Origin of the sequence: Lysinibacillus sp. NPDC056220 (assembly GCF_049315265.1) — a bacterium.
GTDB classification, from domain to species: domain Bacteria; phylum Bacillota; class Bacilli; order Bacillales_A; family Planococcaceae; genus Lysinibacillus; species Lysinibacillus pinottii.
In genome coordinates, this window is sequence record NZ_JBMOXD010000008.1 from 1 (window position 1) to 57,671 (window position 57,671).

Annotated in this window: 49 protein-coding genes, 1 rRNA gene and 2 riboswitches (1 of these 52 running past the window's edge); of the genes, 46 read left to right on the top strand and 4 right to left on the bottom strand. The window is 38.6% G+C overall.

Annotated elements, in window-relative coordinates; all coding sequences use genetic code 11:
- The 14 genes from rrf to purD all read left to right on the top strand — a co-directional run.
- Nucleotides 1–94: ribosomal RNA gene (rrf, locus tag ACOZBY_RS18820) — 5S ribosomal RNA — on the top strand; the annotation flags it as partial.
- A 576-nt stretch (nucleotides 95–670) separates the two neighbouring features.
- The gene (locus ACOZBY_RS18825; protein ID WP_012292006.1) at nucleotides 671–865 is read left to right on the top strand and encodes an NETI motif-containing protein; all 195 of its coding nucleotides are present in this window, start codon (nucleotides 671–673) and stop codon (nucleotides 863–865) included.
- A 93-nt stretch (nucleotides 866–958) separates the two neighbouring features.
- A riboswitch (purine riboswitch) is annotated at nucleotides 959–1,057 on the top strand.
- Between the two features lie 207 nt (nucleotides 1,058–1,264).
- A complete protein-coding gene (gene purE, locus ACOZBY_RS18830; protein ID WP_012292008.1) occupies nucleotides 1,265–1,753 on the top strand; it encodes a 5-(carboxyamino)imidazole ribonucleotide mutase in 489 nt (162 codons plus the stop codon).
- The gene (gene purK / locus ACOZBY_RS18835; RefSeq protein ID WP_012292009.1) at nucleotides 1,750–2,874 is read left to right on the top strand and encodes a 5-(carboxyamino)imidazole ribonucleotide synthase; all 1,125 of its coding nucleotides are present in this window, start codon (nucleotides 1,750–1,752) and stop codon (nucleotides 2,872–2,874) included. The genes purE and purK overlap by 4 nt, the downstream gene beginning before the upstream one ends.
- A gap of 13 nt (nucleotides 2,875–2,887) precedes the next feature.
- A complete protein-coding gene (gene purB / locus ACOZBY_RS18840) occupies nucleotides 2,888–4,183 on the top strand; it encodes an adenylosuccinate lyase (protein WP_012292010.1) in 1,296 nt (431 codons plus the stop codon).
- 129 nt (nucleotides 4,184–4,312) lie between these two features.
- Complete coding sequence (purC, locus tag ACOZBY_RS18845) at nucleotides 4,313–5,023, top strand: phosphoribosylaminoimidazolesuccinocarboxamide synthase (RefSeq protein WP_012292011.1); 711 nt, start codon at nucleotides 4,313–4,315, stop codon at nucleotides 5,021–5,023.
- A gap of 2 nt (nucleotides 5,024–5,025) precedes the next feature.
- Entirely contained in the window at nucleotides 5,026–5,274 is a 249-nt protein-coding gene (purS, locus tag ACOZBY_RS18850) for a phosphoribosylformylglycinamidine synthase subunit PurS (RefSeq protein WP_012292012.1), read from the top strand.
- Between the two features lie 2 nt (nucleotides 5,275–5,276).
- Entirely contained in the window at nucleotides 5,277–5,960 is a 684-nt protein-coding gene (gene purQ, locus ACOZBY_RS18855) for a phosphoribosylformylglycinamidine synthase subunit PurQ (protein ID WP_012292013.1), read from the top strand.
- A complete protein-coding gene (gene purL / locus ACOZBY_RS18860) occupies nucleotides 5,947–8,181 on the top strand; it encodes a phosphoribosylformylglycinamidine synthase subunit PurL (RefSeq protein WP_289449800.1) in 2,235 nt (744 codons plus the stop codon). Before purQ ends, purL begins: the two co-directional genes overlap by 14 nt.
- Nucleotides 8,157–9,581 carry an amidophosphoribosyltransferase gene (gene purF, locus ACOZBY_RS18865; RefSeq protein WP_031416793.1) on the top strand — a complete coding sequence of 475 codons (1,425 nt, stop codon included), beginning with the start codon at nucleotides 8,157–8,159 and terminating at the stop codon, nucleotides 9,579–9,581. Before purL ends, purF begins: the two co-directional genes overlap by 25 nt.
- 93 nt (nucleotides 9,582–9,674) lie before the next feature.
- Entirely contained in the window at nucleotides 9,675–10,730 is a 1,056-nt protein-coding gene (purM, locus tag ACOZBY_RS18870; RefSeq protein ID WP_012292016.1) for a phosphoribosylformylglycinamidine cyclo-ligase, read from the top strand.
- Nucleotides 10,730–11,299 carry a phosphoribosylglycinamide formyltransferase gene (gene purN, locus ACOZBY_RS18875; RefSeq protein ID WP_012292017.1) on the top strand — a complete coding sequence of 190 codons (570 nt, stop codon included), beginning with the start codon at nucleotides 10,730–10,732 and terminating at the stop codon, nucleotides 11,297–11,299. The genes purM and purN overlap by 1 nt, the downstream gene beginning before the upstream one ends.
- A 105-nt stretch (nucleotides 11,300–11,404) precedes the next feature.
- Nucleotides 11,405–12,931 (top strand): bifunctional phosphoribosylaminoimidazolecarboxamide formyltransferase/IMP cyclohydrolase, encoded by a 1,527-nt coding sequence (purH, locus tag ACOZBY_RS18880; protein ID WP_012292018.1) that lies wholly within the window; start codon nucleotides 11,405–11,407, stop codon nucleotides 12,929–12,931.
- A 73-nt stretch (nucleotides 12,932–13,004) separates the two neighbouring features.
- Entirely contained in the window at nucleotides 13,005–14,264 is a 1,260-nt protein-coding gene (gene purD / locus ACOZBY_RS18885) for a phosphoribosylamine--glycine ligase (protein WP_012292019.1), read from the top strand.
- A 113-nt stretch (nucleotides 14,265–14,377) separates the two neighbouring features.
- On the opposite strand, the gene ACOZBY_RS18890 is transcribed toward purD, so the two are convergent.
- Complete coding sequence (locus tag ACOZBY_RS18890) at nucleotides 14,378–14,803, bottom strand: YgaP-like transmembrane domain (RefSeq protein WP_031416795.1); 426 nt, start codon at nucleotides 14,801–14,803, stop codon at nucleotides 14,378–14,380.
- A 200-nt stretch (nucleotides 14,804–15,003) separates the two neighbouring features.
- Here ACOZBY_RS18890 and ACOZBY_RS18895 point away from each other — a divergent pair, with 200 nt between their 5' ends.
- From ACOZBY_RS18895 to ACOZBY_RS19005, 23 genes are all read left to right on the top strand, one after another.
- The gene (locus tag ACOZBY_RS18895) at nucleotides 15,004–16,725 is read left to right on the top strand and encodes an adenine deaminase C-terminal domain-containing protein (RefSeq protein WP_012292021.1); all 1,722 of its coding nucleotides are present in this window, start codon (nucleotides 15,004–15,006) and stop codon (nucleotides 16,723–16,725) included.
- A 58-nt stretch (nucleotides 16,726–16,783) separates the two neighbouring features.
- On the top strand, nucleotides 16,784–17,839 hold the full coding sequence (locus tag ACOZBY_RS18900) for a DUF3048 domain-containing protein (protein ID WP_036160415.1): 1,056 nt from the start codon (nucleotides 16,784–16,786) through the stop codon (nucleotides 17,837–17,839).
- A gap of 15 nt (nucleotides 17,840–17,854) precedes the next feature.
- Nucleotides 17,855–18,175 (top strand): YerC/YecD family TrpR-related protein, encoded by a 321-nt coding sequence (locus tag ACOZBY_RS18905; RefSeq protein ID WP_004225717.1) that lies wholly within the window; start codon nucleotides 17,855–17,857, stop codon nucleotides 18,173–18,175.
- A 110-nt stretch (nucleotides 18,176–18,285) separates the two neighbouring features.
- On the top strand, nucleotides 18,286–18,975 hold the full coding sequence (locus tag ACOZBY_RS18910) for a heptaprenylglyceryl phosphate synthase (RefSeq protein ID WP_031416796.1): 690 nt from the start codon (nucleotides 18,286–18,288) through the stop codon (nucleotides 18,973–18,975).
- A gap of 32 nt (nucleotides 18,976–19,007) precedes the next feature.
- Nucleotides 19,008–21,257 carry a DNA helicase PcrA gene (gene pcrA / locus ACOZBY_RS18915; RefSeq protein ID WP_012292024.1) on the top strand — a complete coding sequence of 750 codons (2,250 nt, stop codon included), beginning with the start codon at nucleotides 19,008–19,010 and terminating at the stop codon, nucleotides 21,255–21,257.
- A 14-nt stretch (nucleotides 21,258–21,271) separates the two neighbouring features.
- Complete coding sequence (gene ligA, locus ACOZBY_RS18920; RefSeq protein ID WP_012292025.1) at nucleotides 21,272–23,275, top strand: NAD-dependent DNA ligase LigA; 2,004 nt, start codon at nucleotides 21,272–21,274, stop codon at nucleotides 23,273–23,275.
- Nucleotides 23,276–23,384: 109 nt separating this feature from the next.
- A complete protein-coding gene (locus ACOZBY_RS18925; protein ID WP_031416797.1) occupies nucleotides 23,385–24,524 on the top strand; it encodes a CamS family sex pheromone protein in 1,140 nt (379 codons plus the stop codon).
- A gap of 232 nt (nucleotides 24,525–24,756) precedes the next feature.
- Nucleotides 24,757–25,044: an Asp-tRNA(Asn)/Glu-tRNA(Gln) amidotransferase subunit GatC gene (gene gatC, locus ACOZBY_RS18930; RefSeq protein WP_012292027.1), complete on the top strand. Its 288-nt coding sequence runs from the start codon at nucleotides 24,757–24,759 to the stop codon at nucleotides 25,042–25,044.
- Between the two features lie 24 nt (nucleotides 25,045–25,068).
- A complete protein-coding gene (gene gatA / locus ACOZBY_RS18935; protein WP_012292028.1) occupies nucleotides 25,069–26,532 on the top strand; it encodes an Asp-tRNA(Asn)/Glu-tRNA(Gln) amidotransferase subunit GatA in 1,464 nt (487 codons plus the stop codon).
- Nucleotide 26,533: 1 nt separating this feature from the next.
- Entirely contained in the window at nucleotides 26,534–27,961 is a 1,428-nt protein-coding gene (gatB, locus tag ACOZBY_RS18940) for an Asp-tRNA(Asn)/Glu-tRNA(Gln) amidotransferase subunit GatB (RefSeq protein WP_012292029.1), read from the top strand.
- A 160-nt stretch (nucleotides 27,962–28,121) separates the two neighbouring features.
- A complete protein-coding gene (locus ACOZBY_RS18945; protein ID WP_422762605.1) occupies nucleotides 28,122–28,685 on the top strand; it encodes a thioredoxin family protein in 564 nt (187 codons plus the stop codon).
- A 72-nt stretch (nucleotides 28,686–28,757) separates the two neighbouring features.
- Nucleotides 28,758–29,672 (top strand): diacylglycerol kinase, encoded by a 915-nt coding sequence (locus ACOZBY_RS18950; protein WP_025115774.1) that lies wholly within the window; start codon nucleotides 28,758–28,760, stop codon nucleotides 29,670–29,672.
- A gap of 450 nt (nucleotides 29,673–30,122) precedes the next feature.
- Nucleotides 30,123–31,469 (top strand): cytochrome ubiquinol oxidase subunit I, encoded by a 1,347-nt coding sequence (locus tag ACOZBY_RS18955; protein ID WP_012292031.1) that lies wholly within the window; start codon nucleotides 30,123–30,125, stop codon nucleotides 31,467–31,469.
- A complete protein-coding gene (locus tag ACOZBY_RS18960; RefSeq protein WP_031416799.1) occupies nucleotides 31,466–32,491 on the top strand; it encodes a cytochrome d ubiquinol oxidase subunit II in 1,026 nt (341 codons plus the stop codon). The genes ACOZBY_RS18955 and ACOZBY_RS18960 overlap by 4 nt, the downstream gene beginning before the upstream one ends.
- A gap of 14 nt (nucleotides 32,492–32,505) precedes the next feature.
- Nucleotides 32,506–32,628, top strand: coding sequence for a cytochrome bd oxidase small subunit CydS (gene cydS, locus ACOZBY_RS18965; RefSeq protein WP_012292033.1), 123 nt, complete (start codon nucleotides 32,506–32,508; stop codon nucleotides 32,626–32,628).
- A gap of 109 nt (nucleotides 32,629–32,737) precedes the next feature.
- Complete coding sequence (rlmD, locus tag ACOZBY_RS18970) at nucleotides 32,738–34,102, top strand: 23S rRNA (uracil(1939)-C(5))-methyltransferase RlmD (RefSeq protein ID WP_036165189.1); 1,365 nt, start codon at nucleotides 32,738–32,740, stop codon at nucleotides 34,100–34,102.
- A gap of 116 nt (nucleotides 34,103–34,218) precedes the next feature.
- Nucleotides 34,219–35,187, top strand: a complete 969-nt coding sequence (locus ACOZBY_RS18975; protein WP_036216598.1) for a tRNA dihydrouridine synthase — start codon at nucleotides 34,219–34,221, stop codon at nucleotides 35,185–35,187.
- Nucleotides 35,188–35,383: 196 nt separating this feature from the next.
- Nucleotides 35,384–37,027 carry a glycerol-3-phosphate dehydrogenase/oxidase gene (locus tag ACOZBY_RS18980; protein WP_099806200.1) on the top strand — a complete coding sequence of 548 codons (1,644 nt, stop codon included), beginning with the start codon at nucleotides 35,384–35,386 and terminating at the stop codon, nucleotides 37,025–37,027.
- 71 nt (nucleotides 37,028–37,098) lie between these two features.
- Complete coding sequence (locus tag ACOZBY_RS18985; RefSeq protein ID WP_012292037.1) at nucleotides 37,099–37,656, top strand: glycerol-3-phosphate responsive antiterminator; 558 nt, start codon at nucleotides 37,099–37,101, stop codon at nucleotides 37,654–37,656.
- 162 nt (nucleotides 37,657–37,818) lie between these two features.
- Nucleotides 37,819–38,622: an MIP/aquaporin family protein gene (locus ACOZBY_RS18990; RefSeq protein ID WP_012292038.1), complete on the top strand. Its 804-nt coding sequence runs from the start codon at nucleotides 37,819–37,821 to the stop codon at nucleotides 38,620–38,622.
- A gap of 19 nt (nucleotides 38,623–38,641) precedes the next feature.
- Nucleotides 38,642–40,138 (top strand): glycerol kinase GlpK, encoded by a 1,497-nt coding sequence (gene glpK, locus ACOZBY_RS18995; protein WP_012292039.1) that lies wholly within the window; start codon nucleotides 38,642–38,644, stop codon nucleotides 40,136–40,138.
- A 528-nt stretch (nucleotides 40,139–40,666) separates the two neighbouring features.
- Nucleotides 40,667–42,028 (top strand): serine protease, encoded by a 1,362-nt coding sequence (locus tag ACOZBY_RS19000; protein WP_031416810.1) that lies wholly within the window; start codon nucleotides 40,667–40,669, stop codon nucleotides 42,026–42,028.
- A 313-nt stretch (nucleotides 42,029–42,341) separates the two neighbouring features.
- Entirely contained in the window at nucleotides 42,342–43,538 is a 1,197-nt protein-coding gene (locus ACOZBY_RS19005; RefSeq protein ID WP_012292042.1) for an MFS transporter, read from the top strand.
- Nucleotides 43,539–43,615: 77 nt separating this feature from the next.
- Here ACOZBY_RS19005 and ACOZBY_RS19010 read toward each other — a convergent pair whose 3' ends face one another.
- Entirely contained in the window at nucleotides 43,616–43,819 is a 204-nt protein-coding gene (locus ACOZBY_RS19010) for an alpha/beta-type small acid-soluble spore protein (protein ID WP_008173624.1), read from the bottom strand.
- A 187-nt stretch (nucleotides 43,820–44,006) separates the two neighbouring features.
- On the opposite strand from ACOZBY_RS19010, the gene ACOZBY_RS19015 reads away from it, so the two are divergent.
- From ACOZBY_RS19015 to ACOZBY_RS19040, 6 genes are all read left to right on the top strand, one after another.
- Nucleotides 44,007–44,501 (top strand): DUF1456 family protein, encoded by a 495-nt coding sequence (locus ACOZBY_RS19015; RefSeq protein WP_031416827.1) that lies wholly within the window; start codon nucleotides 44,007–44,009, stop codon nucleotides 44,499–44,501.
- Between the two features lie 147 nt (nucleotides 44,502–44,648).
- On the top strand, nucleotides 44,649–44,843 hold the full coding sequence (locus ACOZBY_RS19020; protein ID WP_012292043.1) for a hypothetical protein: 195 nt from the start codon (nucleotides 44,649–44,651) through the stop codon (nucleotides 44,841–44,843).
- Nucleotides 44,844–45,017: 174 nt separating this feature from the next.
- Nucleotides 45,018–45,103: riboswitch (cyclic di-GMP riboswitch) on the top strand.
- A gap of 102 nt (nucleotides 45,104–45,205) precedes the next feature.
- The gene (locus tag ACOZBY_RS19025; protein WP_036216600.1) at nucleotides 45,206–46,957 is read left to right on the top strand and encodes a methyl-accepting chemotaxis protein; all 1,752 of its coding nucleotides are present in this window, start codon (nucleotides 45,206–45,208) and stop codon (nucleotides 46,955–46,957) included.
- Nucleotides 46,947–47,699, top strand: a complete 753-nt coding sequence (locus ACOZBY_RS19030; RefSeq protein ID WP_422762606.1) for an SDR family NAD(P)-dependent oxidoreductase — start codon at nucleotides 46,947–46,949, stop codon at nucleotides 47,697–47,699. The genes ACOZBY_RS19025 and ACOZBY_RS19030 overlap by 11 nt, the downstream gene beginning before the upstream one ends.
- Before the next feature lie 21 nt (nucleotides 47,700–47,720).
- Complete coding sequence (locus ACOZBY_RS19035) at nucleotides 47,721–49,211, top strand: sodium:solute symporter family protein (protein WP_012292047.1); 1,491 nt, start codon at nucleotides 47,721–47,723, stop codon at nucleotides 49,209–49,211.
- Between the two features lie 145 nt (nucleotides 49,212–49,356).
- Nucleotides 49,357–50,040 carry a hypothetical protein gene (locus tag ACOZBY_RS19040; RefSeq protein WP_036165342.1) on the top strand — a complete coding sequence of 228 codons (684 nt, stop codon included), beginning with the start codon at nucleotides 49,357–49,359 and terminating at the stop codon, nucleotides 50,038–50,040.
- Between the two features lie 58 nt (nucleotides 50,041–50,098).
- Here ACOZBY_RS19040 and ACOZBY_RS19045 read toward each other — a convergent pair whose 3' ends face one another.
- Nucleotides 50,099–51,793 carry a methyl-accepting chemotaxis protein gene (locus ACOZBY_RS19045; RefSeq protein WP_012292049.1) on the bottom strand — a complete coding sequence of 565 codons (1,695 nt, stop codon included), beginning with the start codon at nucleotides 51,791–51,793 and terminating at the stop codon, nucleotides 50,099–50,101.
- Nucleotides 51,794–52,057: 264 nt separating this feature from the next.
- A complete protein-coding gene (locus ACOZBY_RS19050; RefSeq protein WP_012292050.1) occupies nucleotides 52,058–53,053 on the bottom strand; it encodes a M23 family metallopeptidase in 996 nt (331 codons plus the stop codon).
- 215 nt (nucleotides 53,054–53,268) lie between these two features.
- Between ACOZBY_RS19050 and ACOZBY_RS19055 the strand changes: the two genes are divergently transcribed.
- The 3 genes from ACOZBY_RS19055 to ACOZBY_RS19065 form a co-directional block, all read left to right on the top strand.
- Nucleotides 53,269–55,164 (top strand): PrkA family serine protein kinase, encoded by a 1,896-nt coding sequence (locus ACOZBY_RS19055; protein ID WP_031416834.1) that lies wholly within the window; start codon nucleotides 53,269–53,271, stop codon nucleotides 55,162–55,164.
- A gap of 176 nt (nucleotides 55,165–55,340) precedes the next feature.
- Nucleotides 55,341–56,498, top strand: a complete 1,158-nt coding sequence (gene yhbH / locus ACOZBY_RS19060) for a sporulation protein YhbH (RefSeq protein ID WP_012292052.1) — start codon at nucleotides 55,341–55,343, stop codon at nucleotides 56,496–56,498.
- 45 nt (nucleotides 56,499–56,543) lie between these two features.
- A protein-coding gene (locus tag ACOZBY_RS19065) for a SpoVR family protein (RefSeq protein ID WP_012292053.1) crosses the window boundary here: on the top strand, nucleotides 56,544–57,671 show its 5' portion. Its footprint extends 276 nt past the window's final position; 1,128 of the gene's 1,404 nt are visible here — the first part of the coding sequence; it begins with the start codon at nucleotides 56,544–56,546; its stop codon lies beyond the right edge, outside the window.

Below are 57,671 nucleotides of genomic sequence, written 5' to 3' on the forward strand. Positions count from 1 at the left end.
TCACACCCGTTCCCATACCGAACACGGAAGTTAAGCTCTTTAGCGCCGATGGTAGTTGGGGGCTTCCCCCTGTGAGAGTAGGACGTCGCTAGGCACTTAAAAAGTCATGGATATATTCCATGGCTTTTTTTATTTTATAAAATAAAAAGTAGTGGTATAATTCACTAAATGTTAAATTTATACTGATGTAAAGATAATTAAAATAGACAGCACTTCCTACTTATCTTGAATGGAATGATGGAGGAATGAAAATGAAGCGTAATATGTTTTCGACTCTTTCGATTCTGTGCCTACTCCTAACATTCTTAATGTTTGGATATGATTCTACAAAATGGTATGGGAGTTTTTTTAAATTCCTCTCTGACCTGAGTATATTTACGCCATTTATACTAGGAGGAATAGGTATGGTTAGTACCTTTTTAGGTATTAAAGAATATCGTTTCATTCTTGTTGTCCTTCATTCATTCTTGTTGCTACTAATATTAGGCATCTATATAAAAGCTTTATATGGATTTTACTGAACTTGCAAGTAAAACTGCGGATATATATCTGCAGTTTTTTATATTTAACAAACAATTAATTAGTTCTTACACACTTCCTAAGGCAACTCAAGGTATAATGAAGTAACAAGTGCTAGGAAATAAATTATGTTATTGAAAGGGAGAAAAAGTTGGGAAAGAAGCAAATTTGGTATGAAGTACAAGAAAACGAATCCATTGAAGAATGTTTAGAAAGAATGCGAAACGATGGGTACATGGCAATTGGACGAAAAGAAGAGCCACTTTTTCATTTAGTCGATGGTGAACCAACATTATTACGTCAAAAAATTCAATTTAAAGCTATACTTACTCAAGATATGGAATGATTTTGACTAAAATCCGAACGTTTTTTTTAGGTTATAAAAAAATGTTCGCATTTTTGCATTGACGATAATACGATCCCTTGTTAAAATATGATAAGGAAAAACAAATAAATCCCACATATATGCTAGAGGATTGGCTCTAGTGTCTCTACCCGGCACCGTAAATGCTGGACTATGCGGGAAAGCACTTTTGGCTTTTATGAGAAGATCCATGTACAAAATTGTATATGGACAAATTCTTGCCCTTATAAGTCCTCAAGTAAGCTGCTTTCACGCGTAAAGGTAGAGAGTAGTTTATTTGGGGATTTTCTTTGTAAAAAGGTAAAAATTGCAGAGCTATTTTATATAGAGGCTTGCACAATAATTGATCATTTTTCTATCGTTTAAAAGGAGCGACAATTTATGAATCCGAAAATCGGTGTCATTATGGGTAGTTCAAGTGACTGGGAAACAATGAAACATGCATGTGATATTTTAGACGAATTACAAGTACCGTACGAAAAGAAGGTTGTATCTGCACATCGAACACCAGATTTAATGTTTGAATATGCGGAAGCAGCACGCAAACGGGGAATACAAGTAATTATAGCTGGGGCAGGCGGAGCTGCACATTTACCTGGAATGGTAGCAGCTAAAACAACTTTACCTGTCATCGGTGTACCAGTTCAATCACGTGCACTGAATGGGCTTGATTCACTGCTATCCATCGTTCAAATGCCTGGTGGTGTGCCTGTAGCAACTGTAGCTATTGGGAAAGCGGGAGCAACAAACGCAGGTTTACTAGCAGCTCAGATTTTGTCAACGACAGATGCAGAACTTGCTGACAAGTTAGATGCTCGACGTGAAGCTACAAAGCAGCAAGTTTTAGAAAGCACAGGTGACTTAGTGTGACAAAAATTATTTATCCTGGACAAACGATAGGTATTATAGGCGGGGGGCAGCTTGGTCGAATGATGGCTCTTGCTGCAAAGGAGTCTGGTTTTAAAATTGCTGTACTGGAACCGGCAATGGACTCACCTTGTGGGCAGGTGGCAGATGTTCGTATTGTAGCTCCCTATGATGATGAAGCTGCTTTAGAAGAACTTGCAGAAGTCAGTGATGTCATCACATATGAATTCGAAAATATTGATTATGAAGGCTTAAAGCGTTTATCACAAATGGCTTATGTTCCTCAGGGAGCTGAATTGGTACGCATTACACAAAACCGCATAACCGAAAAGGACGCGATTGTGAGAGCTGGTTGCCCAGTAGCACCATATATTGTTGCAAAAACTTATGAAGAATTAGTAGCCAATATTGATTCGATTGGTTATCCTTGTATAGTCAAAACAGCAAGAGGTGGTTATGATGGCAAGGGACAGCAGCTGTTAACATCAACTGAAGATCTTCCGTTAGCGAAAGAACTCTTTATGCATTCTCCATGTATTGCTGAAGGATTCGTACCCTTCGTAAAAGAGGTATCAGTCATTGTTCAAAGAAATGGTAGTGGTGAATCGTATTGCCAGCCAGTTGGAGAGAACATTCATGTTCATCATATTCTGCACGAAACAATTGTGCCTGCTCGCATAACAGAAAGCACAGCCCAGGCTGCCGAACGAGAAGCTTTAAAAATTGCAGATTACTTACATTTAGTAGGAACGTTAGCGGTAGAAATGTTTGTGCTAGAAGATGGTGGCATTGTGATTAATGAATTAGCACCAAGACCTCATAATTCAGGGCACTATTCAATAGAAGCGTGTAATGTTTCACAATTCCATCAGCATATACGAGCTGTTTGTGGTTGGCCATTACGTAAGCCAGAGCTTTGGGCACCATCCATTATGATCAATGTATTAGGGCAGCATGTCGTGCCATTGAGTAACTCCATTGCTAAATATCCTGAATGGTCTATCCATCTTTATGGGAAAGCTGAGGCTAAGGTTAACCGTAAGATGGGCCATGTAACGATTATGACAAAAAACTTAGAAGAAACATTACAACAAATCGAGAGTTCTGGCATTTGGTCAGAATAGAAGGAGATACGCAATGATTGAACGTTACACAAGACCCGAAATGGGCGCAATTTGGACAGAACAAAATAAATATCAAGCTTGGCTAGAGGTAGAAATCCTAGCTTGTGAGGCGTGGGCTGAAATCGGCGATATTCCAAAAGAGGATGTTGCTAAAATTCGTGAGAATGCTTCATTCGATGTGAACCGTATTTTAGAAATTGAACAAGAGACTCGTCATGACGTAGTAGCCTTTACACGTGCCGTTTCAGAAACCCTTGGTGAAGAGCGTAAATGGGTACATTATGGTTTAACTTCTACAGACGTAGTAGACACAGCACTTTCTTATTTAATCAAACAAGCAAATGATATTTTACGTAAAGATATCGTGAATTTCATTGATATTATTGCTGTTAAGGCAAAAGAACATAAACATACAGTGATGATGGGCCGTACTCATGGTGTTCATGCAGAGCCAACAACTTTTGGTTTAAAGCTGGGTTTATGGTATGAGGAAATGAAGCGTAACTTGGAACGTTTTGAAGCAGCAGCTAAAGTAATTGAAACTGGAAAAATGTCTGGCGCCGTTGGAACATATGCCAATATTGATCCTCGTGTTGAGCAATATGTTTGTGATCAACTAGGTCTAGCTGCATCACCGATTTCAACACAAACCTTACAGCGTGATCGTCATGCACAATATTTAGGTGCATTAGCTTTAATCGCTACTTCCATTGAAAAATTCGCAACAGAAATTCGTGGTTTACAGAAATCTGAGACACGCGAAGTGGAAGAAGCTTTTGCTAAAGGTCAAAAAGGATCTTCAGCAATGCCACATAAACGTAATCCAATCGGCTCTGAAAACATGGTTGGGATGTCTCGTTTAATGCGCGGATACATGGTGACTGCTTATGAAAATGTCGCTTTATGGCATGAACGTGATATTTCTCATTCTTCTGCAGAGCGTGTTATTTTACCGGATGCAACGATTACTCTTAACTATATGTTAAATCGCTTCGGTAATATTGTGAAAAACTTAACAGTATTCCCTGAAAACATGAAACGTAATATGACTCGTACATTCGGTCTTATTTACTCTCAGCGCATTTTGTTAGCATTAATTGATAAAGGATTAGTACGTGAGGAAGCTTATGATACTGTACAGCCTTTAGCTATGCAGGCATGGGACGAGCAGGTACAGTTCCGCACATTAGTGGATGCAAGTGAAAAAATCACATCTTATTTAACAAAAGAAGAGCTGGACGAGTGCTTTGATTATAACTACCACTTACAGCATGTTGATATGATTTTTGAACGTCTAGGACTTAACTAATATTTATTTCGCCAATACAAAATAAATGTTAGAGCCACCAGTAAATGCTTCAGAATTGAATCGTGGAGAACACGGTTCGATTCTGATCATTCATAAAAGCGTATCTCATAATATCAGGGGGAAAAACGAATGACTAAAGGTCAACTTTTGTATGAAGGTAAAGCAAAAAAATTGTATACAACTGAGGAGCCGAATGTGCTGCTTGTGGAGTACAAGGATAGTGCGACTGCATTCAATGGTGAAAAGAAAGAAGAAATAGAAGGTAAGGGCATTTTAAATAATCGCATTACTTCATTAATTTTCGAAAAATTACAAGGAAACGGAATTGCGTCACATTTCGTAAAACAATTATCTGATACGCAACAACTTGTAAGAAAAGTAGATATTATTCCGATTGAAGTAGTCGTTCGTAATATAGTTGCAGGAAGTTTAGCAAAGCGTATTGGTCTTGAAGAGGGGACACCTTTAAAACGACCAATCGTCGAGTTTTACTATAAGGACGATGAGTTAGGTGATCCATTCATCACGACAGAGCATATAGATGTTCTTGAGCTTGCAACGTCTGCTGAAGTATCGGCTATTTACGATAAGGCACTAGCTATTAACAAAGTTCTACAGCCAATCTTTGCTGATGTCAATGTGACGCTAATTGATTTTAAATTAGAGTTTGGCCGTGATGCTGATGGTCATGTTTTATTGGCAGATGAAATTTCACCAGATACATGTCGACTTTGGGATGCAACAACGAAGCAAAAGTTAGACAAAGATGTTTTTCGTAGAGACCTTGGTAATTTAACTGAAGTTTATACTATTATACTTTCTAGACTCGGAGGCAAATAACAATGAAAAAAGTAAAAATCTATGTAACATTACGTGAGAGCATTCTTGATCCACAAGGCTCTGCAGTACAGGGTTCTTTAGCTAAAATGGGCTACGGTGAAGTAGAGGATTTACGTATCGGTAAATATCTTGAACTATCAATTAATGATACAGAGCGTGACATTGATACTCTAGTAAAAGAAATGTGTGAAAAGGTTTTAACGAATGTTGTCATTGAGGACTACCGTTATGAAGTCGAGGAGGCTAACTAATCATGAAATTCGCAGTACTCGTATTCCCTGGGTCAAACTGTGATATCGATATGTATCATGCGATTAAAGACGAGCTAGGTGAAGAAGTAGAATATGTATGGCATACAGCAACAGATCTAAGTGGCTTTGATGGTGTATTAGTACCTGGAGGATTTTCATATGGAGATTATCTTCGTTGTGGTGCAATGGCTAATCAATCTAACATTATGGCAGAAGTTAAGAAAGTAGCAGACGCAGGTAAGCCTGTACTAGGTGTATGTAATGGATTCCAAATCCTAACAGAGGCGGGATTATTGCCAGGTGCTTTATTACGCAATACAAACTTGAAATTTATGTGCCGTACAGTGCAGCTAAAAGTGGAGAACAACAATACATTATTCACAAACCAATACGAGCAAGGTCAAATTATTCATATCCCAATCGCACATGGTGAAGGGAATTACTACTGTGATGAGGAGACATTACAATCATTAAAAGATAATAATCAAATCGTATTCACATACTCAGGTGACAATCCAAACGGTTCTTTGGAAGATATCGCAGGGATTATAAACGAGCGCGGCAATGTATTAGGGATGATGCCCCACCCAGAACGAGCTGTTGATGCACTGGTGGGTGGCGCAGACGGTTTAGCAGTATTTAAATCAATTGTGAAGCAGTGGAGGGAAAATCATGTCAACAACTAAGTTTGAGCCAACAGCACAGCAAATTAAAGATGAAAAGCTATACGCTGGAATGGGGATGTCAGACGAAGAATTTGCATTGGTAGAAGGTATTTTAGAACGCCTACCTAATTGGACAGAGACAGGTCTTTTCTCAGTAATGTGGTCTGAACACTGCTCATACAAAAATTCAAAACCGGTATTACGTAAATTCCCTACAAAGGGGCCACAAGTTTTACAAGGACCTGGGGAAGGTGCAGGTATTGTTGATATCGGTGACGAACAAGCCGTAGTGTTTAAAATGGAATCTCATAACCACCCATCTGCAATTGAGCCATACCAAGGGGCTGCAACTGGTGTTGGCGGTATTATACGTGATGTTTTCTCTATGGGGGCACGTCCTATCGCAATGCTGAACTCATTACGCTTTGGTGAATTAAAATCAGCGCGCGGTAAATTTCTATTTGAAGAAGTCGTAGCTGGAATCGCTGGATATGGTAACTGTATCGGTATTCCTACAGTAGGTGGCGAGATTCAATTCGATCCTTGCTATGAAGGCAATCCACTTGTTAATGCGATGTGTGTAGGCTTAATTGATCATAAAGATATTCAACGAGGTATTGCAGCAGGTGTTGGAAATACAGTGATGTACGTGGGTGCGAAAACAGGGCGAGATGGAATTCATGGTGCGACATTTGCTTCTGAAGAATTAACGGAGGAATCAGAAAATCAACGTCCAGCGGTACAAGTAGGGGACCCATTCATGGAGAAGCTTTTACTTGAAGCCTGTTTAGAAGTTGTGAAATCGGATGCTCTAGTTGGTATTCAAGATATGGGCGCAGCTGGTCTTACTTCTTCTTCAGCAGAAATGGCTTCAAAAGCTGGCTCTGGTGTAGAAATGAATTTAGATTTAGTACCTCAACGTGAGACAGGTATGACAGCATACGAAATGATGCTATCTGAATCTCAAGAGCGTATGCTGCTAGTCGTGAAAAAGGGTCGCGAGGATGAAATTAAGGCTATTTTTGATAAATATGATTTAGATGCGGTAGCAATTGGTCGTGTAACAGATGATAAAATGCTTCGCCTTTTACACAATGGACAAATAGTGGCAGAAGTACCTGCGGATGCGTTAGCCGAGGATGCTCCAGTTTACCATAAGCCATCTGCTGAACCTGCTTACTATGCTCAGTTCCAAGCAATTGAAAATACAGAGCCAGTTGTAACAGATTATAAAGAAACGTTAAATGCTTTATTAAAAGCACCGACAATTGCTTCAAAAGAATGGGTTTACGATCAGTACGATTATCAGGTTCGTACGTCAACTGTTGTTAAACCAGGTTCAGATGCTGCAGTTATTCGTGTACGTGGTACAAATAAAGGTTTAGCAATGACAACAGACTGCAACTCTCGCTATATTTATTTAGATCCAGAAGTCGGTGGCGCTATTGCAGTGGCTGAAGCAGCTCGTAATATTGTTGCTACTGGTGGTACACCACTTGCAATTACAGACTGCTTAAATTTTGGTAATCCAGAGAAGCCAGAAATCTTCTGGCAAATTGAAAAATCTGCTGATGGTATTTCGGCAGCATGTACAGCATTGAATGCACCAGTAATTGGCGGTAACGTATCGCTTTATAATGAGCGCTCTGGTGAAGCCGTTTATCCAACACCGACAATTGGTATGGTAGGTCTAATCGAAGACTTAGCGCATGTTACAACACAGGAAGTAAAGGGCGCAGGAGATATCGTATTTGTCATTGGTGAAACAACGACTGAGTTCGGTGGTTCAGAGCTTCAAAAATTATTAAATAATGGCGTTATTTCTGGGAAAGCACCAGCTATCGATTTAGAGATAGAAGCAGCACGTCAGCAGGCTTTATTAAAGGCTATAAAAGCTGGTATTGTGCAGTCTGCGCATGATGTGGCTGAGGGTGGTCTTGCAGTGGCTATTGCAGAAAAAACTTTCAGTGCAAATGGTCTTGGTGTTGAGGTTACATTAACAGGTTCTGCTACAACTGCGTTATTCAGTGAAAGTCAATCACGATTTGTTGTTACTGTTAAAGAAGAACATGCAGCTACATTTGTCGAAATCATCAAAGATGCTCATAAAATTGGCGTCGTAACAAACGATGCACTTGTTAAAATCAACGGGGACAAAGGTGTGCTTGTAGAAGGTACAGTGGAGGAATTCCGTTCTAATTGGAAAGGAGCAATCCCATGCTTGCTGAACTCAGAGGCTTAAATGAAGAATGTGGGGTGTTTGGTATTTGGGGTAACCCAAATCCAGCACACCTTAGTTATTACGGGCTTCATGCTCTTCAACACCGTGGTCAAGAAGGCGCAGGTATCGTCGTTTCCGATGGTCAGCACCTTCGCGCGGTAAAAGGCGAAGGACTAGTTAATGATGTTTTCAACGAAGATAAATTAAAGGCAGTGAACGGCAAAGCAGCCATTGCCCATGTTCGTTATACAACTGCTGGTGGTGGCGGTATTGAAAATGTACAGCCATTACTATTTCATTCCTCAACTGGTAGCCTTTCTATTGCCCATAACGGTAACTTAGTCAATGCGACACATCTTAAACAGTATTTAGAGCGACAAGGTAGTATTTTCCACTCTAGCTCTGATACAGAAGTGCTGGCGCATCTTATTAAGAAAAGTTCGCATTCACCATTTCGGGCTAAAGTGAAAAATGCCCTTTCTTTATTAAAGGGTGCGTATTCTTGCTTAATTATGACAAAGGATGAAATGCTTGTTGCACGTGATCCACATGGTTTACGCCCGCTCTCTCTTGGTAAGCTAGGAGAAGGCTGGGTAGTAGCTTCTGAAACTTGTGCATTTGATTTAATAGGAGCGGAGTTCGTTCGTTCTGTAGAACCAGGTGAATTATTAATTATTAACGATGAGGGTGTAAAGTCAGACCGCTTTGCTGAGATGGAAAAGCGTTCTATGTGTGCGATGGAATATGTGTATCTAGCACGTCCTGATTCGGATATTGATGGTATTAATGTCCATATGGCACGTAAACGTATGGGGAAACAGCTTGCTCGTGAATGCGCGCATATTGAGGCTGATGTTGTAACGGGGGTACCGGATTCTAGTATTTCAGCTGCTATCGGTTTTGCAGAAGAAAGTGGTATTCCTTATGAACTTGGTCTGATTAAAAACCGTTATGTAGGGCGTACTTTTATTCAACCGACACAGGAATTACGAGAACGTGGTGTGAAAATGAAGCTTTCACCAGTTGTTCAAGTTGTCAAAGGTAAACGCGTAGTGATGGTAGACGATTCTATTGTACGTGGAACAACTTCACGTCGAATTGTCAAAATGTTAAAAGACGCTGGTGCAGCAGAGGTTCACGTGGTCATTTCGTCACCACCTATGACAAACCCTTGTTATTATGGCATCGATACGTCAACACATGAAGAACTTATTGCTTCCAGTCATAATGTGGATGAAATTCGTGAAGTAATTGGTGCAGATTCTCTGACATTCCTTTCTGTTGAAGGTATGGTTGAGACCATTGCACGTCCATATGAAGATGAAAACCGTGGACTATGCCTTGCATGCTTTACAGGTAAATATCCAACAGAGATTTTCCCGGATACCATCTTACCACATGAAAAAGAACTTTTACGTTAAAAAAACATCGCAGTGAATTAGTGTCTACTAGAAGGTTGAAAAATGAATTCTAGGATACTGGTAGGCGATTTAGATGATAAGGAGGAACTCTGCGTGTCAAAGGCATATGAACAAGCAGGAGTAAATATTGAAGCGGGCTATGAAGCTGTAAAACGAATGAAATCTCATGTTGAACGGACAAACCGTCTAGGTGTCATGGGAACGTTTGGTGGCTTTGGTGGTATGTTTGACTTGTCAGAACTAAATCTAAAAGAACCTGTTCTTATTTCAGGAACTGATGGTGTTGGGACAAAGCTAAAGCTAGCCTTTATGGTAGACAAGCACGATACAATTGGTGTGGATTGTGTAGCAATGTGCGTGAATGATATCGTTGCACAAGGAGCGGAGCCGCTATACTTTTTAGATTACGTAGCACTTGGAAAAGCAGAACCTGCAAAAATTGAGCAAATTGTTAAAGGTGTTGCGGATGGCTGTGTGCAATCAGGTGCAGCTCTAATTGGTGGCGAAACAGCAGAAATGCCAGGTCTATATGAAGAGGATGAATATGATTTAGCTGGCTTTGCAGTGGGGGCTTGTGAAAAGTCTGCCATTGTGACAGGAGAAAGAATTGTCGAGGGCGATGTACTTATTGGTATTGCTTCAAGTGGTGTGCATTCAAACGGTTATTCTTTAGTGCGTAAAATTGTCTTTGCAGATCGTCAATATGCGGTGGATGCCATTGTAGAAAATTATGAGGATTTAGGACCAATCGGCGAGGCGCTATTAGTGCCAACAAAGCTTTATGCTAAGCCTGTATTAGCGGCTTTAAAAGCAGCAGATGTACACGGCTGTGCCCACGTTACTGGTGGAGGTTTCTATGAAAATTTACCACGTATGATGCCTGAAGGATTAGCTACAGAAATTGACTTAGGTTCATGGCCAGTATTACGTATCTTTGAATTCCTAAAGGATAAAGGTCAGTTAGAAGATAAGGATTTATATAATGTGTTTAATATGGGGATAGGTTTTGTCATAGCTGCTCCAGCAGCAGAAGCCGATAAAGTGATGGCAGCAGTAGAAGCAAATGGTGAAAAGGCTTATACAATCGGTCGTGTTATTAAAGGCAATGGAGTAGTGTTTAATGGAACACATGATGGGAGTTTAGTGTAATGACTGCACCAACAAAAATTGCCGTGTTCGCATCAGGGAGCGGTAGTAATTTTCAAGCCATTCAAGAGGCTATTGAACGAAAGGAACTGCATGCAAAGATTGAGCTAGTAGTGACAGATAAGCCTGGTGCATATGTAGTGACACGTGCTGAACACTTGGGGATTCCTGTATTAGCCTTGAACCCAAAAGATTTTGCCTCGAAAGCAGCTTACGAGAAAGTAATTGTCGATGCACTACATGAGTGCGATGTGAAATGGATTGTGCTTGCGGGATATATGCGTTTAATCAGTGATGTATTATTGGCGGCCTTTCCGCAGCGAATTGTTAATATTCATCCTTCCTTATTGCCAGCCTTTCCTGGGAAGGATGCTATCGGACAAGCATTGAATCATGGGGTGAAAATAACGGGCGTAACGGTACATTTTGTTGATGAAGGAATGGATACTGGCCCAATTATCGCACAGGCTGCTGTATCTGTCATTGAAGGAAATCGGGAGGCAACAGAAGCTGCTATTCATAAGCAAGAGCATTTATTATATACAAAGGCTTTACAGCAATTATTACAATAACTGAAGGAGGAGTTAGGTCGAGAACCTTACTCAACACCTAACTCTATAAATCTATGACAGCAAGTTAGTTCGTGCAAGCACGATAAAAATTAGGAGGATATTGTTGTGACAAAACGTGCATTAATCAGTGTTTCCAATAAAGATGGTATTTTAGAATTTGCAAAGGAATTAGTAGCATTAGGTTATGAAATTTTATCAACAGGCGGTACTAAAAAAATGCTACAGGACAATGCAGTAGCTGTAACGGCAGTAGATGAAGTAACGAAGTTTCCTGAAATTTTAGATGGCCGTGTTAAAACTTTAAATCCAATGATTCACGGTGGTTTATTAGGGAAATTTGATGATGACTCTCATCAGGCACAAATGAATGAGCATGGAATTGAGCCAATAGAAATTGTTTGTGTCAATCTTTATCCATTCGTTGAAACAATTTCAAAGCCTAATGTAACATGGGATGATGCGATTGAGAACATAGATATCGGTGGTCCTACAATGTTACGATCTGCTGCAAAAAACCATCAATATGTAACAGTCATCGTAGACAGCAATGACTATGCAACAGTGTTAGAGGAACTAAAAGCTGGTGGTGCCACAACAATTGAGACACGTCGTAAATTGGCTGCAAAGGTTTTCCGTCACACAGCCGCCTATGATTCGTATATCTCGAATTATTTGACAGAAGAAGAGTTCCCAGAGAGCCTAACAATGACGTATGAATTAAAGCAGAACTTACGCTATGGTGAAAATCCTCACCAAAAAGCGGCATTTTACCAAAAACGTCTAGGGTCTGATTTCTCATTAGCTTATGCCACACAATTACATGGTAAAGAGTTATCCTATAACAACATTCAAGATGGGAATGCAGCTTTGCAAATCGTGAAAGAGTTTGAAATGCCAGCTGCAGTTGCTGTAAAGCATATGAATCCTTGTGGAGTTGGAACAGGTGTCACATTAGAGGAAGCATTTGATAAAGCGTATGAGGCAGATCCAACATCTATTTTTGGTGGAATTATCGCTCTTAATATGGAAGTGGATGCAGCAACTGCTGAGAAGCTAAGCCATATTTTCCTAGAAATTATTATTGCTCCTGCTTTTTCACAAGAGGCACTCGATATTTTAACGAAAAAGAAAAATATTCGCTTATTAACAATTCCATTCGAGCAAGCTAAGCAAGATCAATTTAATGTAGTATCTGTAGAGGGCGGTCTGCTTGTACAGGAACCAGATCGCTATGGTTTTGCCAATGCAGATATAAAGGTAGTAACAGATCGTGAACCAACAAAACAGGAATGGGAAGCATTGCAACTGGGTTGGTCTGTTGTGAAGCATGTTAAATCAAACGCGATCGTTGTAACGGATTCTCAAATGACACTTGGAGTAGGCGCTGGTCAAATGAACCGCGTTGGCGCTGCTAAAATTGCCTTTGAGCAGGCTGGTGAAAAAGCAAAGGGTGCTGCATTGGCATCAGATGCATTTTTCCCAATGAGTGATACTGTTGAGGCTGCAGCGGCAGCAGGTATTACAGCTATTATTCAACCAGGTGGATCTATTAAAGATCAAGATTCAATCGATAAAGCAAATGAATATGGTATTACGATGATATTTACAGGCGTACGCCATTTTAAACACTAATTAATATTGACATAAAACAGACCGAGATGTGGGTTCATCTCGGTCTTACTCACAAAGAGGAGGATTCTCTAAAATGAATGTATTAGTAATCGGAAGTGGCGGTCGTGAGCATGCAATCGCTAGACAATTTAACATTTCTCCATCCGTTAACCAAGTATTTGTAGCACCAGGAAATGACGGGATGCGAGGCGAGGTAGAAGTAGTTAGTATTGACACAATGGATTTTGCAGGACTTGCCCAATTTGCTAAGGAAAATGATATTACTTTAACATTTGTCGGCCCAGAACAACCACTTGCTGAAGGGATTGTCGATTTCTTCACAGCTCGTGGATTACAAATTTTTGGTCCGACAAAGATGGCTGCTCAATTAGAAAGTAGTAAGTCGTATGCAAAAGATGTGATGAGTAAATACAATATACCAACAGCCGCCCATAAAACATTTACTGATGCAGAACAAGCTATTGCCTATATTAAAGAACAGGGCGCACCCATTGTTATTAAAGCGGATGGTTTAGCAGCTGGTAAGGGCGTTGTTGTGGCGATGACAGAGCAAGAAGCCATTGAAGCTGTGCAAGATATGATTGGCAATCAACGCTTTGGTGAATCATCTTCTCGCGTTGTCATCGAAGAATTTTTAGACGGGGAAGAGTTCTCCTTTATGTCCTTTGTGCATAAAGGACAAATATATCCCATGGTGATTGCACAGGACCATAAACGTGCCTATGACGGTGATAGAGGACCTAATACAGGTGGGATGGGTGCTTACTCACCAGTACCACAAATCTCACAAGAAGTTGTAGATATCGCTTACCAAACGATTGTTAAGCCAACTGTCAAAGGGATGGAGGCGGATGGCGCTTCCTTTACAGGTATTTTATATGCAGGCTTAATTTTAACGAAGAAGGGTCCTAAGGTTATTGAGTTTAATGCACGCTTTGGTGATCCAGAAACACAAGTAGTTTTACCTCGAATGGCTTCTGACTTTGGTGCATTTATGGTGGCATTAATGAACGAGCAACCCTTTGATTTGCAATGGTCTGAAGATGCTATGCTGGGCGTTGTCATTGCAGCTGAAGGATATCCTGGCGATGTTGAAAAAGGTAAAACATTACCCAATTTAGCGGAGATATCCAAGTCATATGCTGTATTCCATGCAGGTACAAAATTAGTAGATGGCCAATTTGTTGGGAATGGTGGTCGTGTTCTGTTAGTTGGGGCTAAAGCGCCTACTTTACAGGAAGCACAGGAAAAAGTATATGCTGGCATGACTAAAGAAACATGGGATCACTTTTTCTTCCGCAAAGATATTGGATGGCGTACGTTCAAAAAATAATCATTATTTTTACTAAAATTTAAAATATTTTTAATCCTCTTTTGAAACCTCTTAAAGTTTCAAACGTAAGAGGTAAGAGCCGTCTCCAAATTAGATTGGGACGGCTCCTTTGACTAAGAAGGGTTTTGAGCAGTATTCGATGTCGAATTGCTCCTTGTTGAGGAATTTTGAGTTGAAGTGCTGGTATCAGATTGCGTTGAAGCGGTAGCTTGTGAACCTGAGGAATTGCCAGCTATTGCAGAAGAGAAATCCTTCATGAGTTTATCGATTTGCTCAGAGGACATAGAATTTTGCCCGCTGAACATACTTTGCATAGAGGTGTTCATGGCATTTTGCATATTGGTGCTCATGAGAGCCTTGGCAGGGCAATATTTAAAGATTCCTTCTGCCATTTTCATGGCTCCTAATGCAATCATTAATCGACCTTTTGTACAATTAGGATTTCTTGAAACTTTAGCGATACCGAATGCTGTCAAACTTGTACCCATGGCAAAACGACAAAATGCATTTTTTTCGCTTAAATTTGCTTGCTGCATCATATTACTTCCTCCTTTAGTCATTGTGGAAAAAATTAAGCGAGGTGCACTTTGCTTTATGAAAGTGCTGTGTTACGATTGAAACAAGATGATTGCATAAAGCATAAATTTTATGAAAGTATGCGATTATGCAATAGTAGTATGTGATTCAAGGTTGATTTTACACAATGAAAAATTACGTAATTTAGGAAGGAGCGAATAGCATGGATCCAGTATGGAAAATAACAAAAATACGTCAGCAATTAGCTGTAATTGATGGAAAAAAGGCGCCTGATATTGTGCTGAAAAATGCAAGGTACTTGCATAGTATGATGAAACAGTGGATTGTAGGAAACATTTGGATTTTAGGGGACCGCATTGTCTATGCTGGTGACAGGATGCCTCCTTTAATAGAAGGAACACAAGTAGTGGATTGTACAGGGAAAACAGTTGTACCAGGCTATATTGAGCCACATGTACATCCTTTCCAGCTTTATCACCCACAATCCTTTGCAGATTTTTGTGGTCAGCTAGGGACAACAACTTTTATTTCTGATAATTTAAGTTTTGTTTTAAATTTAGAAAATAAGAAAGCGTTTTCAATTTTAGATCATTTAAAAAAGTTGCCGTTTTCTTTTTATTGGTGGACTCGCTTTGATTCGCAAACTGAGTTGGAGCAGGAGGAAGAAGTTTTCTCTAACACGTCTATATTAGAATGGTTAGAGCGAAGTGATGTTTTGCTTGGGGGAGAGTTGACAGGCTGGCCTAAGCTATTACATGGGGACGATCAAATGCTTTATCGCATGCAAATGGCAAAGGGACTAGGTAAAAAAATCGAAGGTCATTTTCCAGGAGCCTCTGAGAGAACTTTAGCTCGTATGAAACTTCTTGGTGCGGATGGTGATCATGAGGCGATGACGGTGGAAGAAGTGGAACGTCGTATAATGCAAGGTTATGCTGTTACATTACGTCATTCTTCTATTCGACCAGATTTACCGCACCTATTAAAAGGAATCGTAGAAAAAGAGCTTCCTATTTTTGATCATTTAATGATGACAACAGATGGTTCACCACCTTCGTTCCATGAGGATGGGGTGATGGATAAGTGTATACAAGCAGCCCTAGATGCAGGAGTTTCTCCAATCGATGCCTACCAAATGGCTTCGTATAATGTAGCGCGCTATTATAATATGTCCAATTTACATGGTTTTATCGCGACAGGTCGCTTTGCCTCACTTAATATTTTACAAGATGAATATCATCCTGTACCTGAAAGTGTCCTATCAAAAGGCGTTTGGCTAAAACGTGATGGAGATCGTGTGCATAGGCTGGCAGCCATTGATTATTCTGCTATCCCCGCATTTCATTTAGATTTTTCATTAGACGCACAAGATTTCCAGTTTTCTATGCCTTTTGGAATTCAGCTTGTTAATGATGTCATTACAAAACCGTATAATTCATTAATTACTAGAGAAGGGCAACTAGCGGATCACGATGAGTGCTATTTAATGCTAATAAACAGGCAAGGTCACTGGCATGTTAATACAATGATTAAAGGGTTTGCAACAGGTGTTCAAGGCTTTGCATCGTCCTACTCAAACACAGGCGATATTTTATTAATCGGAAAAAATAAAGAAGATATGATCAAAGCCTTCGAAGAAATGAAGGCCATGAATGGTGGTATCGTCCTTGTAGAAAAAGGGGAAGTCATAGCAGATATACCATTATCAATTGGTGGACTTTTATATGATGGGGATGTATTGACACTAGCAGAGAAAGAAAAGGCTTTAAAGCAAGCTTTAGCAGAGCGTGGGTATCATTTAGGAGATGCTATTTACACGCTATTATTTTTACAGTCCACTCATTTACCCTATATTCGTATAACACCGAAAGGGATTTTCGATGTAATGAAGAATAAGTTATTATTGCCTGCTGTTATGCGCTAATATATGAAAGTGTAAACAGGTACTTTCATATGGAAATGTTCAAAGGAGAGTAATGCTTGTGTTCAAAACGAAGAAATTATGGATGACTATGGCATTTAGCGCTTTAGTGATCGGAGGATGCTCAAAGGATACACCCAAGGTTAAAGAAGATGATGAGAGGGTAACACAGGAAGAAAAAGTAGTTGAGGAGCAAATACAGAAACCAGCATTTGTTGCGCCACTTACAGGAGAGGCAGTGCAAGAGGAAATTACTCAACGGCCTATTGTCGTGACGATTAATAATCATCCAGCTGCACGTCCGCAATCAGGATTAGCTGCAGCGGATATCATTTATGAGATGCTTGCGGAAGGCAATGTGACTCGCTTTTTAGCAGTTTATCAAAGTGAGCTACCTGAAAATATAGGGCCGGTTCGTAGTGCACGCTCTTATTTTATCGATATAGCAAAAGGATTCAATGCCTTTTATGTAGCTCATGGTTATAGTCCAGAGGCGAAAACAATGCTCGATAATCGTGTAGTCGACAATATCAACGGAATGGCTTATGATGGTATACTTTTTAAACGTTCAAGCGAACGAGTTGCACCACATAATTCATATATTACATCGGAAAAGATCAGAAAAGGTGCTGAAATGGTAGGCGCTTCAATGAATTACAGTGAAAAAGTACTTCAGGCTTTTTATGAACCCGATGAACGTGGTAAAATAGGCATTGAAACAAGTCAAGTTGATATTTACTACGGGAATAATGAAGATTTCCACAATTCGTATGTGTATGATCATCAAAGTAATTATTATGAACGACAATCGGCTGGCGTGGACACAAAAGATATGTTAACCGGCGAAGCATTATCATTGGCAAATGTTCTATTTTTTGAAATGGATCACCAAATAGTCGATGATATTGGTCGCCAAACAATTGATTTAACTTCTGGTGGAAATGCGTACGTATTTCAAAATGGCTATTTGAGGGAAGTCAAATGGGCTAATGTGAATGGAATACCAACGGCTGTTGAGCAATCAGGGGAGCCTGTAAAGCTAGTACCTGGAAAGTCGTGGGTCCATTTTGTACCATCCTCACCAGGGTTACAAGCAATGGTGAAAACGCAGCCTTAAAGGGAGGAAAATTGCATGCAAATCGAAAAAATTCGAGGGCATCAAACAGATCAGTTATTTAAAGCAGTGTTAGAGCTGAAAGACATCGAAGAATGCTATAAGTTTTTTGATGATTTATGTACGATTAGTGAAATTCAATCGTTGGCACAACGCTTTGAGGTTGCACATTTATTACGTTTAAAGAAAACCTATGAATCCATTAAAAAGGAAACAGGTGCAAGTACAGCAACGATTTCACGTGTTCGACGTTGCTTCGATTATGGAAACGATACATATGATGAAATGCTAGGTCGTTTGTATCCTGATGAGAAACCATTTCAAGCACCAAAAGAATAGTTGAAAAAGAGACTGGGTAGATGTTCTACCCAGTCTTTTTCATTTTTTTGTGGTCCATCATAAGCTATACTTGTAAACGAATAGATAGAAAACGATAGGTGGTAAAATAAATGGATTATTTAGAATGGAGACATGTGTTCAAGTTAGATCCTGCAAAGGACATATCAGATGAAGACTTAGAAAAAATTTGTGAATCTGGAACTGACGTTATTTTAGTCGGTGGCACAGACAATGTGACATTGGATGGGGTATTAGATTTACTTGTTCGTGTTAGGCGGTTCGAAGTCCCGATAGCTTTGGAAATTTCAACGATTGATGCGATTACACCAGGCTATGACTATTACTTTATTCCGACGGTCTTAAATAGTGATGATCCAAAATGGATTAAAAATTTGCATCATGCAGCTATTAAAGAATTTGGAGATATTATGGTGTGGGATGAATTAGTAGCAGAAGGTTATTGTATTTTAAATCCGGATTGTAAAGTGGCACATGTAACAGGTGCTACAACAGATTTATCGATAGACGATATCGTAGCCTATGCACGTATGGCAGAAAATTTCTTTAAACTTCCGGTGTTTTATTTAGAGTACAGTGGAATTTACGGAAATCCAGAAGTAGTAAGTGCTGTGAAAAATGAATTGAAGCACACTAAGCTCTTTTATGGTGGAGGCATTACATCAGCCAAGCAGGCAGAGGAAATGGCACAGTATGCAGACACGGTTGTAGTTGGAAATATTATTTATGAAGATTTAAAAGCTGCACTTGCGACTGTTAAGGCTGTTAAAAATACGTTATAATTTTAGAACGAATGTTTGTAAGGCGGTGCGAAATGGAACAGTTAACAAAAAATTTACTAGCAGGAATGAATCCTGAACAAGAAAGAGCGGTCAAAACCACTGAGGGACCACTACTGATTATGGCTGGTGCTGGGTCAGGAAAAACACGAGTATTAACACATCGTATTGCTTACTTAATTATAGAAAAGGAAGTATACCCATCCAAAGTTTTAGCCATTACGTTTACTAATAAAGCTGCTCGTGAAATGCGAGAGCGTATCGACGGTATTCTTGGCAATGGGACAGGCGATAGTATGTGGGTATCTACTTTCCACTCCATGTGTGTAAGAATTTTACGTCGCAATATCGATCAACTAGGCATATCTCGTAATTTCTCCATCCTAGATTCTACGGATCAACTTTCAGTGATTAAAAATGTAATGAAGGATGAGAATATCGATCCAAAGCGTTTTGAGCCAAGAGCAATTTTAAATGCTATTAGTGCAGCTAAAAATGAGTGTATTACAGCAGATGATTACGCCGGTCATATGAATGATAAAAATCCTTATGAACAAACCGTTGCACGTGTTTATAAAGGCTATGAAAAAAGATTACGTCGTAACCAATCCCTCGATTTTGATGATTTAATTATGACAACCATTACGTTGTTCAAACGCGTACCAGAGGTGTTGGAATACTATCAAAATAAATTTCAATATATTCATGTAGATGAATATCAGGATACCAATAAATCCCAATACTTACTTGTGCAATTATTAGCTAAAAAATTTAAAAATATTTGTGTTGTAGGGGATTCTGATCAATCAATTTATCGCTGGCGTGGTGCAGATATCGGTAATATCCTTTCCTTTGAAAAGGATTATCCGAATGCTAAGGTGATTATGCTTGAGCAAAATTATCGTTCAACTAAACGCATCCTCCAAGCAGCAAATGACGTCATTCAAAATAATACAACACGTTACCCAAAAGAACTGCGTACAGAAAATGCAGAGGGAGAAAAAATTGCGTTATACAAAGCTTATAATGAGCAGGAAGAAGCACAATTTGTTGTACAAACCATCCAACAGTTGATGGAAAAGGAAAACCGTACATTTGATGATTTTGCCATTTTATATCGTACGAATGCTCAGTCACGTGTGATGGAGGAAGTACTTGTTAAATCCAATATGGTGTATCAAATTGTTGGCGGGACAAAGTTCTATGATCGAAAAGAAATAAAAGACTTACTTGCTTATTTGCGCCTTATTGCTAATAATGACGATGATTTATCACTTGCACGTATTATTAATGAACCCAAACGTAGTATAGGCGCCACTTCTTTTGAGAAAATGGCCCGTTATGCTATTGAGCAGGATCGTTCCATTTTTGATGCTATGAATGATCTTATTTTCATGGGTCTATCTGGGAAAGCGGCAAACTCAGCAGAGCAATTTTATGCAATGATTAAAGGTTTTACTGAAATGCAAGAATATTTATCGGTCACTGAAATTGTTGAGCAAGTCATTGATAAATCTGGGTACCGTACAATGCTCCAAAATGAAAAGACGATTGAAGCTGAAAGTCGTTTAGAGAATATTGAAGAGTTCTTATCTGTCACAAAAGCATTTGAGGAGCGCAGTGATGATAAAAGTTTAATAGCATTTTTAACAGATTTAGCATTAATTGCTGATATCGATGCACTTGATAAAGAGGATGCTTCCAAGGGAAATATTATTTTAATGACGATGCATGCTGCTAAGGGCTTAGAGTTTCCTATTGTTTTTATTATCGGTATGGAGGAAAATATCTTCCCGCATTCGCGCTCCCTTGATGATCAAGATGAAATGGAAGAAGAACGTCGCCTTATGTATGTTGGTGTGACGCGCGCAGAGGAACGTCTATATTTAACATGTGCACAAAGCCGAACAATTTTTGGCCGTTCGAGCTTTAATAATGCTTCACGATTTTTAGGTGAGATTTCCGAAGATATTACCGAATCCATCTCCAAAGCTGGTGCTAAAACGAATGTACCGTTTGCTACTAGCAATCGTTCAAGTAATTATCAAAAACGTACACTTGGGTCCGTTCAACAAACTCAGCCTGCCACAGCGCGCTTACAATCGACAGGCGGAGATCAGTACGGCTGGAAGGCTGGAGACAAAGCCGTCCATAAAAAGTGGGGCACAGGTATGGTTGTAAGTGTAAAAGGCGAAGGTGATAGTACAGAGCTTGATATCGCTTTTCCACAACCAATTGGTATTAAGCGATTACTGGCACAATTTGCACCGATTGAAAAAGCGTAAGCGGAGGAACGTAAATGAACGAAATAGAACAGCGAATAGCGGAGTTAAATAAATTATTACATGAATATGGTTATGCCTATTATGTACTAGATAAACCAGTCGTTGCTGACAGTGTTTATGATCAATTATTGCATGAATTGATTGCGTTAGAAGAGGCCAATCCATCACTTATTTTTCCCGATTCACCCACGCAACGTGTTGGCGGAACTGTCGTAGAGGGCTTTAAAAAGGTGACACATGATTACCCAATGCTAAGTCTATCAAACGCTTTTAACGAAGCAGATTTACAAGAATTTGATCGTAAGGTTCGACAGGCTATTGGTGATCATTTCTCCTATGTATGTGAGCTGAAAATAGATGGTCTTGCCATTTCGTTAAAATATGAAAATGGCGTGTTTGTCCAGGGTGCAACAAGAGGAGATGGTGTTGTAGGGGAAGAAATTACAGCCAATTTAAAGACCATTCATGCTATTCCTCTGCGTTTAAAAGAACCAATTACAATCGAAGTACGCGGTGAGGCGTACATGCCAAAAAAATCATTTGAAAAATTAAATGCGCAACGTGCTGACAATGGTGAAGAACTATTTGCTAACCCACGTAATGCTGCTGCAGGCTCTTTACGACAGTTAGACCCTAAAATTGCTGCAAGTCGCCAGCTATCAACTTTCATCTATGCCATTGGAGGAGATGGTGAAATCTATGGCATCGATGGACATGCAGAAATGCTTGATTATTTAGAGGATCTAGGTTTCCCTTCCAATAAGGAGCGTCAGCGTTGCTCTACAATTGAAGAGGTTATGGCCTTTATTGAGCATTGGACAGAAAATCGTCCACATCTAGCCTATGAAATAGATGGAATCGTTATAAAAGTCGACCGCTATGCTCAACAAGATGAGCTAGGCTATACGGCAAAAAGTCCACGCTGGGCCATTGCTTATAAATTCCCTGCAGAGGAAGTTGTCACGACATTACTAGATATTGATTTAACAGTAGGGCGTACAGGGGTTGTCACGCCAACAGCTATTTTAACGCCTGTTCAAGTAGCGGGGACGACGGTGCAGCGTGCTTCCTTACACAATGAAGATCTTATACGAGATAAAGATATACGTCTTGGGGATACGGTCATTATTCGAAAGGCCGGTGATATTATTCCACAAGTTGTTGGTGTGCTCATCGAGCAGCGTCCTGAAAACTCTGTACCGTTTGAGATGCCTAAAAATTGTCCGGTTTGTGATAGTGAATTGATTCGTATTGAGGGTGAGGTTGCTTTGCGCTGTGTAAATCCTGCATGCTTTGCTCAAATTGCAGAAAGCATTAAATATTTTGTGTCTCGTAATGCTATGAATATTGATGGCCTTGGAGATAAAGTGGTTGAGCAGTTATTGCGTGCGGATTTAATACATGATGTATCTGATTTATATCATTTAACCATTGAGCAATTGGTTGAGCTAGAACGGATGGGCGAAAAATCTGCAACCAATTTAGTCAATGCGATTCAAGCCTCGAAGGAAAATTCGATGGAACGTTTATTAATTGGTCTAGGAATTCGTCACGTTGGTGAAAAGGCTGCAAAAATTGTATCAGAGCAATTTGGCTCAATGGAAGCTGTCATGGCAGCAACAGAGGAACAACTTGTGGCTATCTATGAGATTGGCGATAAAATGGCATCGTCATTAGTGGAATACTTCTCCAATGATGACGCACGTGCAGTCATTGAACGTCTTGCTGAAGTGGGCGTGAATATGACTTTTAAAGGAAAAAAAGTAGAAGTAGTGGTAGGCGATAATCCTTTTGCAGGAAAAACAATTGTTTTAACTGGTAAACTTGAGCAATTGACACGTAACGAAGCAAAGGCGAAAATAGAAGAGTTAGGTGGGACTGTCACAGGTAGTGTCAGTAAAAAAACGGATCTTGTTATCGCAGGCGAGGATGCAGGCTCTAAGCTAGCAAAGGCTGAGCAATTAGGTATTGAAGTTTGGAATGAAGACAACTTAATTGAACAACTTAACCTTATCTAATAAATATACTGAAGATATAACCTCATAAAAGACATGCGTTTTGCTAAATGGTTATATCTCAGTGATTCGTCGAACCAAATTGATTATGAGTAAAGGAGCACTAAATATAATGAAGTCTTTTCGACTCATTCCAGCACTTGTAGCAGCTGCAATGTTAGTCGGCTGTGTACCTTCTAATGAAGGGGGAACAGAGCTTACGCAGGAAACACAACAAAATGAAAAAACTGAAACAACCATTATCCCCAGTATACAAATTGACGATTCTTATTATAAGACACTTATTCCTTATAAAGAGAGTGCCAGTAGAGGCCTAGTTGTATCAAATATTTTTACGAAGTATGATATGAAGGAAGTGGAAGCAGGTTTAATGCGTCTTTCGCACAATGAGTTTGACACTGAAAACTATTACTTCCAAGAGGGTCAATATTTAGCTGAAAGTACGGTGAGCTCTTGGCTTGCTCGAAGCTCTCAGACAGAAGACGGATTAAATCCACCAACAACAGATACAATGACACCCGAAGAGCGAGCAACAAAGGCACCTATTTATTTATCTCATATTGTTGAGCAAAATTACTTAACAAAAACAAAAGATAATAAAGTGAAATTAGGTGGAATTTCAATAGGTCTTGCGCTTAATTCTATTTATTATTATCAAAAAGAACAGTATGGCGAATATTACGAGAAACCAATATCAGAGTCTGAGCTTGTTGAGCAAGGGAAAAAAATGGCCGCTGAGATTGTTTCACGTTTACGTACGCGCGATGAGCTAAAGGATATTCCAATTGTTGTTGGCCTGTTTAAGCAACAACCTCGGAATCAGATTATTCCTGGAGCCTATTTTAGCTATGGTGTAGCAAAAGCTGGACAGAACAACATTGCTGATTGGGAAGGAATAGATGAAAACTATGTATTATTCCCAACAGATGATTCGCAGGATGTATACCGAGACGTGAGTAAAAACTTCAAAATCTTTAAGCAAGACGTTGATAAATATTTCTCAAATTATACGAGTGTTATTGGTACAGGTTTCTATCGCAATAAAGAAATCCAAAAACTGACGATCGAAATTCCTATCCAATTTTTCGGCAAAGCAGAAATCATTGGATTCACACAATATTTGACAGGTATATTAATCAATCGATTTAATAATATTCATGTTGAGGTGAGTATTACTTCTGTCAATGGTCCCGAGGCATTAATCAATAAAAAGGCCAATGACACGGACCCTTATGTACATGTCTATGAATAATATAGTCAGCCTTTGTGCTGACTATATTTTTATGTAGAAAGAGAGACTTAAAGGAAAACAACTGGTATAGATTCACAACACTTCGTTATAGTAGTGAAAGTTTCTATATTTTTGGTGAAAGTTGTGATTTTTAATATGAAAAATGTTATGATTATTGGCATGGTTAACTTTATCCAACCCTATTGTTATCAATAAAAACAATAAATGGAGCAAGTATTCGGAGGTGTAAAAAATGGCTAAATTAACAAAAGAAGAAGTAAAGCACGTGGCAAATTTAGCACGTCTTGCAATTACTGAAGAGGAAGCTGAGAAGTTTGCTGAACAGCTTGGTAAAATTACTGACTTTGCAGAGCAATTAAACGAACTAGATACAGCGAATGTTGAACCTACAACGCATGTTTTACCATTAGTTAATGTAATGCGTGAAGATGTTGCAGTAAAAGGTCTAGACCGTGAAGTAATGATGTTAAATGTAAGAGAACAAGAAGATGGTCAAGTAAAAGTACCAGCTATCATGTAATACTAAAACATAGGAGGATTCCTCATGACGTTATTTGAACGTTCAGCTAAGGAGTTACAAGCGGAAATTAAAGCAGGTAACTTATCAATCGCTGACTTAACGAAAGAAGCATACGAGCGCATTGCAAAGCTTGATGGCGATGTACAAGCATTCCTTGCTTCAAACGAAGAAAAAGCAACTGCACAAGCTGCTGAAATGGATAAGGTACCATTTGAAGAGCGTGGACCGCTATTTGGTCTTCCAATCGGTGTGAAGGACAATATTGTAACAGAAGGCTTAGAAACAACATGTGCCTCTAAAATTTTGGAAGGCTTTATGCCAATTTACGATGCAACTGTTGTCAACAAGCTACGTGAAGCCGGTATGATTACAGTCGGTAAACTAAACATGGACGAGTTTGCAATGGGTTCATCGAATGAAAACTCATACTACAAAACAACAAAAAATCCATGGAATTTAAATCATGTGCCAGGTGGATCTTCAGGTGCATCTGCAGCTTCAGTAGCAGCAGGGGAAGTGCCATTTTCACTTGGTTCAGATACAGGTGGTTCAATCCGTCAACCAGCAGCATACTGTGGTGTTGTAGGGATGAAACCTACATATGGTCGTGTGTCTCGTTTTGGTCTAGTGGCATTCGCCTCTTCTTTAGATCAAATTGGACCCATTACACGCAATGTTGAAGATAACGCGTTATTACTTGAGGCTATTGCAGGCTTAGATCCAAATGATTCTACTTCTGCTGACGTAGAGGTGCCAAACTATGCTGCTGCTCTTACTGGAGATGTAAAAGGCTTGCGTATCGCTGTACCAAAGGAATTCCTCGGTGAAGGTGTAGGAGAAGCAGCACGTCAATCAGTGCTTGCAGCATTAGAGGTATTAAAAGGTTTAGGTGCGACTGTAGAAGAAGTATCTCTTCCTCATTCTAAATATGCGCTTGCTGCGTATTATATCCTTTCTTCATCTGAAGCGTCTTCTAACTTATCTCGTTTCGATGGGATTCGTTACGGTTTCCGTGCAGAAAACGTGACAAATTTAATGGATCTATATAAAGAAACACGTGCGCAAGGTTTTGGAGATGAAGTAAAACGCCGTATCATGCTTGGGACTTATTCATTAAGCGCAGGTACGTATGATGCGTATTACAAAAAAGCACAACAAGCACGTACACTGATCAAAGCAGACTATGACAAAGTATTTGAAGACTTTGATGTTATCATTGGACCTACATCACCAACACCAGCTTTCAAAATTGGTGAAAATGTTGATGATCCGATGACCATGTATGCAAACGATATTTTAACAATTCCGATGAACTTAGCGGGTGTACCTGCTATTTCCATTCCATGTGGTTTTGACAACGGACTACCACTAGGTTTACAAATTATAGGTAAATACTTTGATGAAGCAACTATTTACCGTGTAGCTCATGCTTTTGAACAAGCAACGGAGTTCCATAAACAAGTTCCTCAAATGTGGGAGGGAAAATAACATGAACTTTGAAACAGTCATTGGTTTAGAAGTACACGTTGAGTTAAAAACAAACTCAAAAATCTTCTCACCAGCACCTGCTCACTTTGGTGCTGAACCAAATACAAACACAACAGTAATCGATCTAGGTTATCCTGGTGTCCTACCAGTTCTGAATAAAAATGTGGTAGATTTCGCTATGCGTGCAGCTCTTGCATTAAATATGGAAATCGAACAAGAAACGAAATTTGACCGTAAAAACTACTTCTACCCTGATAATCCAAAAGCTTATCAAATTTCACAATTTGATAAACCAATCGGCAAAAATGGCTGGATTGACATCGAAGTAGACGGATACACAAAACGTATCGGTATTACTCGTCTTCATATGGAAGAAGATGCAGGTAAACTTTCACATGCGGGTGATCACTCACTAGTGGACTTTAACCGTCAAGGTACGCCGCTTGTTGAAATCGTTTCTGAGCCAGATATTCGTACGCCAAATGAAGCTTATGCTTACTTAGAAAAATTAAAATCAATTATCCAATATACAGATGTTTCTGATTGTAAAATGGAAGAAGGTTCACTTCGTTGTGATGCCAATATTTCTATTCGTCCTTATGGTCAAGAAGAGTTTGGTACAAAAACAGAGCTTAAAAACCTGAACTCTTTCAACTATGTTCGTCGTGGTTTAGAGCATGAGGAATTACGTCAAGCAGATGTATTATTATCAGGTGGCGTTATTGAGCAAGAAACTCGTCGTTTCGATGAAAAAACGGGTAAAACGATTTTAATGCGTGTGAAAGAAGGAACAGATGATTACCGTTACTTCCCAGAGCCAGATTTAGTTCGTCTTTCTATTGATGACGCTTGGCTAGAGCGCGTAAAATCAGAAATTCCTGAGCTTCCAGATGCTCGTAAAAAGCGTTATGTTGAAGAGCTAGGATTAACACCATATGATGCAGGAGTTCTTGTTATTTCTAAAGAAATTTCAGACTTCTTCGAGTCGATGATCGTCAACGGTGCAGATGCGAAACTTTCTGCTAACTGGTTGATGGGTGATGTTTCTGCTTATTTAAACGCAGAACAAAAAGACTTAAAGGATACTGCATTAACACCTGAAAACCTTGCTGAAATGGTGAAATTAATCACTGACGGTACTATTTCTTCTAAAATCGGTAAAAAAGTGTTTGCTGAATTAGTTGAAAATGGCGGTTCTGCACAAGAAATTGTAAAAGCAAAAGGCTTAGTTCAAATTTCTGATGAAGGTGCTTTACTTGCCATTGTTACAGAAGTTTTAGACAATAATGCACAGTCTATTGAAGATTTCAAAAATGGTAAGGATCGTGCTATTGGTTTCTTAGTTGGCCAAATTATGAAAGCTACTAAAGGTCAAGCTAACCCACCAATGGTCAATAAATTATTGCAACAAGAAATTGCCAAACGATAATTACTCGTTGTAACATAGTAGCCGAGAGAGCTTAATTGCTTTCTCGGCTATTATTTTTCATAAATGTTACAATATTGAAATTTATAATACTTAATAGTTGTTTAAAAGGAGTATTCATAGCAAAATATAGATTAGATAATTATAAGGGGGACGAGAACTAATGAAATCAGAACAACAATATTTTAATGAAGCTATTTCAATTCAACAATATATGGACAATATGACGACTCTTAAAGAAGAGAGTTTCCGCATTTATGACAGTTATGTAGTGCCAACAAACGATGGCTTTATTGAATTATTAAAAGACAAAAAACCTAAAATTTTAACGATTACGGAAGATTGGTGCGGAGATGCAATGTTAAACAATCCCATTGTTCGTCGTGTTGCTGAAGCAGCTGAATTGGACATGCGAACAGTTTTCCGTGATGCGGACACAGATTTAATTGATCGTTATCTAACAAATGGTGGTCGTGCTATTCCTATTTACTTGCTATTAGATAGTACTGGTGAGGTGATTGGAAAGTGGGGTCCACGTGCACCTGAATTACAAGAGCTTGTTGTAACGAAGCGTACAAGCTTACCAGATAAAGAAGATCCCACATTTGAAGAAGCTCAAAAAGCTCTTTATGCGGAAATTCGCGAGGAAAATATAACGAACCCAACATATTGGACGTATGTTTATGACGACTTTAAAAAACAGGTGTCAAACGCGTTACAAAAATAACAAACGTAATGCAACATTTTAGCGAGTAAATCGTTGAATGAAATAGAATCTTATGAAGCAGGAAGGTATGTTATGAAACGAGCAAGAATCATTTATAATCCTACATCTGGACGCGAAGCGTTTAAGAAACATCTACCAGAGGTGTTGGAAAAATTAGAAGTAGCAGGCTATGAAACATCCTGTCACGCAACAACCGGTGAAGGCGATGCAACACTTGCAGCAAAAGATGCAGTCGACCGTGGCTTTGATATAATCATCGCAGTTGGTGGAGATGGCACTTTAAATGAAGTTGTTTCAGGTGTAAGTCCATTTGAAAACCGTCCAAAAGTTGGTCTAATTCCAATGGGCACTACAAATGATTTTGCCCGTGCTGTGCATATCCCACGAAATATTGATGAGGCGGTAGACATTATTATACAGGGCGATACATTGCCAGTGGATGTCGGTCTATTAAATGGCGAACGCTACTTCATCAATATTGCTGCTGGCGGACGCATTACGGAGCTAACATATGAAGTACCAAGTAAAATGAAAACAATGCTTGGGCAGTTAGCCTATTATTTAAAAGCAGTAGAGATGATTCCATCCATCAAAGCTTCCCATATGCGCATAGAATACGATGGAGAAGTGTTTGACGGTGATGCCATGATGTTCTTATGTGGTTTAACCAACTCTGTAGGCGGCTTTGAAAAACTTGCACCAGATGCAAGTATTAATGATGGATACTTTACATTATTAGTGTTAAAGAAAGTAAGTCTACCTGAGTTTATTCAATTGGCGGCTATGGCATTAAGAGGCGAACATTTAAATGATGATCGGGTCATTTACAAAAAAGCGAGTGTTGTCAAAGTCACGACTGAAAACGAAGTCCATCTTAATCTAGATGGAGAATATGGTGGAGACGCTCCAGCTACCTTTGAAAATTTAAAGCGTCATATCGAAATTTTTGTCCCTCTTGCAGATATTCGCGAGGAAGACCGTATTTAAAATAGGAAATGCTCATCTTTGTTTTAGCGAGGGTGAGCTTTTTTGTGTATAGGAAACGAAGTTAAAAACTCCTTGATAGGCAACTAAAATTTCGTATGAAACGATTAAAAAGGTAATAGACTAAATCAAATAACCAGCAGCGAAAAATTCAATATGTAGTAAGTCCAACCTTTAGAATTAGGGATTGTGAATGAAATAAGAAAAATGTTTGGCAAATGTGCGTATATTACTTGAACAAAATTTGAAACCTTAATAATAGGCTGAAATTCCGGTCCATTATAAAGGTTTTTTTCGTTGTAATAGTGGAAAATGGGGTATGGATAAGGGAAAGGAAGTGTTGCTTTTGTATAAGTCACAGGAGAAGAAGCTTATTTGGCTAAGCTTTGGTGTTGCAATCATTATGCTACTTTCCATTCTTGGAAGAATATTTGGAAGCTAGGGGGCAATGAGATGATAAACGAATCAGCAGTCTATTGGAGTCGCGCATTAACGGAGTTAACATTATCGTTCCATATTATTTACGCAACGATAGGTGTCGGTGTCCCGTTAATGATCATGATTGCTCAATGGACTGGGTATAAAAAGAATGATGAGCATTATATTTTAATGGCAAGACGTTGGGCACGTGGTTTCGTCATAACGGTTGCAGTGGGTGTTGTGACTGGTACCGCAATTGGCTTACAATTATCATTATTATGGCCCAACTTTATGCAACTAGCTGGTCAAACCATTGCTTTACCGCTTTTTTTGGAAACGTTTGCATTTTTCTTTGAAGCTATATTTTTGGGTATTTATTTATATACTTGGGACCGCTTCGATAGTCAGAAAAAGCATATGCTATTGTTAATTCCAGTTGCAGTAGGCGCATCGATGTCAGCTGTATTTATTACAATCGTGAATGCTTTTATGAATGCTCCGAGAGGCTTCGATATTGTCGACGGGGAACTTGTTAATATTCAACCCTTCTTAGCGATGTTTAACCCTGCTATGCCGACAAAGGTGGCGCATGTACTGGTAACAGCATATATGACATCTGCTTTTGTATTAGCAGCTATTGCAGGATACCGAATGCTGAAAGGATCGAAACATGTATACCATAAAAAATCATTATTATTGCTGATGAAAATTGGTTTAATTTTCTCTATTGCAGCAGCTGTGATTGGAGATTTCTCGGGAAAATACTTAGCGGAATATCAACCAGAAAAATTAGCCGCAGCAGAATGGCATTTTGAAACAGAAGGTAAGGCTTCTCTTGTCTTATTTGGCGTACTAGATGGAGAAGAAGTGAAATATGCTATTAAAATTCCGTATGCTTTGAGCGTTCTTGCACATTTTAATCCTAATGAAGAGGTAATTGGATTAGATCAATTCGAGGAAGAGGATTTACCACCTCTCTATATTCATTATCTCTTTGATATCATGGTTTCTATAGGTATGTTTATGGTGCTAGTTTCATTACTGTATGTTGTAGGGAAAGCACGGGGCTGGCAGTTTATACATTCACGGTGGTATCGATGGATCATTGTGGCGGGTGGCCCACTCTCTATCATTGCCATTGAAGCAGGCTGGTGGCTTGCAGAGGTTGGACGTCAACCATGGATTCTTTATGGTTTGATGCGAACACCAGAAGGAGCCACAACGAGTGATCATGTGGATTTAATGCTGTTGTTGTTTGCAGGTGTATATGCAGTATTAGCGGTAGGAAGTATTGTCGTCTTGGTGCGAATGTTTAAAAAGAATCCAATTGAGCGTGAGATTGAAGATCGCCACTCTGAAAAAGGTGGTGACATCCTATGACATTAGAGATTCTAGGTATTTCAGTATTGTGGATATTCCTATTTGGCTATGTCATTGTCGCATCGATTGATTTTGGTGCTGGTTTCTTTAACGCTTATAGCTTACTGATAGGGAAGAATCATATTTTAACGAATATTATTAAACGGTATTTATCGCCTGTTTGGGAAGTAACCAATGTCTTTTTGGTATTCTTCTTTGTAGGGATTGTAGGATTTTTCCCGCAAACTGCTTTTTACTACGGAACTATTTTACTGATACCAGTCAGCATTTCTCTTGTCCTATTGGCTATTCGGGGTTCCTATTATGCCTTTGAATCGTATGGTACGAGAGGACATATTGGTTACACGCTGACATATGGTGTCGCAGGTTTATTAATTCCCGCATCTTTGTCTGTTGTCTTTGCTATTGCTGGTGGAGGTTATGTGGACCTCGTTAATGGGCAGCCTGTTTTAAACTACTGGACTTTATATACGAGTCCATTTGCTTGGAGCATTGTGGTCCTGAGTATTGCCGCTGTACTTTACATTTCGGCAGTATTCTTAACTTGGTATGCACATAAAGCGAATGACAAGGAAGCTACGAAGCTAATGAGAAAATATGCACTTTTATGGGCAGCTCCTTTGATGGTTAGCGCGTTAGGCATCATGTATGAGATGAAGTCCATTAACCCTGAAAGTTATGGGCACATGGTGAATCTATGGTGGATGTTTGCGATATCAGCCATATTATTTATGATTACAGTGCTCCTCATTGCGCTGCGTAAAAAATACGGGCTTGCAGTTGCGCTTCTTATTGCTCAATTTGCTGTAGCATTCTTCGCTTATGGTATTGCGCAATATCCGTATTTGCTGTATCCATATTTAACAATTTATGATGGCTTCACAAGTACACAAATGGCAATTGCTTTAATTATTGCCTTTATTTTAGGACTTTGTCTCCTGCTCCCTTCACTTTATTTATTGATGAAATTATTCTTGTTCAATAAAAACTATGTGACTGGAAAAGAAGACAATCACGCATAGGAGGAAATGAGTGTATGCAAAGTTTTTTAATTTTTTATGCGCCTTTTATTGTCGTCATTCTTGGAATCTTGTGTGCATTTTGGTGGGCACCAAGGGATTATCATATAACAAAAGAGCAAGGAAAGAGTCGCGAATAGCGGCTCTTTTTTCAAGTTAGTTAGGAGAACGACATAACAGGTAAGTCTTGTTCTTTTTTCATTCGCCAACACATGCTACAATAAGGAGATTGAAATGGAGGATGTACGAATGTCAGCACCCGTGAAAAAGAATGAACGACTTTCAGTTTATATAGAAGACTTAACACATGATGGCAATGGTGTTGCTAAGGTAGATGGCTATCCATTATTTATACAAGGCGCACTTCCGAACGAAACAGCCGAAATCCATGTGATGAAAACCTTAAAAAATTATGGCTTTGCAAAAGTTGTAGATATTATTAAGCCATCACCCGATCGAGTAGAAGCTCCATGCGATTACTTTAAGCAATGCGGAGGCTGTCAATTACAGCATTTATCGTATGAGGGGCAGCTCAAATGGAAAGAAAATATGGTACGCAATGTGATGCAACGCATTGGCAAAATAGATGCACCTGTTCTGCCTGTAAAAGGAATGAAAGAGCCTTGGCATTATCGGAATAAAGCGCAAATTCCTTTCTCTGAAAATGAAGCAGGACAAGCTATTGCTGGTTTTTATAAAACGAAGACGCATAGCATTGTGGATATGGAGCGTTGCTTGATTCAAACGGGAGAAGCAGATGCAATTTTAGCAGGCTTGAAAAAAGAATTAGTGGCGATAGGCATGCGCCCCTACAATGAACTTTCCCACGAAGGAATGTTGCGCCATGTTGTCATTCGTAAAGCACGGGCAACAGGTGAGGTCATGGTTGTTCTCGTGACGAAAAAGAAAAAATTTCCACAAAAAGAAGCGGCCATTGCAGTAATTCAAAAGCTTGTTCCGAACGTCACTTCAATTATGCAAAATGTTAATCATGAGAAAACGAATGTGATTTTTGGTGACGACACATTGAACCTTTGGGGCAAGGACGTTATTATTGACACAATTGGCGACGTACGCTTTGAAATTTCTGCTCGCTCCTTCTATCAAGTCAACCCAGAGCAAACTGAGGTCCTTTATAAACAAGCACTTGATTATGCTAACTTACAAGGAGATGAACGAGTGATTGATGCCTATTGTGGAATCGGAACGATCTCCTTGTTCCTGGCACAAAAGGCAAGGGCAGTTATGGGCGTAGAAATTGTCCCACAAGCGATTGAAGATGCCAAACGCAATGCTGTACTCAATGGTTTTACAAATACCTATTTTGAGGCAGGACCAGCTGAGGAAGTTATACCTAGATGGTATAAGGAAGGAAAGGAAGCAGACGTACTGGTGGTAGATCCACCACGTAAAGGCTGTGATGAGGCACTTTTAACTACTATTTTAGAGCAGCGTCCAAAACGAGTGGTCTATGTCTCCTGTAATCCAGCTACACTAGCACGCGATCTTCGTATTTTGGAGAATGGCGGCTATCAAACACAAGAAATTCAGCCAGTAGACATGTTCCCGCATTCCACACATTGTGAAGCGGTTGCGTGGTTAGAGTTGGTATAATAGAAAAGCAGTTGATATAGAAAAAATCTATACCATCTGCTTTTTATAATTTTTCATCCACTTGTTTTTAAATCAGAATTAGAGTTATACAGTTAGTGAGAGGATTTGGAATGAGCATGATAGATAATTTTTGGCGTGATTTGCCACGTCCATTTTTTGTACTGGCACCGATGGAGGATGTAACAGATGTTGTTTTTCGTCAAGTAGTCAGCGAAGCCGGAAGACCGGATGTATTTTTCACAGAGTTTACAAATTCAGATAGCTACTGTCATCCAGAGGGGCAGAAAAGTGTGCGTGGCCGTTTGATTTTTACAGAAGACGAGCAGCCGATGGTGGCACATATTTGGGGGGATAACCCTGAGTATTTTCGTCAAATGAGTAGAGGCATGGCAGAGCTAGGCTTTAAAGGTATTGATATTAATATGGGCTGTCCTGTGCCAAATGTGGCATCGAGGGGAAAAGGGAGTGGCCTTATTTTACGTCCTGATGTGGCGGCAGAATTGATTCAAGCTGCCAAAGCGGGTGGACTGCCTGTTAGTGTGAAAACACGACTTGGCTATAAGGATGTAGAGGAATGGGAGGAATGGTTAACGCATATTTTCAAACAAGATATTGCGAACCTATCGATTCATTTGCGCACAAGAAAGGAAATGAGCCAAGTTGATGCACATTGGGAGCTCATTCCTGAAATCAAAAAATTACGCGATCGTATCGCACCTAATACGCTATTAACGATCAATGGAGACATCCCTGATCGACAAACCGGGCTAGAGCTCGCCGAAAAATATGGGATTGATGGCGTAATGATTGGACGAGGTATTTTTAAAAATCCCTTTGCTTTTGAAAAAGAACCGAAGGAGCATAGCAGTAAAGAGTATCTTGACCTTTTAAGACTGCAGCTCGATCTTCAAGATCAATATGCGGAAGTACTCCCACGCTCCATCACAGGACTTCATCGATTTTTCAAAATATATGTCAAAGGATTCCGAGGTGCCGGTGAATTAAGAAGCCAATTGATGAACACGAAATCAACAGATGAAGTGCGTGCATTGCTTGATCGCTTTGAAGCAAATCATGTTGAATAACCTTTATTAGGGTGAGGTAAGCAGTATTCTGTCACTAAACAGAAACTTGCCTTTTTGGAATGTGCATATTACAATAAAAAGTAAGTTAATAGCAGGTTTGAGTAACTGAGAGACCATTGAAAACATATGTGCCTAGCGTACATATGCTTTTGATGGTCTTTTTTTATCGTTAAAATGATGAAGGAGGAAATCAAGTATGAGCACAGCTTCTGCGTTACAAAGACAACAAACAATAGAGGAACTTCAAGGCAGGGAGTACGATTTATTAGTAATTGGTGGCGGTATTACAGGGTGTGGTATTGCACTGGATGCTATTGCTCGCGGTCTGTCTGTAGCATTAGTGGAAATGCAGGATTTTGCAGCAGGGACTTCTAGCCGTTCGACAAAATTAGTACATGGCGGTTTACGTTATTTAAAGCAATTTGAAATAAAAGAGGTAGCAGAGTTAGGGAAGGAACGTGCCATTGTTTATGAAAATGGTCCACATGTGACAACACCTGTTTGGATGTTATTACCTTTTCATAAGGGAGGGACATTTGGAAAATACTCTACAAATCTCGGCTTGCGTGTCTATGATTTTTTAGCAGGAGTTAAACGAGCAGAGCGCCGTTATATGTTAAGTACAGGTCAAACCATTGAGAAGGAGCCATTAGTGAAAACTGAGGGATTACTTGGCGGTGGAATGTATGTAGAGTATCGTACGGATGATGCTCGTTTAACCATTGAAGTAGCAAAGGCAGCCATTGAAAGAGGGGCAACATTATTGAATTATATAAAAGCCGAAAACTTTTTATATAATGAACAGCAAAAAATAAGTGGCATTATTGCAAAGGATTTAGTAACAAATCATACCATCCATATTCGTGCAAAGGCTGTCGTTAATGCTGCTGGTCCATGGGTGGACGATGTGCGCACAATTGAAGGGAAGCAAGCAGGGAAGCATTTAATTTTATCGAAAGGTGTGCATATTGTTTTTGATGAATCCAAATTCCCATTAAAGCAAGCTGTTTATTTTGATACACCTGATGGCCGCATGGTATTTGCCATCCCTCGACAAGGAAAAACCTATGTAGGTACAACAGATACATTTTATGAGGGCGATGCTCGCAATATGGATATTTATCAAGAAGATCGCAATTATATAATGAAGGCGATTCATTATATGTTCCCAAATGTGAAGGTGGAAGATGCGGATATTGAATCAAGCTGGGCAGGTGTTCGTCCATTAATTCATGAGGACGGAAAAAATCCATCTGAAATTTCTCGTAAGGATGAAGTGTGGATTTCACCATCGGGCCTTGTAACAATTGCAGGTGGGAAATTAACAGGTTATCGTAAAATGGCCGAAACAGTTTTAAATACGATTGCACAAGAGCTAGATCAACAATTTGGCATTAAATCTTCACCGTGTACCACAAAAAATATTCCGATTTCTGGTGGCCATATGGGCGGCTCAAATAAATTTTATGCCTTCTTATATGACCATACAAGATTAGGTAAGAAAATAGGTTTATCGGAGGAGGAGGCGAAATTCTTATCGCAGCATTATGGTAGCAACGTAGAGATTGTTTTTAATTATGTAAAGGAAGGGCATTCCATCTTACCATCATGGCTATATGCACAATTAATGTATGGGATTCATCATGAAATGGTCGTTCATCCAAATGATTTTTTGGTTCGCCGGACAGGATATATGTTCTTTCAAATGGCCACTGTTCAACAGTATGAAGAGGCTATTTTAGATGAAATGGCTAAGCAACTCAACTGGACAACACAGCAACGGACACAATATGAAGAAGATGTAAAGAAAGAAATAAAACGAGCGACAACTGCGCTATAATGAGGTAGTTATTCTCAACATAATATAAGGGTGAGCATTCACACTGTATTATAAGGGAAGGAGAGAATGGAATGCATTTTGATAATCAACAGGTGATTCCTGCTGCGCGTACCGTCAAGCAGTTTGACGAGATAATAGCAAGTCCATTCGATTATATTGTGCTATTGGAGGTGCACATTAGCTTATTGATGTCTTTAAAGCGTGAGGCATATCGACATGGAAAAAAATTAATTATTCATGCGGATTTAATTCATGGTTTAAAAACAGATAATTTTGCAGCAGACTTTTTATGTAATGATATTCGTCCAGCTGGCATTATTTCAACTCGTTCCAATATGCTAATGAAAGCCAAAGCTCGTGGAATTATGGCTATTCAACGTGTGTTTTTGATTGATACGATTGCTCTTGAGAAAAGTTATTCGATGATTGAAACAGCGCAGCCTGATTATATTGAGCTATTACCAGGCATTATTCCATCGATGATTCAGGAAATCTATGAGCGTACACAAATCCCTGTTATTACAGGTGGCTTAGTGCGTACAGTGGACAATATTGAAGAAGCATTAGCTGGTGGTGCTATCGCCGTTACAACATCCAATAGACAATTATGGGAAAATTTCAAAAAATAGTTGACTCTGTATGTTTTTTTCTCTAAAATGGACATAAGTTCATACGCACGTGGTTAGGAAAAGGAACCCACATTTGTTCAACTACATGTAGTAATGTAGTTTGATTGGATGTGGGTTCCTTTTTGTTTTCTATGGGCTATTATCACAAAGGGGGATTAAACTATGTCTACGTTTACAGCTGAGCTGGTCGGCACAATGATTCTTATTTTATTTGGTGGCGGCGTAGTAGCAGGTGCCGTGTTAAACAAATCAAAGGGCTTTGGTGGTGGATGGATTGTTATTACCTTTGCATGGGGGCTTGGGGTTGCAATGGCAGCTTATGCAGTAGGTGGAATCAGTGGTGCTCACCTAAATCCGGCACTAACCATTGCCCTTGCCACGATTGGAAATTTTCCTTGGGCAGATGTGCCATCCTATATTGCCGCACAAATGATTGGTGCATTTTTAGGGGCTACGCTTGTTTACTTTATGTATTTACCACATTGGCAGGCAACAGCAGATGCTGATGTTAAATTAGCACCATTTTCTACAATGCCAGCTATTAAGCATCCTTTATCAAATCTATTATCAGAAATGATAGGAACATTTATTTTAGTTTTAGGGATTTTAGCGTTAGGTACAAATACTATTACAGATGGTTTAAATCCATTTTTAGTTGGTTTGTTAATTATTGTAATTGGGATGGCTTTAGGGGGCCCTACCGGCTATGCAATAAATCCAGCACGTGATTTAGGTCCGCGTATTGCGCATTTTATTTTACCGATTGCAGGCAAAGGTGATTCTGGTTGGAGTTATGCTTGGATACCAGTTGTAGGTCCCATTATTGGTGGTACATTTGGTGCATTGTTTTTCCAACAAATATTCGAAGGGAAAAATAGTTTAGCATTTTGGATTGTTGCAGTGATTGTGATTGCTATTTTCATAGGAGCACAATTAACGGTTAAAAATGTTCAAGTAGAAGACTAATTTATTTGGAGGGATTTCTATGTCAGAAAAAAAATATATTTTAGCGTTAGACCAAGGAACTACAAGCTCCAGGGCTATTCTTTTTGATGAAACGGGTAAAATCGTACACACAGCACAACAAGAATTCCAACAACATTTTCCACAAGCAGGCTGGGTAGAGCATCATGCAGAGGAAATTTGGTCATCTATTCTATCTTGTATTGCAACAGTGTTATCAGAAAAAGGTGTGAGTTCAAGTCAAATTGCAGGGATTGGGATTACCAATCAACGTGAAACAACAGTAGTTTGGGATAAACATACTGGCAAGCCTGTTTATAACGCAATTGTTTGGCAATCACGTCAAACGAATGATATTTGTGAGCGATTAAAGGAAAGCGGTTACAATGATTTATTCCGAGAAAAAACAGGTCTATTAATAGATGCTTACTTCTCTGGTACAAAAGTGAAGTGGATTTTAGATCATGTTGAGGGTGCTCGTGAAAAAGCGGAGGCCGGAGAATTGCTATTCGGTACAATTGATACTTGGCTAATTTGGAAGCTATCCGGTGGAAAAGTACATGTAACAGATTATTCAAATGCCTCTCGTACATTGATGTATAATATCCATGATTTAAAGTGGGATGAAGAACTATTAGAAATTTTAACTGTTCCAGCCTCAATGCTACCAGAAGTACGTCCTTCTTCTGAAGTTTACGGGTATACAGAGGAGGCATTATTCTTTGGCTCTGCTGTCCCAATTGCGGGTGCTGCAGGTGACCAACAAGCAGCACTATTTGGTCAGGCATGCTTTGAGGAAGGTATGGTCAAGAACACATATGGCACAGGTTGCTTTATGTTAATGAACACTGGAGAAAAGGCTGTGAAGTCAAATAATGGCCTATTGACTACATTAGCTTGGGGCTTAGATGGCAAAGTAACGTATGCTTTAGAGGGCAGTATTTTTGTAGCAGGTTCTGCGATTCAATGGTTACGTGATGGCTTGCGTATGTTCCGCAGTGCAAGTGAATCAGAGCAATATGCAACACGTGTAGAGTCAACAGATGGTGTGTATGTTGTCCCAGCATTTGTTGGCTTAGGAACACCATATTGGGATTCTGATGTGCGAGGAGCTATCTTTGGCTTAACACGAGGAACAGCGAAGGAGCATTTTGTACGTGCGACATTAGAATCATTAGCTTATCAAACAAAGGATGTATTAGCGGCAATGGAGGCTGATGCGAATATTCCATTAGCAAAATTACGTGTAGATGGCGGAGCTGTGGCCAATGATTTCTTAATGCAATTCCAAGCAGATTTATTGGATGTTCCTGTTGATCGCCCCATTATTAATGAAACAACAGCTTTAGGTGCAGCGTATTTAGCTGGCTTAGCAGTTGACTATTGGCATTCGACAGAGGAAATCAGCAAGTATTGGAATTTAGATCGTCAATTTACACCAAATATGAGTAATGACCATCGTGATAAAATTTATGGAGGATGGAAAAAGGCAGTTGCTGCAGCACAAGTATTTAAGTAAGTGAATCGTTTGAGAGACTGGGACATAACTATTCAATTAATGAGAAATCTGAATTCGAGGCATTCAAATTTGGATTTCTCTATTTTTATGTTGTCTCCAGATAGCTAGCTCTTAGCTAATGTCCAATGAGCCCTCAATTTTTCGATTATTTGAGCGAGGCCTTCCACTGTTCATTCCTTTTTATTTTATTCGGGCATGATTTCTTCTCAAACAGCTCACCGTATAGCTGGTTTGACTTTTCAATCAGTCTGTATGGCCATTTGCATTAGCTATTGGTGCTCTCAAGCTACAGATGCTGGTGCTGGGGTTCTTGTTTTTATGCATGGCTTTTTATTTATACAAAGCCCTACCATTAGTCATACTTGTGATATGTATCATATTTTTATTTGAGAAAGGTGAAGTAAACGTCTAATTCTTTATAGAGTTGAGCATTTTTGTTTGTTAGGAATAGAGGATTTAGAGAGATGTCAGAGAATTGTATATAAGTACCATTATATGTAATGACGTGCTTATAGGAGTTGTATGAAGATGGTTGTGACAATGAGACCGTTAAAAATTAAGTATAAAAAGTTAGCTAATCCTTTTCAGGAGTTTATGCAGATCAGTCCTAACAATAATGCCCTTACGAAGGAAGTAGTCTTTCTACGATATATTGGTATACCTGATTCTGTAGATCTTTATAAAGAAGATATTTTAAAAATGGATGAGTATTTCACAAAGCAAAGCGTATTTTATTTACGACTACATAGGCTTGAGGTCATCAATAATAAGAAAGATGCAGATAGACTGTCGGAGCTTTGGGGAGAATGGCAGGCTGCTGCTGATAGTATACAGTTACTGTATGAGACATCTTTATGCGGTAAATTAGCGAATAATCAACTCGAATGGACAAAAAAGCTTAGCTTTAAAAATATTCTCCATCTTTTTAAAGAACAACAGCCGCATGCGAATGACACTTTACTAAAAAACTTTGCAGTTAAATTTTTATATTGGATGGATTATTATTTACCACAAATTTTTTCTAAGGAAAATCAAGCATCCCCTAAAATTGTTTTTATAGGTGACATTACGCAGCATGAATCATTATTTTTATATTTCTTATCGACACTTGGCTGCGATATATGCTATATGAATCCTAAAGGGGATATCACTAATTTGTATCCTATCATAGCAGCCGCATCTAATTTGCAGAGTTGTTCGGATTACTATGAAAAAGAATTCATAATTCCTGAAATGCTCTCAATGAAAAGCATACCACCACAACAACCGACGATTCTCCCAACCCCTAGTTCTAGAATGGTTACAAGAGAAGAGTGTAGTTATGAACAGTTAGCTTCTTTAGCCACATCAGTTGTCATGATTAAAACCTTTGGAGTAGATCACAAAGTGATATGTTTTGGTTCTGGTGTTGTTCTTCATCAAGAGGGTTATATTTTAACGAACCTGCATGTTGTAAGTGGTGGGGAATATTATTCTGTGCTATATGAAAATGATTCAAACGAATATACTACGCATCAATTTGTGAAATATCATGATATACATGATTTGGCTATTTTGAAAGTGGACAGAACAAGCCAACCTTTACCTGTTAAAATGGATGGTCATTTAGTCAGAGGACAAAAGATTGTAGCGATTGGCAGTCCTCTAGGTTTATTTAATTCGATCTCTGATGGAATTGTTGCTGGATTTAGGGATATACGAAAAATGTCTATGGTTCAATTTACAGCTGCTATTTCAAACGGAAGTTCCGGTGGTGCTTTATTGGATATGCAAGGGAGGTTGGTCGGTTTAATTACAGCTGGATTTGATGATGGTCAGAATCTTAATTTGGCTGTACCAGCTCATGTTATCTATCAATTTGCTCAAAACTTTATTGAGTTACCTAGTTAGTTTCCACTATTCAACCATTGCTTTTTTATGCATAATCTTATAGAATGTAGAACGGTATAAATGAACGAAATAAATTACCTTTAATACGGTCCAGAGAGGCTGAAAAGGGCTACATGATATTCTTAGGCTTATAATATCTTTAATTTAGCATGCCCTTTTGTCTTCTCTGACTAAAGGGCTTTTATTTTTGTTCAAATACACCTCTTTTAAAGGAAGTCCTGTGAGGCTTCAAAAGAGAATGGACAAGACAGCTATAATCCATTCACCTGAACTCTAAAAGAGAAAGACAATAAACATCTGGAGGTTAGAAAGAATGGATTATCGTAAAAAAACCGTGGTCGCTTCAGTGGCCGGGTTAACGCTAGAAGGAATGGACATTATGTTTATTTCTTTTGCGATGACAATGATTATTGCAGAATTTAACATCGATCTTGCAACAGGTGGATTGATTTCATCCATCACAAATATAGGCATGCTCTTAGGTGGGATTATTTTCGGTGTGCTCGCAGATAAGTATGGTCGAGTAAAAGTGTTCACATATACGATCATTTTGTTTGCAATCGGTACAGCCCTGACAGGAGTAGCAACCAGTATTGAACAAGTTTATGTATATAGATTTATCGCTGGACTAGGTGCCGGTGGAGAATACGGTATTGGAATGGCGCTTGTTGCTGAGGCTTGGCCAAAAAATAAACAAGGAAGAGCATCTTCCTATGTGAGTGTAGGTGCACAGTATGGGGTAATATTAGCAGCTTTATTAAGCGCCGTTATTTTACCGACATTAGGATGGAGAGCACTATTCTTTATTGGTGTATTGCCAGTGATCTTTGCCTTTATTGTACGAAAAAATCTTCATGAATCACCAGAATGGCTGGCATCGCAAAAAAATGAAAGCAACATGCAAAAAAAGGGGAAATTGGCACAGCTATTTGTAACACCTCGTGTCACTATGACAACCCTTTCCCTAATATTAATGGCTACTGTTCAAATTGCAGGCTATAATGGTCTGATGATCTGGCTACCATCAATGCTCCAAAAATCGCAAGGCTTATCTGTTTCAAGCTCTGCATTGTGGACAATTAGTACGGCAGTCGGTATGATTATTGGCATGCTCACTTTCGGAAGATTTATGGATCGTTTTGGTGCGAAACGTGCATTTGGTATCTTTTTATTGGCTTCTGCATGTGCAGTCTTTCTCTACTCCTTTGCGACAGGAGCTGTGGCTATATTAATGGGCGGTGCCATTGTAGGATTTTTCTCTAATGGTATGTTTGCTGGCTACGGTGCATTAATTAGTAGCTTCTATCCTGTGCAAATTCGTAGTACAGCAACAAATACAATTTTTAACTTTGGCCGAGCAATAGGAGGATTTTCACCAATCTTTGTCGGCTATATTTTACAAAGTTATGATATGACAGTCGTCATGATTTACTTAGCAGCACTATATGGCATTTCCTTTATGGTCATGCTAACGCTTAAAGGCTCAACTGAAGCCTTGCAAACAGCTTAATTCTATTAATTACAAAAGAACGAATTCCACTTCTTCAAAAGGAGGAGAGGGATTCGTTCTTTTTTATTAGTTTTTAATTATAATAAACCCTTTGAACGCTTCTCAGCGATTTCTACGAGGCGTTTTGTAATTTCTCCTCCAACTGAACCATTAGCGCGAGAAGATGCTTCTGGCCCAAGCTGAACGCCAAACTCTTGTGCAATTTCATATTTCATTTGATTCACAGCTTCTTGTACACCAGGTACTAGAAGTTTATTTGAGCTACGATTATTATTAGCCATTATTCTCACCTCCTTGCATTTAGAATGGTTGCCTACAAACTTTTCATACATTTAAAAAGAAGGAAACGCACACGCTAATTGCTAACAGCAACAACTTGTGGAAATCAAGCTAAAATGAGCAAACTGTCTGTTATAATAAAGCCTGGCTCTTTGCTAAAGAAGGTTGATTAAAAGGAGGAATTTATTAATGACGAATAATGATATTCTAATTCGTTTACGCTATGCGTTAGATATAAAAAATGTAGATATGGTGGAAATATTTAAGCTTGGTGGCATGGATTATACGAAGGAAGAAATATTAAACATGCTTCTAAAGGTTAATGATGAGGAAGATGCACCAGAACAATACATCAAATGTAATAACAAAATGTTAGAAGCCTTTTTGAATGGATTGATTACATTTAAACGTGGTCCTCAAAAGACTAAAGAAGGACAGCCAGAAGGTCCATTACCTGTCTCGGGGAAAGAAAGCCCAAATAATATGCTATTAAAAAAAGTGAAAATTGCCTTAGCTTTAACAACTGAGGACATGCTTGAAATATTATATGATGGTGGGATAAAAGTTACTAAAGGTGAATTAGGTGCGATTTTAAGAAACCCAAGTCATCGTAATTATAAAGAATGTGGCGATTCATTTGTTCGTAATTTTTTAAGAGGTTTAACATATAAATATAGAGAATAATGCGCTAATGTAGCGAGAATAAATCATAAAGTACCATTTTTTTCTTTTAAATGAGTTGACATTTTGTGACGAAATTGTGTACAATTTAGTTATCACAAAATGTTCACAAAAAAGATGAAAAATGTTCACAAATAAAGGGGTGCTTGTATGATTTATTTTGACATCTTATTAGTAGCTATTGCATGTGTTACAATGCCTTTTATTGTTGCAGTTATGTTAGATATTTTTTATGCAGAACGAAAAAAAGTTCGTTTTTCTTTACGACGTACTTCATTATGGTATATGGCTATGTTTGCTCTATCATTTATACCATCTGTATTACTGATGACACAAAACGTATAAATTATTCAAACACTTAGGGGTAAGTGGAAAAATATGCAGCTACAATATGTATTCATGTTGTAGCTGTTTTTATTTTGCTCTATAAATGAATAACTAGTAATGAAGTAGTATAAGATTATACATTTTAAAATTGGTAGCATTGACTACTTTTTCCCATTGTGTTAATTTTGGGAGGGAAAAGATAGGCAAATTTACTAAAAAGTAAAGATGCAAAGCTACAGGTCTAAGGGAATATTTACTTAGATAGCTAGGTTGCAAAAGAGTGCTAGTTGTTCCGTTAAATTCTAGTTTAAGTTCTTTTATGCCTATTTCTTTCGGAATAGGCTTTTTATTTGCAAAAACGTATAAGGAGGAAGAAAGTCATGAAGTTATGGAAAAACATCTCATTAAAAAACAAACTTTTACTGACGGTTTCCATTGTTGTGTTATTGCTTATAGCCGTCATTACTACACAAAGTATTAAAGAATTAAACAATCGTATGACAGTTGATTTGGAACAAGAATTAACAAGTGTTGGTTTGTTAACAGCTATGAATTTAGATAGTGATGAAGTGAAAGATTTATTGTCTGAAAAAGGAGAAACAAACGCGAAATTTACGAAGGTACAAAAGCAACTCGATTTGATTCAAGAACAACAAGGTATTATGAGTTGGAGTTATATTTGGGATGTGCAGGATGAAGGTGGGGTCAATCCGATTGGCTATACATCTAATTTGAATGAGGTCTATGAAGCAGGTGAAATTTTTACCGATTTAGCGAATGAGCATGTAGAAACAGCAAAATTAGCTATTCAAAATAATAGTACAGAAGTAACAGATATATTCGAGGATCCCTTTGGTTCCTGGAGAACTGTTTTCAGCCCCATTCACGATGATAAGGGACAATTGATAGCGCTCTTAGGAATTGATTACTCTGCGGACTATATCAATACCATTATTAAAGCAAGTGTTATTAAGCAAATCGTCATTGCAATTATAGGAATTTTAATTTTATTAGTTTTAGTTTACATAATTATAGATCGTTTATTAAAGCCACTTCAGAAAGTGGTAAATGTAGCAAACCAAGTAGCAAATGGAGAGCTAATAAATGTGGATTTAGATATTACTAAAGATGAAATCGGCAATTTATCAGCATCTATTCAAACAATGGTTGCCAATTTACAACATATTATTTTAAACATCAGAAATACTTCGAATCACGTTTCTTCAGCAGCGACTCAATTAACTGTCAATGCTGGTGAGACCTATAACAGCTCTACCAATATTGCGAATGATGTAAAGCAAATTACTCAAAATGCAGAAGCTTCTATGACAATGACCGAGGAAACGGCAGCTGCTATGGAGGAGACTGCAACTGGTATCCAACAAATTGCTGACTCGGCTAATACAGCAGCGGAATCTTCTATTTCAGCATCACAAGCGTCTGAACGAGGCAATCAAGTTGTGCATCAGGTTATTGCACAAATGGAATTAATTAATGAATCAGTCGAGCAAATTGGCACAACAATTAACGGCTTACATGTCAATACTAAAAAAATTAGTGACATTGTTAGCTTAATTACAGCTATTGCGGACCAAACAAATCTTTTAGCACTGAACGCAGCCATTGAAGCAGCACGAGCAGGTGAACATGGTAAGGGCTTCGCTGTTGTCGCTGATGAGGTAAGACGATTGGCTGAGCAATCCTCGCAGTCAGCAACTGAAATTTATAATTTAATTAGTTCGATTCAGGCAGATTCCAATGCATCTCTTACTGTTATGGAAAAAGGAAAAGAGGATGTAAAAGTAGGGATGACATTTACTAATGAGGTGGGAGAAATCTTTAAGGAAATTCTTACTTCCTCAGAAGAAGTAGCAAATCAAATACGTGAAATTTCTGCAGCGTCTCAGCAAATATCTGCCTCCTCGGAGGAAGTGGCTGCATCCGTTAATAACATTAAACAATCTGCAGAATTATCGGCTGATTTCTCTTCTAATGTTTCCAAATCTACACAAGAGCAGTTAACGACAATGCAAGAAGTGAAAGATGCATCCTCAGCGCTTGGACAAACAGCAGAAGAGCTTCAAGCGCTTGTGACAAAATTTAAATTGGAGAATGATCAAGATGAACATTGATTTTACAGGGAAAAATGTTTTAATAACAGGCTCTAGTAAAGGGATCGGCAAAGCCATTGCATTAGGCTTTGCTCAGCATGGGGCTAATATAGTAATCAATTATATTGGAGATAAGCCTGAAGCTGAGGCAGTGCGAATGGAGGCTGAAAAGTTTGGTATTAAAGCTTTGACGTTTCATGCAGATGTTTCTAAATCTGAGGAAGTGCAAGACATGTATCAATATATGGATAAGCATTTAGGCAAAATTGATATTCTTGTGAATAATGCTGGGTTTGCACAGGCATCCAGCATCACCGATTTAACAGATGAGCAATGGGACAGAATGATTAAGGTTCATTTATATGGATGCTTCTATAATTGCCGTGAAGCTGCTAAAAGAATGAAAGAACGAGACACAGGGAAAATCATTAATATTTCTTCTGATATTGGGAGCTTAGGATGTGAAGAATTTACACATTATTCCGCCGCCAAAGGTGCTATAAATGCCTTTACAAAAGCATTAGCTAGAGAATTAGCACCAACAATTCTTGTTAATGCAGTAGCGCCAAGTGGTACGTTTACAGACATTTTAAATGAGTTTGGGGACAACTATGTTGAGGAAGAATCTGCAAAATACCCATTAAAACGTTTAGCGCAGCCAGAGGAAATTGCCAAAAGTGTATTATTTTTAGCCTCTCAGCATGCTGATTTCTATACAGGTCAAATATTAACACCTAATGGTGGCGTTGTAATGAATGGATAATGGAAACTAAGGAGTACGAGCATGTTAAATATAATCATCTTTAGCTTATACTTAGTATTTATTTATTATATTGGCTATAAAGGGTACAAGCGTGTCAATACCGCAGAGGATTTAATTGTTGCTGGTTGGAGTATGCCTCTTTCTGTGGTCACTGGAAGTTTAGTCGCGGCTTTATTAGCTGCTCCATTCTTTTTTGCAGCAGTAGGATCAGGCTATACGAGCGGAGGCTTTGAAGGTTCAGCAACAATGGGTGGCTTAGGTACTTGTATGATACTTGGCGCACTCATTTGGACAAAGCCACTACGTCGTTTAAAGGGCTGGACATTAGCAGATTACTATGGCTTACGCTATGGTAGTAAAAAGTTAGGAGCCTATACAGGTGTCGTAATGGCCATTGCCTTTGGTGTGTTTAATGCGGCGGCATTAACAGTCGGTGGTACATATATTATTCAGCAACTATTACAAATTGACTTCATTCCTGCAGCACTTCTATTTGTATCATTAACAGCTATCTATTCAGTTATAGGTGGTTTATGGGCAGTCGCTTATACAGAAATCGTACAAGGTGCGCTTGCCATAGCAGGGATTTTAGGAATTACTATCTTTATTTTATTTTATTATCCTGATGTGACTTTTAACCCTGAGTGGTGGAATATTCATACATTGTTTGACAAGGCAGGAGCCGAGTTTTGGACGCTATATCTTGTCTTAGCACTTGGGGACATTCCAGCAGTTGATCTTGGTCAAAGGGTCGCAGCGGCGAAAAGTCCAAAAGTAGCTCAGCGCAGTATGATCATTGCGGGGACTATAGTTATTGCGATCAGCTGGATTCCAGGAATGTTGGGTGAAGCTTTCAAATCTATTTACCCTAATAGTACTAACCCAGAAACATTGATGCTTACCTTTGCACAAGGTTATTTCCCTCCGCTTTTGGCAGCTATTTTTTTAACGGCCATGGCAGCTATGGGGATGTCAACGGTAGCCGCATGCTATGTAGCGACTTCGGGAATTGTCACAAAGAACATTTATTTAGATTTTATTAATCGAAATCCTGATCCTAAAAAGCTTCTAAGATTCTCACGCTCTGTCATACTTTCAAGTGCATTGCTAGGGTTAGTGTTAGCGATAAGCTTTCAAAAGGTTATTGATTTAGCGTATTTAGCTTGGGATGTCATTTTTGTAACGATATTCTGGCCAATCGTTTTAGGACCATTTTGGAAACGTGTGAGTACACCTGCTGTTTGGGCAAGTATATCAGTTGGCTTAATCTATTACATTGTTACTTCATTGACATTTGTCCCTAGTTTAACCATCCAATCAGAAGGATTTCTTGGTCTATTAAATGAATTGTGGCAGGCACCAGTATTTTCAGGTGTTGTAATAACAGGAATTACGATTGTAGTAGTAAGCCTACTAGTGCCACCATCACAGCATGTCCTTGAGATGCACAAAATAGAAAAAGATAAAACACTAGATGACGTAGGCAGTAAAGAAGAATTAGTCGGTCGTTAATAGAGAACATGAGATCATTGAACTTTTACTGATCTCATGTTTTTTTATGTGAGAGAAATAAGTATGAAAAGATAGATTCATGAATAGATTGCTAGTATATTCAACTATTTCTCTAGCGGATTATCTTCATAAAGGTGGGATATGAATGAACATTATTTTCTTCATTTTATTAGGGATCATCTATTTTTTTCTAGCAAATGCAATTGAAGTAGCCATTATTAAGCAGCTATTTTTTTTAATCGGGCTAACGTTAGTGAGTATAGGCATTATTCGGTATATAAAAGAGCGTTATATCGAATCACAAAATTATGCAGAAATGAAGGAAGCTAGTGAAGAGGAGATGAAGGCGATTCCTCATACGCAATGCCTATTATCACAGGATGCTTTAAAGGGGTTATTGTTAAATGAACATACAAATATGCTCATCTTCGCTCAAAGGGAAGAGTTAGAGGAAGAACTTAAAATTATAGAAATTCCGTTTAGTAAAATTTATGAAGTAGCTATGATGGAGGATGAAATGTTTGTCCTCAGAACTAAAAATTACTTAATGAGTGGCTCGTTGTTAGGGGAGGAGGAGAATGTAGCAGAAGAAGAAGAGGAAGTTGAAGAGGATGATACCGTTTCACAACTATCATTAAAGTTTGTAGTCGATCATTTATCAGAGCCTATTTTAGAATATATGTTTATGGATCAGGGTGAACATCCTATTGCGAGAGATGAGGAAGAATACGAAGAAGCCATGGAATTATGTGAGAAATGGTTTCAAAAGATAAGTGTCATTATAAAACGTCATGAGCTGGAAAGAGTGCCAATTAGACATTGGCAATAAAGAAAAGATAAAAAACTATCCCAAATCCGAAAAATTGAGATAGCTTTTAACATCGTTTTTAAATTTTAAACTGTTTTAATTGGCCATTTAATTCCTCGGCTAATCCAGCGAGCAGATTAGCACTTCGAGCTATTTCATCCATAGTAGCGGCTGTTTCCTCCACAGTCGCTGTCGTTTGTTCAACCCCTGCTGCAGATTCCTGTGAAATGGAAGCCATTTCATCAATAGAAGCATTGATCGTTTCGGAACCATCCGCAAGTTGATTTAAATTATTAGAGATAGTCGTAATATTATCTATCATATCCTCTACAGCACTAGATATTTGTTCAAATGTTTCACTTGTTTGATCAAGCTGTGCTGTCCCTCTTTTGACTTCCTCATAGCCTGTCTGTAAGGCAGTAGTGACAGTACCTGTCTCACCTTGAATCCGATTGACGATTGTTGAAATATCAGTAACTGAGAATTGCACTTGTTCGGCAAGTTTGCGTACCTCATCTGCGACAACAGCGAAGCCCTTACCATGTTCACCTGCTCTCGCCGCTTCAATAGCTGCATTTAAAGCTAGTAAATTAGTTTGGTTTGAAATATCGTCTATTACAGAAACTAATTTTGAGATTTCAGCAGACTGATCATTCAAATTTTCAACCTTTTTCACGGAATCTAACATGATTTCATTAATAGCGGCCATTTGTTGTGTAGATTGAATCATTAAATTTTTGCCACTAATCGTTAAATCTTGAACTTGGCTAGAATGATCTTTTAGCTCGGTACCTTCCTGTGTTGTTTCTTGAATACTACGTTTGAACGCTGTCATTGTTTCTGCTAAATCACCCGTTGTAGAGGCTTGCGTTTCTGTGCCTGAAGCAAGCTCCTGCATAGTCACTGTAATTTGTTCAGTACCAGCCTGTACTTCATTGGAAGATTGCGCTAGCTCCTCGCTACTTGCTGCAACAGTTTCAGAAACTGTATAGATGGATTGAATGGTTTGCTTTAATTGATCATTCATATCGTTTGCTGCAGACATTAACGTTCCAATTTCATCGCGCGTTTTTACAGTTAATGGGTCAAGCTGTAAATTACCATCTGCTAGTTCCTTCATACGATTTGCCACTACCTTAATGGGCTTCGAAATCGTACTAGCTGTAACAATAGCAATTAAAATACCAATAATTGTTAGGATAGAGCTGACAATAATACCAATCGTACGATTGGTAGAGCTCGTTGTTACAACATCATTACCAACAGCTGTAATAGCTTCTTCACGGTCATTAGCGAGCTGTTCATAGCCATTACGTACGCTTGACACGAGATTTTGTGTATCCATTAAATTTTCTAAGGCTAGTTCCTTATTGCCCTGTTGATAGACATCGAATACCTCTGTCTTCACAATTTGGCTCCAATCACGTGCAAGTTCTACAGTTTTAGTGCGTTCCTCGGATGTATCATATTTGTCCAGAAGCGCGTTATTATCCTCAGCTATTTGACGATACTCATTAAACGTTTCCTTATATTTTTCATCACCAGTTAACACATAGTTTAAGGCTGCTGACAATCGGACACTCATAGAGAGTGCTAAATTGTTACTTGCATTGAGTACTACTAAATCTTCCTTTACTAAAGCCTTTGCTTGTTTCTCCATAGCTGTATTGGAAGTGTAAGTGTAAGCTGTAAAGCTAACGACTAAAACTAACAAAAGTATAAATGCACTTAAAATTTTTGCTTTAAGTGTTTTAAACTGAAAAATGCCTTTCATTTCCCCATCCCTTTACCTAACTCCATATAGAGTATTTTGATCAATAACAACTTTTATTTTATAACTATTTTGATAGATTAATAAGCCATTTGGTAAAAATAATTAAAAATAGTTTTTTAGTTCAACAGTATAATTATTTTTCTTTTACGAGTAGTAAAATATGTACAGCGGCCAGAGATATGAAAAAAATATTTATGTGAAATTTCCTAATGGCAAAGAAAAAACACCTGAAGCAAAATGCCTCAAGTGTCTTGAATCATATATTTATTGTTTTTTACTCTTTGCCTGTCGCTCCCACTGAAGTAAGGAAGGATAAGGATCAAATGCCCATTCAGTTCTACCATTAAATTTGTATATGCCATAATGAAGATGGGGTGGGAATTTTCCAGATGTACCTTCTTTTCCGTAGCCAGAGCTTCCAACATAGCCGAGCACCGTGCCGGGCTCCACAATTGTACCTACTTCAATGTCCTTATGATAGCTGCCGAGGTGGGCATAATAGTGATAGGAGTTATGATTATCACGAATACCAATACGCCAGCCGCCAAATTGGTTCCAGCCTTTGACCTCAACAACCCCATAGGAGGTAGATAATACAGGTGTTCCATAATTGGCAAAAATATCGGTTCCCTCATGGATACGACGTCCGCCCCAGCCTCTATTGGCGCCCCATGTTCCTTTATAGCTGTAAGTAGAGCTGATATTAAGTGGGAAGGTATGTGCATCAAGCTCGATGGTTTTATAATGTCTGTATAAAGTGGAAATGGTAAAAATTTGATTGACCGCTTCTTCGCTGCCGTAGTACTCCCATAAGGCTAATTTAAAATCCTCATCAGTTGTTCCATATTTGGCTAAGTAACTTGCCATTGAGAAGATGACATCCTCATCGTCCTTAGGGCTAGCAATTCCATCGTTATTTCCGTCTAAGCCCATTCCTCCAAAATAGCTAATTGTTTCGGGTTTGCTGTCTTCCTTTATAGGATTTAATGCACCAGACCAATATTCATCAGAAAATTGAATGGACAAATAGCCATCTCGCTTAGGGATATCTTTTCGAACGGATTGTAGATTTCTCTCATATTGATCTATAGCAGCCAAAAAGTGCCAAGGGATGAGCAATTCATCAAATTGTACATAATAAGACATACGCTGCTGCACAATTTCTTCTTCCGTTGCCTCCTCCTTTGCAAATGAGTCGGCTGGGCAGAGTGTAATTCCTAAAAGTATGAATGTTAAAAGAAATATAAAATGACGATGCAATGATGGACCTCCTTTCTAAAGATTAGAATAACCGAAATTTTTATCTTCATTCCAGAAAGCTTTTTCCTTACGATTTAGGCCATGTTTTCACGGTTTTTTTTGCCATAAAAAAAACCATAATAAGAAGAAACTTCACTAAAGAAAAAGTAATCGGTATCATCATGTCATTTACTTCATACTATGTTATAAATCAAGCCCTGAATGGAGGGAAGGCTATTAACATTTTAGATAAAGTGAAAAGCTATCGCGAAGAAGAAAATAGGCTGAAGTGGGAAGGCACATTTGCAGATTATTTAAACATCGTTAGGGAAAGACCTGAAGTTGCACAAACAGCCCATTCACGCGTCTACAATATGATAAAAAGTGCTGGTGTAGAGGAACGCGATGGGCAAAAAATGTACAAATTTTTCGGACATGAAATTTTTGGGCTTGAAACAGCAATTGAAAGGCTGGTGGAGGAATATTTCCATCCAGCAGCACGCAGGTTAGATGTTAGAAAGCGTATTTTATTATTAATGGGACCAGTTAGTGGTGGTAAATCAACAATTGTTACTTTATTGAAACGCGGGTTAGAGCAATATTCTCGAACAGATGAGGGTGCGGTCTACGCAATTAAGGGATGTCCAATGCATGAGGACCCATTGCACTTAATTCCACATCATTTACGTAATGATTTCTTTGAGGAGTATGGCATAAGAATTGAAGGAAGTTTATCGCCTTTAAATACGATGCGTCTTGAAAAGGAATACGATGGACGTATTGAAAACGTGATGATTGAACGAATTTCTTTTTCAGAAGATAAACGCGTAGGAATAGGAACATTTACACCTTCTGATCCGAAATCGCAGGATATTGCCGATTTAACGGGAAGTATTGATTTCTCCACAATCGGTGAATTTGGTTCTGAATCCGATCCCCGTGCCTATCGCTTTGATGGGGAGCTCAATAAAGCCAATCGAGGAATGATGGAGTTCCAAGAGATGCTGAAGTTGGATGAAAAATTCTTGTGGAATTTATTATCTTTAACGCAAGAGGGAAATTTCAAAGCAGGAAGATTTGCATTAATTAGTGCGGATGAGTTAATTGTAGCTCATACAAACGAAACCGAATATCGATCCTTTATTTCTAATAAAAAGAATGAGGCATTACATTCCCGTATTATTGTTATGCCGATTCCGTATAACCTAAAGGTGAGTCAGGAAGAGCATATTTATGAAAAAATGATTAAAGAGAGTGATATGTCCCATGTTCATATTGCGCCGCATGCTTTAAAGGCCGCAGCAATCTTTTCGGTTCTTACGAGATTGGAGGTTCCGAAAAAACAAGGTGTGGATCTGATTAAGAAAATGCGCTTGTACGACGGAGAAAATGTGGAGGGATTTAATTCCGTTGACTTAGAGGAACTGAAAAAGGAGTTTCCTAATGAAGGCATGAACGGTATTGATCCGCGCTATATTATTAATCGTATTTCATCAGCAATTATCCGCAAAGAGGTGCCATCTATTAATGCATTAGATGTTTTACGAGCTTTGAAGGATGGATTGGATCAGCATGCTTCCATTTCTCAGGAGGATCGTGAGAAATACATGAACTACATTGCGGTTGCCCGCAAAGAGTACGATGAAATTGCAAAGAATGAAGTACAGAAGGCTTTTGTATACTCCTATGAAGAATCAGCGAAAACATTGATGAACAATTACCTCGATAATGTAGAGGCGTTTTGTAATAAAAATAAATTATTTGATCCGCTCACTGGGGAAGAAATGAACCCAGACGAAAAATTAATGCGTTCGATTGAGGAGCAAATTGGCATTTCGGAAAATGCTAAAAAGGCATTTCGTGAGGAGATTCTCATTCGTATTTCTGCCTATGCACGAAAAGGCAAACGTTTTGACTATAATTCTCACGAAAGATTACGAGAGGCCATTCAAAAAAAATTATTTGCCGATTTGAAAGATGTAGTGAAAATTACAACTTCATCAAAAATGCCGGATGAATCGCAGCTCAAGAAAATTAATGAGGTAGTCGCGAGACTTGTGGATGAGCATGGTTATAATACAACATCTGCAAACGAGTTGCTGCAATATGTAGGAAGCCTGTTGAATCGATAAATAACTTTTATTGTTCCAAGTCAGATAGGAGTGTCCCAATTCAGGGCACTCCTTTTACTATCAAAATGAGGGATTTTTACGCAATGCACTATGGAATTTATAAAAAACGTGCAAGAAAGTGTTTCTCAAGCATAGTATAGAAAAAGCGAATTTGAGATAGATGGGTGAGGATAAAAATGACTGAACATGAAAATAAAGGATTTGTTATCTCTCAGGAAAATTGGTCCCTCCATCGTAAAGGACATCAGGACCAACAACGACATATGGAAAAAGTGAAAGATGCCATTAAGAACAATTTACCTGATTTAGTTAGTGAAGAAAGTATTGTCATGTCTAATGGTCGAGAGGTTATTAAAATACCTATACGCTCACTGGATGAATTTAAAATTCGATATAACTATGATAATTCTAAGCATGTAGGGCAAGGGCAAGGAGATAGTAATATTGGCGATGTAGTGGCACGAGATGGTAGTAAGGCCAATCAAGCTCAAGGAAAAGGAAAAGAGGCAGGTGACAAGCCTGGCCAAGATTATTATGAAGCGGAAGTCAGTATTGAAGAAATTCAAAATGTCTTATTCCGCGAGTTGGAGCTACCTAATTTGCAGCAGAAGGAAAAGGCAGAAATCGTCACTGAAAAAATAGATTTCAATGATATTCGCAAAAAAGGGCTAATGGGCAATGTGGATAAAAAGCGCACCATTTTAAATGCATTAAAACGCAATGCAATGCAAGGAAAAGCTGAAATTACACCTATTCATAATGATGATTTACGTTTCAAAACTTGGGATGAAGTGGTAAAACCAGAATCAAAAGCGGTAGTGCTTGCCATGATGGATACGAGTGGCTCGATGGGAGCATTTGAAAAGTATTGTGCTCGCAGTTTCTTCTTTTGGATGACAAAGTTTTTACGTTCCAAATATGGAACGGTTGAAATTGAATTCATTGCCCATCATACAGAAGCAAAGGTAGTGACAGAAGAGGAGTTTTTCACAAAGGGAGAAAGTGGAGGAACTATTTGTTCTTCGGCTTACAAAAAAGCACTGGAATTGATTGAGGAAAAATACTCTCCATCCCGTTACAATATTTATCCTGTTCATTTTTCAGATGGTGAAAATATTTCAATGGATAATGAAAAGTGCTTGAAGCTAGTGGCAGAATTGATGAACGTATCCAGTATGTTTGGATATGGAGAAGTCAATCAGCATAATCGTTTCTCAACACTTATGTATACCTATAAAAAAATTGATGATCCGAAATTTAGACATCATATTTTGAGAAAAAAAGGCGATGTCTATGATGCTTTAAAGAGCTTTTTTAAGAAAAATGAGGAGTAATATGGAAGTTTGATTAGTATCAACGTTCAAGGGAGGGGGCGTAAAATGGACACAAAAGAGCTTCATCGAGCAATAGATGAAATTACCGAAATTGCCTCAGGCTTTGGCTTAGATTTTTATCCGATGCGCTATGAAATTTGTCCAGCGGATATTATTTATACATTTGGCGCTTATGGAATGCCTACTCGTTTTTCCCATTGGAGCTTTGGAAAGCAATTTCATAAAATGAAGCTTCAATATGATTTAGGGCTTAGTCAAATTTATGAGCTCGTTATTAATTCTAATCCATGCTATGCATTTTTACTTGATACGAATACGTTAACACAAAATAAATTGATTATCGCCCATGTTTTAGCACACTGCGATTTCTTTAAAAATAATGTACGCTTTTCCAACACAAGAAGAGATATGGTAGAGAGCATGACAGCTACGGCTGAACGAATTGCCGGCTATGAAAGAGAATATGGTAAGGATGAGGTGGAACAGTTTTTGGATGCCGTTTTAGCGATTCAGGAACATATTGATCCATCTATATTGAGACCAAAGCTATCTTGGAGTGAGGAAGATGAGCTAGAGGAAGAAAAAGCCCCGATAAAATCACCGTACGATGATTTATGGAGCTTAGAGGAAAAAGATAAAGTGTATAAACCAATCAGACGGAGATTAAAGCAGTTCCCACCAAAACCCGAAAAAGATCTTTTATTATTTTTAGAAGAACATAGTCGAGAGCTGGAAGATTGGCAACGAGATATATTAACAATGATGCGTGAAGAAATGCTCTATTTTTGGCCGCAGTTAGAAACGAAAATAATGAATGAGGGCTGGGCATCTTTTTGGCATCAACGAATTATGCGGGAGTTGAATCTAACAACTCCAGAAACCATTGAATATGCCAAGTTAAATGCTGGAGTTGTGCAACCCTCTAAAACGTCGATTAATCCATATTACCTTGGCATTAAAATTTTTGAGGATATTGAAAATCGTTATAACAATCCGACTGAGGAGATGAAGCGGTTAGGTGTACAGCCGAACACGGGACGGGAAAAAATATTTGAAGTAAGAGAGGTTGAGTCAGATATTTCCTTTATCCGTAATTATTTATCAAAAGACTTAGCGAAACGTGAGGATTTATATTTATTTCAAAAGAAAGGTAATGAGTATCGGATTACCGAC

Excerpts from the sequence above, each read along its gene's own strand:
- purE (WP_012292008.1), top strand. The coding sequence starts at position 1,265 with ATGAATCCGAAAATCGGTGTCATTATGGGTAGTTCAAGTGACTGGGAA.
- purB (WP_012292010.1), top strand. The coding sequence starts at position 2,888 with ATGATTGAACGTTACACAAGACCCGAAATGGGCGCAATTTGGACAGAA.
- purC (WP_012292011.1), top strand. The coding sequence starts at position 4,313 with ATGACTAAAGGTCAACTTTTGTATGAAGGTAAAGCAAAAAAATTGTAT.
- purS (WP_012292012.1), top strand. The coding sequence starts at position 5,026 with ATGAAAAAAGTAAAAATCTATGTAACATTACGTGAGAGCATTCTTGAT.
- purQ (WP_012292013.1), top strand. The coding sequence starts at position 5,277 with ATGAAATTCGCAGTACTCGTATTCCCTGGGTCAAACTGTGATATCGAT.
- purL (WP_289449800.1), top strand. The coding sequence starts at position 5,947 with ATGTCAACAACTAAGTTTGAGCCAACAGCACAGCAAATTAAAGATGAA.
- purF (WP_031416793.1), top strand. The coding sequence starts at position 8,157 with ATGCTTGCTGAACTCAGAGGCTTAAATGAAGAATGTGGGGTGTTTGGT.
- purN (WP_012292017.1), top strand. The coding sequence starts at position 10,730 with ATGACTGCACCAACAAAAATTGCCGTGTTCGCATCAGGGAGCGGTAGT.
- purD (WP_012292019.1), top strand. The coding sequence starts at position 13,005 with ATGAATGTATTAGTAATCGGAAGTGGCGGTCGTGAGCATGCAATCGCT.
- ACOZBY_RS18890 (WP_031416795.1), bottom strand. The coding sequence starts at position 14,803 with ATGATGCAGCAAGCAAATTTAAGCGAAAAAAATGCATTTTGTCGTTTT.
- ACOZBY_RS18895 (WP_012292021.1), top strand. The coding sequence starts at position 15,004 with ATGGATCCAGTATGGAAAATAACAAAAATACGTCAGCAATTAGCTGTA.
- ACOZBY_RS18905 (WP_004225717.1), top strand. The coding sequence starts at position 17,855 with ATGCAAATCGAAAAAATTCGAGGGCATCAAACAGATCAGTTATTTAAA.
- ACOZBY_RS18910 (WP_031416796.1), top strand. The coding sequence starts at position 18,286 with ATGGATTATTTAGAATGGAGACATGTGTTCAAGTTAGATCCTGCAAAG.
- pcrA (WP_012292024.1), top strand. The coding sequence starts at position 19,008 with ATGGAACAGTTAACAAAAAATTTACTAGCAGGAATGAATCCTGAACAA.
- ligA (WP_012292025.1), top strand. The coding sequence starts at position 21,272 with ATGAACGAAATAGAACAGCGAATAGCGGAGTTAAATAAATTATTACAT.
- ACOZBY_RS18925 (WP_031416797.1), top strand. The coding sequence starts at position 23,385 with ATGAAGTCTTTTCGACTCATTCCAGCACTTGTAGCAGCTGCAATGTTA.
- gatC (WP_012292027.1), top strand. The coding sequence starts at position 24,757 with ATGGCTAAATTAACAAAAGAAGAAGTAAAGCACGTGGCAAATTTAGCA.
- gatA (WP_012292028.1), top strand. The coding sequence starts at position 25,069 with ATGACGTTATTTGAACGTTCAGCTAAGGAGTTACAAGCGGAAATTAAA.
- gatB (WP_012292029.1), top strand. The coding sequence starts at position 26,534 with ATGAACTTTGAAACAGTCATTGGTTTAGAAGTACACGTTGAGTTAAAA.
- ACOZBY_RS18945 (WP_422762605.1), top strand. The coding sequence starts at position 28,122 with ATGAAATCAGAACAACAATATTTTAATGAAGCTATTTCAATTCAACAA.
- ACOZBY_RS18950 (WP_025115774.1), top strand. The coding sequence starts at position 28,758 with ATGAAACGAGCAAGAATCATTTATAATCCTACATCTGGACGCGAAGCG.
- ACOZBY_RS18955 (WP_012292031.1), top strand. The coding sequence starts at position 30,123 with ATGATAAACGAATCAGCAGTCTATTGGAGTCGCGCATTAACGGAGTTA.
- ACOZBY_RS18960 (WP_031416799.1), top strand. The coding sequence starts at position 31,466 with ATGACATTAGAGATTCTAGGTATTTCAGTATTGTGGATATTCCTATTT.
- cydS (WP_012292033.1), top strand. The coding sequence starts at position 32,506 with ATGCAAAGTTTTTTAATTTTTTATGCGCCTTTTATTGTCGTCATTCTT.
- rlmD (WP_036165189.1), top strand. The coding sequence starts at position 32,738 with ATGTCAGCACCCGTGAAAAAGAATGAACGACTTTCAGTTTATATAGAA.
- ACOZBY_RS18975 (WP_036216598.1), top strand. The coding sequence starts at position 34,219 with ATGATAGATAATTTTTGGCGTGATTTGCCACGTCCATTTTTTGTACTG.
- ACOZBY_RS18980 (WP_099806200.1), top strand. The coding sequence starts at position 35,384 with ATGAGCACAGCTTCTGCGTTACAAAGACAACAAACAATAGAGGAACTT.
- ACOZBY_RS18985 (WP_012292037.1), top strand. The coding sequence starts at position 37,099 with ATGCATTTTGATAATCAACAGGTGATTCCTGCTGCGCGTACCGTCAAG.
- ACOZBY_RS18990 (WP_012292038.1), top strand. The coding sequence starts at position 37,819 with ATGTCTACGTTTACAGCTGAGCTGGTCGGCACAATGATTCTTATTTTA.
- glpK (WP_012292039.1), top strand. The coding sequence starts at position 38,642 with ATGTCAGAAAAAAAATATATTTTAGCGTTAGACCAAGGAACTACAAGC.
- ACOZBY_RS19000 (WP_031416810.1), top strand. The coding sequence starts at position 40,667 with ATGGTTGTGACAATGAGACCGTTAAAAATTAAGTATAAAAAGTTAGCT.
- ACOZBY_RS19005 (WP_012292042.1), top strand. The coding sequence starts at position 42,342 with ATGGATTATCGTAAAAAAACCGTGGTCGCTTCAGTGGCCGGGTTAACG.
- ACOZBY_RS19010 (WP_008173624.1), bottom strand. The coding sequence starts at position 43,819 with ATGGCTAATAATAATCGTAGCTCAAATAAACTTCTAGTACCTGGTGTA.
- ACOZBY_RS19015 (WP_031416827.1), top strand. The coding sequence starts at position 44,007 with ATGACGAATAATGATATTCTAATTCGTTTACGCTATGCGTTAGATATA.
- ACOZBY_RS19020 (WP_012292043.1), top strand. The coding sequence starts at position 44,649 with ATGATTTATTTTGACATCTTATTAGTAGCTATTGCATGTGTTACAATG.
- ACOZBY_RS19025 (WP_036216600.1), top strand. The coding sequence starts at position 45,206 with ATGAAGTTATGGAAAAACATCTCATTAAAAAACAAACTTTTACTGACG.
- ACOZBY_RS19030 (WP_422762606.1), top strand. The coding sequence starts at position 46,947 with ATGAACATTGATTTTACAGGGAAAAATGTTTTAATAACAGGCTCTAGT.
- ACOZBY_RS19035 (WP_012292047.1), top strand. The coding sequence starts at position 47,721 with ATGTTAAATATAATCATCTTTAGCTTATACTTAGTATTTATTTATTAT.
- ACOZBY_RS19040 (WP_036165342.1), top strand. The coding sequence starts at position 49,357 with ATGAACATTATTTTCTTCATTTTATTAGGGATCATCTATTTTTTTCTA.
- ACOZBY_RS19045 (WP_012292049.1), bottom strand. The coding sequence starts at position 51,793 with ATGAAAGGCATTTTTCAGTTTAAAACACTTAAAGCAAAAATTTTAAGT.
- yhbH (WP_012292052.1), top strand. The coding sequence starts at position 55,341 with ATGACTGAACATGAAAATAAAGGATTTGTTATCTCTCAGGAAAATTGG.